Origin of the sequence: Antarctobacter albus, from assembly GCF_900101505.1 — a bacterium.
Classification (GTDB): domain Bacteria; phylum Pseudomonadota; class Alphaproteobacteria; order Rhodobacterales; family Rhodobacteraceae; genus Antarctobacter; species Antarctobacter albus.
The window spans coordinates 1-57,671 of the sequence record NZ_FMZI01000004.1; the positions used below are offsets into that span (position 1 = coordinate 1).

General features: G+C 65.9%; 50 protein-coding genes (1 of these 50 running past the window's edge). 19 read left to right on the top strand and 31 right to left on the bottom strand.

Translation table 11 applies throughout. The features are described 5' to 3' along the window. From BLQ71_RS07755 to BLQ71_RS07790, 8 genes are all read right to left on the bottom strand, one after another. Window positions 1-536: aldehyde dehydrogenase family protein (locus tag BLQ71_RS07755; RefSeq protein ID WP_139168470.1), on the bottom strand; the 536-nt coding region annotated here is incomplete at its 3' end. Between the two features lie 17 nt (window positions 537-553). Further along, window positions 554-2,080, bottom strand: a complete 1,527-nt coding sequence (locus BLQ71_RS07760; protein WP_229754932.1) for a UxaA family hydrolase — start codon at window positions 2,078-2,080, stop codon at window positions 554-556. Continuing rightward, entirely contained in the window at window positions 2,077-2,802 is a 726-nt protein-coding gene (locus tag BLQ71_RS07765) for a ribonuclease activity regulator RraA (protein WP_198548583.1), read from the bottom strand. The genes BLQ71_RS07760 and BLQ71_RS07765 overlap by 4 nt, the downstream gene beginning before the upstream one ends. 11 nt (window positions 2,803-2,813) lie before the next feature. Continuing rightward, entirely contained in the window at window positions 2,814-3,710 is an 897-nt protein-coding gene (locus tag BLQ71_RS07770; protein ID WP_074621297.1) for a dihydrodipicolinate synthase family protein, read from the bottom strand. Window positions 3,711-3,798: 88 nt separating this feature from the next. Beyond that, entirely contained in the window at window positions 3,799-5,529 is a 1,731-nt protein-coding gene (araD, locus tag BLQ71_RS07775) for an L-arabinonate dehydratase (protein ID WP_074621298.1), read from the bottom strand. 13 nt (window positions 5,530-5,542) lie between these two features. Further along, entirely contained in the window at window positions 5,543-5,665 is a 123-nt protein-coding gene (locus tag BLQ71_RS07780; protein ID WP_043145432.1) for a hypothetical protein, read from the bottom strand. Between the two features lie 11 nt (window positions 5,666-5,676). Further along, entirely contained in the window at window positions 5,677-7,752 is a 2,076-nt protein-coding gene (locus BLQ71_RS07785; protein ID WP_074621299.1) for a TRAP transporter large permease subunit, read from the bottom strand. A gap of 139 nt (window positions 7,753-7,891) precedes the next feature. Continuing rightward, on the bottom strand, window positions 7,892-8,932 hold the full coding sequence (locus tag BLQ71_RS07790) for a TRAP transporter substrate-binding protein (protein WP_043145433.1): 1,041 nt from the start codon (window positions 8,930-8,932) through the stop codon (window positions 7,892-7,894). 168 nt (window positions 8,933-9,100) lie between these two features. Between BLQ71_RS07790 and BLQ71_RS07795 the strand changes: the two genes are divergently transcribed. The 4 genes from BLQ71_RS07795 (at window position 9,101) to BLQ71_RS07810 (ending at window position 12,849) form a co-directional block, all read left to right on the top strand. Further along, window positions 9,101-9,820 (top strand): GntR family transcriptional regulator, encoded by a 720-nt coding sequence (locus BLQ71_RS07795; protein ID WP_043145435.1) that lies wholly within the window; start codon window positions 9,101-9,103, stop codon window positions 9,818-9,820. Between the two features lie 65 nt (window positions 9,821-9,885). Continuing rightward, complete coding sequence (locus tag BLQ71_RS07800) at window positions 9,886-10,944, top strand: pyridoxal-phosphate dependent enzyme (protein WP_229754933.1); 1,059 nt, start codon at window positions 9,886-9,888, stop codon at window positions 10,942-10,944. Beyond that, window positions 10,937-12,103: a M24 family metallopeptidase gene (locus BLQ71_RS07805; protein ID WP_074621300.1), complete on the top strand. Its 1,167-nt coding sequence runs from the start codon at window positions 10,937-10,939 to the stop codon at window positions 12,101-12,103. Before BLQ71_RS07800 ends, BLQ71_RS07805 begins: the two co-directional genes overlap by 8 nt. Further along, window positions 12,100-12,849 carry a maleate cis-trans isomerase family protein gene (locus BLQ71_RS07810; RefSeq protein ID WP_074621301.1) on the top strand — a complete coding sequence of 250 codons (750 nt, stop codon included), beginning with the start codon at window positions 12,100-12,102 and terminating at the stop codon, window positions 12,847-12,849. Before BLQ71_RS07805 ends, BLQ71_RS07810 begins: the two co-directional genes overlap by 4 nt. A gap of 3 nt (window positions 12,850-12,852) precedes the next feature. On the opposite strand, the gene BLQ71_RS07815 is transcribed toward BLQ71_RS07810, so the two are convergent. From BLQ71_RS07815 to BLQ71_RS07865, 11 genes are all read right to left on the bottom strand, one after another. Beyond that, window positions 12,853-13,470 (bottom strand): hypothetical protein, encoded by a 618-nt coding sequence (locus BLQ71_RS07815; protein ID WP_074621302.1) that lies wholly within the window; start codon window positions 13,468-13,470, stop codon window positions 12,853-12,855. Window positions 13,471-13,473: 3 nt separating this feature from the next. Then, complete coding sequence (locus tag BLQ71_RS07820; protein WP_074621303.1) at window positions 13,474-14,226, bottom strand: VWA domain-containing protein; 753 nt, start codon at window positions 14,224-14,226, stop codon at window positions 13,474-13,476. Window positions 14,227-14,242: 16 nt separating this feature from the next. Then, entirely contained in the window at window positions 14,243-15,916 is a 1,674-nt protein-coding gene (locus tag BLQ71_RS07825; RefSeq protein ID WP_074621304.1) for an ABC transporter substrate-binding protein, read from the bottom strand. A 52-nt stretch (window positions 15,917-15,968) separates the two neighbouring features. Then, the gene (locus BLQ71_RS26350) at window positions 15,969-16,658 is read right to left on the bottom strand and encodes a hypothetical protein (protein WP_074621305.1); all 690 of its coding nucleotides are present in this window, start codon (window positions 16,656-16,658) and stop codon (window positions 15,969-15,971) included. After that, window positions 16,655-17,140 carry an OmpA family protein gene (locus BLQ71_RS07835; RefSeq protein WP_083342183.1) on the bottom strand — a complete coding sequence of 162 codons (486 nt, stop codon included), beginning with the start codon at window positions 17,138-17,140 and terminating at the stop codon, window positions 16,655-16,657. The genes BLQ71_RS26350 and BLQ71_RS07835 overlap by 4 nt, the downstream gene beginning before the upstream one ends. 149 nt (window positions 17,141-17,289) lie before the next feature. Further along, window positions 17,290-18,342 carry an Ldh family oxidoreductase gene (locus BLQ71_RS07840; RefSeq protein ID WP_074621307.1) on the bottom strand — a complete coding sequence of 351 codons (1,053 nt, stop codon included), beginning with the start codon at window positions 18,340-18,342 and terminating at the stop codon, window positions 17,290-17,292. Continuing rightward, the gene (locus BLQ71_RS07845; protein ID WP_074621308.1) at window positions 18,342-19,388 is read right to left on the bottom strand and encodes an L-idonate 5-dehydrogenase; all 1,047 of its coding nucleotides are present in this window, start codon (window positions 19,386-19,388) and stop codon (window positions 18,342-18,344) included. The genes BLQ71_RS07840 and BLQ71_RS07845 overlap by 1 nt, the downstream gene beginning before the upstream one ends. Before the next feature lie 11 nt (window positions 19,389-19,399). Next, a complete protein-coding gene (locus tag BLQ71_RS07850) occupies window positions 19,400-20,677 on the bottom strand; it encodes a TRAP transporter large permease (RefSeq protein WP_074621309.1) in 1,278 nt (425 codons plus the stop codon). A 3-nt stretch (window positions 20,678-20,680) separates the two neighbouring features. Continuing rightward, window positions 20,681-21,184 (bottom strand): TRAP transporter small permease, encoded by a 504-nt coding sequence (locus tag BLQ71_RS07855; protein ID WP_229754934.1) that lies wholly within the window; start codon window positions 21,182-21,184, stop codon window positions 20,681-20,683. 75 nt (window positions 21,185-21,259) lie between these two features. Further along, entirely contained in the window at window positions 21,260-22,231 is a 972-nt protein-coding gene (locus tag BLQ71_RS07860) for a TRAP transporter substrate-binding protein (RefSeq protein WP_074621310.1), read from the bottom strand. Further along, the gene (locus tag BLQ71_RS07865; RefSeq protein WP_074621311.1) at window positions 22,228-22,974 is read right to left on the bottom strand and encodes a GntR family transcriptional regulator; all 747 of its coding nucleotides are present in this window, start codon (window positions 22,972-22,974) and stop codon (window positions 22,228-22,230) included. The genes BLQ71_RS07860 and BLQ71_RS07865 overlap by 4 nt, the downstream gene beginning before the upstream one ends. A gap of 100 nt (window positions 22,975-23,074) precedes the next feature. On the opposite strand from BLQ71_RS07865, the gene uxuA reads away from it, so the two are divergent. Then, complete coding sequence (uxuA, locus tag BLQ71_RS07870) at window positions 23,075-24,283, top strand: mannonate dehydratase (protein WP_074621312.1); 1,209 nt, start codon at window positions 23,075-23,077, stop codon at window positions 24,281-24,283. Next, the gene (locus tag BLQ71_RS07875; RefSeq protein ID WP_074621313.1) at window positions 24,280-25,746 is read left to right on the top strand and encodes a mannitol dehydrogenase family protein; all 1,467 of its coding nucleotides are present in this window, start codon (window positions 24,280-24,282) and stop codon (window positions 25,744-25,746) included. Before uxuA ends, BLQ71_RS07875 begins: the two co-directional genes overlap by 4 nt. 52 nt (window positions 25,747-25,798) lie before the next feature. Here BLQ71_RS07875 and BLQ71_RS07880 read toward each other — a convergent pair whose 3' ends face one another. The 4 genes from BLQ71_RS07880 to BLQ71_RS07895 form a co-directional block, all read right to left on the bottom strand. Further along, window positions 25,799-27,154 carry a TRAP transporter large permease gene (locus tag BLQ71_RS07880; protein ID WP_043145451.1) on the bottom strand — a complete coding sequence of 452 codons (1,356 nt, stop codon included), beginning with the start codon at window positions 27,152-27,154 and terminating at the stop codon, window positions 25,799-25,801. A 4-nt stretch (window positions 27,155-27,158) separates the two neighbouring features. Next, a complete protein-coding gene (locus BLQ71_RS07885; RefSeq protein ID WP_074621314.1) occupies window positions 27,159-28,472 on the bottom strand; it encodes a TRAP transporter small permease subunit in 1,314 nt (437 codons plus the stop codon). A gap of 86 nt (window positions 28,473-28,558) precedes the next feature. Next, window positions 28,559-29,659, bottom strand: coding sequence for a TRAP transporter substrate-binding protein DctP (gene dctP, locus BLQ71_RS07890; protein WP_043145453.1), 1,101 nt, complete (start codon window positions 29,657-29,659; stop codon window positions 28,559-28,561). 222 nt (window positions 29,660-29,881) lie between these two features. Continuing rightward, on the bottom strand, window positions 29,882-31,516 hold the full coding sequence (locus BLQ71_RS07895) for a tetratricopeptide repeat protein (protein WP_074621315.1): 1,635 nt from the start codon (window positions 31,514-31,516) through the stop codon (window positions 29,882-29,884). 189 nt (window positions 31,517-31,705) lie between these two features. Here BLQ71_RS07895 and BLQ71_RS07900 point away from each other — a divergent pair, with 189 nt between their 5' ends. Then, complete coding sequence (locus BLQ71_RS07900) at window positions 31,706-33,616, top strand: hypothetical protein (protein WP_074621316.1); 1,911 nt, start codon at window positions 31,706-31,708, stop codon at window positions 33,614-33,616. Between the two features lie 50 nt (window positions 33,617-33,666). On the opposite strand, the gene BLQ71_RS07905 is transcribed toward BLQ71_RS07900, so the two are convergent. Beyond that, window positions 33,667-34,908: an L-rhamnose isomerase gene (locus tag BLQ71_RS07905; RefSeq protein ID WP_074621317.1), complete on the bottom strand. Its 1,242-nt coding sequence runs from the start codon at window positions 34,906-34,908 to the stop codon at window positions 33,667-33,669. Between the two features lie 50 nt (window positions 34,909-34,958). Continuing rightward, on the bottom strand, window positions 34,959-37,061 hold the full coding sequence (locus BLQ71_RS07910) for a bifunctional rhamnulose-1-phosphate aldolase/short-chain dehydrogenase (RefSeq protein ID WP_074621318.1): 2,103 nt from the start codon (window positions 37,059-37,061) through the stop codon (window positions 34,959-34,961). A gap of 186 nt (window positions 37,062-37,247) precedes the next feature. Here BLQ71_RS07910 and BLQ71_RS07915 point away from each other — a divergent pair, with 186 nt between their 5' ends. The 7 genes from BLQ71_RS07915 (at window position 37,248) to BLQ71_RS07945 (ending at window position 44,432) form a co-directional block, all read left to right on the top strand. Next, a complete protein-coding gene (locus BLQ71_RS07915) occupies window positions 37,248-38,054 on the top strand; it encodes a DeoR/GlpR family DNA-binding transcription regulator (protein WP_074621319.1) in 807 nt (268 codons plus the stop codon). Window positions 38,055-38,096: 42 nt separating this feature from the next. Then, window positions 38,097-39,101, top strand: a complete 1,005-nt coding sequence (rhaS, locus tag BLQ71_RS07920) for a rhamnose ABC transporter substrate-binding protein (protein ID WP_043145460.1) — start codon at window positions 38,097-38,099, stop codon at window positions 39,099-39,101. Between the two features lie 122 nt (window positions 39,102-39,223). Continuing rightward, window positions 39,224-40,750, top strand: a complete 1,527-nt coding sequence (locus BLQ71_RS07925; protein WP_074621320.1) for a sugar ABC transporter ATP-binding protein — start codon at window positions 39,224-39,226, stop codon at window positions 40,748-40,750. A 10-nt stretch (window positions 40,751-40,760) separates the two neighbouring features. Beyond that, entirely contained in the window at window positions 40,761-41,744 is a 984-nt protein-coding gene (locus tag BLQ71_RS07930; RefSeq protein WP_088702471.1) for an ABC transporter permease, read from the top strand. Continuing rightward, complete coding sequence (locus tag BLQ71_RS07935) at window positions 41,741-42,742, top strand: ABC transporter permease (RefSeq protein WP_074621321.1); 1,002 nt, start codon at window positions 41,741-41,743, stop codon at window positions 42,740-42,742. The genes BLQ71_RS07930 and BLQ71_RS07935 overlap by 4 nt, the downstream gene beginning before the upstream one ends. Then, complete coding sequence (rhaM, locus tag BLQ71_RS07940; protein ID WP_088702474.1) at window positions 42,742-43,056, top strand: L-rhamnose mutarotase; 315 nt, start codon at window positions 42,742-42,744, stop codon at window positions 43,054-43,056. The genes BLQ71_RS07935 and rhaM overlap by 1 nt, the downstream gene beginning before the upstream one ends. After that, on the top strand, window positions 43,053-44,432 hold the full coding sequence (locus tag BLQ71_RS07945; protein ID WP_074621322.1) for an FGGY-family carbohydrate kinase: 1,380 nt from the start codon (window positions 43,053-43,055) through the stop codon (window positions 44,430-44,432). The genes rhaM and BLQ71_RS07945 overlap by 4 nt, the downstream gene beginning before the upstream one ends. Window positions 44,433-44,452: 20 nt before the next feature. Here BLQ71_RS07945 and BLQ71_RS07950 read toward each other — a convergent pair whose 3' ends face one another. After that, window positions 44,453-47,434: a transporter substrate-binding domain-containing protein gene (locus tag BLQ71_RS07950; RefSeq protein ID WP_162846286.1), complete on the bottom strand. Its 2,982-nt coding sequence runs from the start codon at window positions 47,432-47,434 to the stop codon at window positions 44,453-44,455. A gap of 206 nt (window positions 47,435-47,640) precedes the next feature. Between BLQ71_RS07950 and BLQ71_RS07955 the strand changes: the two genes are divergently transcribed. Further along, a complete protein-coding gene (locus tag BLQ71_RS07955) occupies window positions 47,641-48,015 on the top strand; it encodes a response regulator (RefSeq protein WP_074621324.1) in 375 nt (124 codons plus the stop codon). Between the two features lie 7 nt (window positions 48,016-48,022). Here BLQ71_RS07955 and BLQ71_RS07960 read toward each other — a convergent pair whose 3' ends face one another. The 4 genes from BLQ71_RS07960 to BLQ71_RS07975 form a co-directional block, all read right to left on the bottom strand. Beyond that, complete coding sequence (locus BLQ71_RS07960) at window positions 48,023-49,324, bottom strand: TRAP transporter large permease (protein WP_074621325.1); 1,302 nt, start codon at window positions 49,322-49,324, stop codon at window positions 48,023-48,025. Further along, window positions 49,321-49,821, bottom strand: a complete 501-nt coding sequence (locus BLQ71_RS07965; protein WP_074621326.1) for a TRAP transporter small permease — start codon at window positions 49,819-49,821, stop codon at window positions 49,321-49,323. The genes BLQ71_RS07960 and BLQ71_RS07965 overlap by 4 nt, the downstream gene beginning before the upstream one ends. A 66-nt stretch (window positions 49,822-49,887) precedes the next feature. Next, window positions 49,888-50,979: a TRAP transporter substrate-binding protein DctP gene (gene dctP, locus BLQ71_RS07970; protein WP_074621327.1), complete on the bottom strand. Its 1,092-nt coding sequence runs from the start codon at window positions 50,977-50,979 to the stop codon at window positions 49,888-49,890. A gap of 78 nt (window positions 50,980-51,057) precedes the next feature. Then, window positions 51,058-51,573, bottom strand: coding sequence for a MarR family winged helix-turn-helix transcriptional regulator (locus BLQ71_RS07975; protein WP_198548584.1), 516 nt, complete (start codon window positions 51,571-51,573; stop codon window positions 51,058-51,060). Window positions 51,574-51,670: 97 nt separating this feature from the next. Here BLQ71_RS07975 and BLQ71_RS07980 point away from each other — a divergent pair, with 97 nt between their 5' ends. Further along, window positions 51,671-53,512 (top strand): feruloyl-CoA synthase, encoded by a 1,842-nt coding sequence (locus tag BLQ71_RS07980; protein ID WP_083342187.1) that lies wholly within the window; start codon window positions 51,671-51,673, stop codon window positions 53,510-53,512. Window positions 53,513-53,557: 45 nt separating this feature from the next. On the opposite strand, the gene BLQ71_RS07985 is transcribed toward BLQ71_RS07980, so the two are convergent. Then, entirely contained in the window at window positions 53,558-54,562 is a 1,005-nt protein-coding gene (locus BLQ71_RS07985; RefSeq protein ID WP_074621328.1) for a 1-aminocyclopropane-1-carboxylate deaminase/D-cysteine desulfhydrase, read from the bottom strand. A 187-nt stretch (window positions 54,563-54,749) separates the two neighbouring features. On the opposite strand from BLQ71_RS07985, the gene BLQ71_RS07990 reads away from it, so the two are divergent. The 3 genes in view from BLQ71_RS07990 to BLQ71_RS08000 are tightly spaced (at most 1 nt apart) and all read left to right on the top strand, a layout consistent with a single transcriptional unit that may run on beyond the window. After that, window positions 54,750-56,609 carry an ABC transporter ATP-binding protein gene (locus BLQ71_RS07990; RefSeq protein WP_074621329.1) on the top strand — a complete coding sequence of 620 codons (1,860 nt, stop codon included), beginning with the start codon at window positions 54,750-54,752 and terminating at the stop codon, window positions 56,607-56,609. Continuing rightward, entirely contained in the window at window positions 56,606-57,298 is a 693-nt protein-coding gene (locus BLQ71_RS07995; protein ID WP_074621330.1) for an SDR family NAD(P)-dependent oxidoreductase, read from the top strand. Before BLQ71_RS07990 ends, BLQ71_RS07995 begins: the two co-directional genes overlap by 4 nt. A gap of 1 nt (window position 57,299) precedes the next feature. Continuing rightward, window positions 57,300-57,671 carry the start of an NAD(P)/FAD-dependent oxidoreductase gene (locus BLQ71_RS08000; protein ID WP_074621331.1) on the top strand. It continues 981 nt past the right edge of the window, so the window shows 372 of its 1,353 coding nt (coding positions 1-372); the start codon lies at window positions 57,300-57,302; its stop codon lies beyond the right edge, outside the window.

The window sequence follows — 57,671 nt, forward strand, 5'->3', positions numbered from 1 at the left end:
GCCGCCAGGGCGCTGGCGGTGTCGCCGCCGGCGGTGGAAAAGGCGAGCGGGAAGTTCGAGGCGCCGAAGACCGCGACCGGGCCGATCGGGCGCTGGACCATCTTGAGGTCCGGGCGCGGCAGCGGCTGGCGGTCGGGCAGCGCCTCGTCGTGGCGGCGGTCGAGGTAGGCGCCGTCCAGGATGTGGCTGGCAAACAGGCGCAGCTGGCCGGTGGTGCGGCCGCGCTCGCCCTGCAGGCGGGCCTCGGGCAGGCCGGTCTCCTGGGTGCCGATCTCGGTGATCTGTTCGGCGCGGGCCTCGATCTCGTCGGCGATGGCATTGAGGAAGGCGGCCCGGGTCTCGCGGCTGGCATAGCCGTAGGACCAGAAGGCCTCCTCGGCGGCCTCGCAGGCCCGGTCGACCAGCGCCGGCGTGCCGACCGAGTAGTCATGCGCCGGGCCATGCGCCGGCTCAGAGGTGAAGGTCGTCTCGCCAGAGACCCACTCCCCTGCGATCAGGTGACGGCCGTGCGGCGTGAAGGTGGATTTGTCGAGCATGGTGGAATGTCCTTTCGTTATCCTGTGACCCCGATGGGCCAGGGTGCGAATTCCTCGGCGCCGACACCCAGCGCCTCGCTTTTCGATGTCTCGCCCGAGGCAATGGCCAGGATCCTGTCAAAGATCGCCTCGCCCATCGCGTCCAGCGTCATCTCGCCGTCGATGACAGCGCCGCAGTTGATGTCCATGTCCCCGGCCATGCGCGAGAACATCGGCGTGTTTGTCGCCAGCTTGATCGTCGGTGCCGGGAAGGAGCCGAAACAGCTGCCCCGCCCGGTGGTGAAACAGACGAGATTGGCGCCGCCCGCGATCTGGCCGGTGGCTGCCACCGGGTCGTACCCCGGAGTGTCCATGAAGACCAGCCCGCGCGCCGTGACCGGCTCGGCGTAGCGATAGACCGCCTCGATGCCGGTCATGCCGCCCTTCTTGGCGCCGCCCAGCGATTTCTCGATCACGTTGGCCAGCCCGCCGTCCTGGTTGCCGGGACCGACGACGCCCTGCATCTGGACATCCTTCCCGTCGGTATAGTCCAGCCACCACTTGATCCGGTCGAGCAGCGCGCGACCTGTCGCCTCGTCCCGCGCGCGGGCCGTCAGCGTGTGTTCGATCCCGTACAGTTCCGGCGTCTCCGACAGGATCGCGGTGCCGCCGTGGCGGGCGAGGATGTCGACCGCCTTGCCCAGAGCCGGATTTGCGCTGAGGCCTGAAAACCCGTCAGAGCCACCACATTGCAGCCCGATGCGGATGTGTTCGGCAGACTGCGGGCTGCGGACGGCCTTGTTGGCCTCGGGCAGCATCTCGCGCACCGCATTTTTGCCCGCCTCGATGGCCGCCGCCGTACCGCCGACGTCCTGCATCCGGATCGTGTGCAGCATCAGCCCGGTCTCAAGCGCCGTATCCGCAAAGAACCGTTCCAGCGAGTTGCGTTCGCACCCCAGCGAACAGACCACCGCGCCCGCCATGTTCGGATGCCGGATGTAACCGGACAGTGTGCGGTGCAGCAGGTCCATCGGTTCCCCCGTCGCCTCCATCCCGCAGCCTTGGTTGTGGATGAAGGGCACGACGCCATCGACATTGGGAAAGTCGGCAAGGCGTTCCTCGTCGAAATAGGCCGCGATCTTGCGCGCGACGGTGGCCGAACAGTTCACGGTGATGAAGATGCCGATGTAGTTGCGCGTCCCGACCCGGCCATCGGGGCGTTCGATGCCCATGAAGGTCGCGCGCCGATCTTCGGGCAGCAGGTCAGCCGCGACGTAATCCTCACCGAAACGGTAGTCCTTCTGGATCTCGTCCACCAACACGTTGTGGGTGTGCATCCAGGTTCCCGGCGCTATATCCTCGCCGGCATAGCCGATGACCGTGGCGTATTTCAGCACCGGCGCGCCCTTGGCGATATGCGAGGTGGCCAGCTTGTGGCCCGCCGGAACGTCCTGCAGGGCCATCACGCCCTCGCCCGGGATCTCCGTGCCCGCAGGCAGCGCGGCCCGCGCGACGACGACATTGTCGCGCGGGTCCAGGCGGATGACCGGCGCGGCCGGCATCATCGGTTGTTTGCCTTGCGCCACTCGGCGAACTTCTTGAGGTTTTCCTCTTGCGTGGCCGGGTAGAGGCCGATGATCGTCTGCCCGTTCTGCACCTGTTCCAGCGCGAAATCCTCATAGGCGGTCATCTCGATGGCCTCGTCCGCGATCTCGTCCGCGAGGTGTGCGGGAATGATGATGACGCTGTCATCGTCGCCGACCACGATGTCGCCCGGAAAGACCGGCGCATCGCCGCAGCCGATGGGGACGTTGATGTCGATGGCCTCGTTCGTGGTCAGGTTGGTCGGGCTGGACGGGCGCGCGTGATAGGCGGGCATGTCCAGCTGCGCGATGTTCATGGCGTCGCGAAAGCCGCCGTCGGTCACGACACCGGCCCCGCCGCGCACCATCAACCGGGTGATAAGGATATCGCCCGCGCTGGCGGCCTGTGCCGACTTGCGACTGTCCATCACCATGACGTGCCCGGGCGGGCAGGTCTCGATCGCCTTGCGCTGCGGGTGGTCGGGGTTGCGGAACTCGACCAGCTGGTTGCGGTCCTCCCGGGCGGGCATGTAGCGCAGGGTAAAGGCGGGCCCAACCATGTTGCGGCCCTTCTGGCTCAGCGGGCGCACGTCCTGGATGACCTGGTGGCGCAAGCCCCGCTTGTAAAGCGCGGTGGCCAAGGTCGCGACAGAGACCTGTTCCAGCTTGGCTTTGGTGTCGGGGTTCATGGGGTGGTCGGTCATCTTGGTCATCCTCAGATCAGGCCGTTGGTTGTCATGAAGGCGCGCAGGCGGGTCATCTGGTCCTCGCTCAGGGGCCATGCGGCGGGCGGGCGGGCGATGCCGCAGTCCTCGCCCATCAGCTGCAGCGCCGCCTTGACGCCGGGCACGTTGGCGCCGCCCTGGTCCTCGGCACGGATGTCCTCGAAAACCTGCATCTCGGCGATCAGGCGGCGCGCCTCGGCGTAGTCACCGCCCTCCAGCGCGGTGTTGATGGCGACCGAACGTTCCGGCCAGACGTTGATCAGGCCCGAGGTAAAGCCCCGCGCGCCCACGGCGTAGAAGGCAGGCGCCCAGACCTCTGCCAAGCCCCCGGTCCAGATGATGTGATCGGGACAGGCCGCGATGGCGGCCTTCAGCTTCATCGGGTTGGGCGTGGCCCATTTGACGCCGACGACGCCATCGACATTGCAAAGCGCGGCGATGGCATCGGTGCCGATGGCATCGTTGCGCAGGTAGAGGATGATCGGCAGCCCCTGCCCCGCCTCGCGCACCGCGCGAACGTAATCGACAAGGCCCCGCGGCGCGACAAAAGGATCCGGCGGCTGGTGGATCATCAGCGCCGCAGCCCCGGCCCCGTGCGAGGCTTCTGCCAGTTTCTGTGCGTCGCGGACACCACGGCCAACGCCGGCCACCATCGGCACCCGCCCCGCGATATGCGCACCTGCGGCCGCAACCATCGCACAGGCCTCGTCCACGGTCAGGCCATAGAACTCGCCGGTGTTGCCGTTGGCGGTCAGCACGTGCACGCCGGCGGCAACCGCCCGGTCCACCACCGGCTTTTGCAGGTCCGGCGCGATCTCTCCGGCGCCGTCGAACGGGGTGACGAGAATGCCGGAGACGCCCGTCAGGGCCTGGCTCAATTCGGTCATGTCAAAGCTCCTGTGTCCCGGACCCGCGCCGGGATCGTCTGTCGGTAGAGGCCCCGCAACAGGTCCGGGGCCTTTGCACGCGAATGGTTCAGTTGATCTCCGGCTCCGGCACCGGGCCGCCGAACTCCGAGCGCAGGAAGTCGAAGTCACAGCCCTTGTCCGCCTGCTCGATATGTTTCGAGAACATCCAGCCATAGCCGCGTTCGAACCGCGGCTCTGGCGCGGTCCAGTTGGCGCGGCGCGCGGTCAGCTCCTCGTCCGTGAGACGCACGTTCAGCACCCGGTTGGGCACGTCGATCTCGATGATGTCGCCTGTCTCGATCAGGGCCAGCGGCCCGCCGACAAAGGCCTCGGGCGCGACATGCAGGATGCAGGCACCGTAGGAAGTGCCCGACATGCGCGCATCCGACAAGCGCAGCATGTCGCGATGCCCCTGTTTCAGCAGCGCCTTGGGCATCGGGATCATGCCCCATTCCGGCATCCCCGGCCCCCCCTGCGGCCCGGCATTGCGCAGGACCATGACGTGATCCGGCGTCATCGGGTAATCCTCGTCGTTGATGATCTCCTTGAGCTGGGCATAGCTGTCGGCAACGATGGCGGGGCCGGAGTGCTTCTGGAACTTCGGGTCCATCGCGGCGGGCTTGATAACGGCGCCATCGGGGGCAAGGTTGCCCCGCAGCACCGCCAGGGACCCCTCGTGGTAGACCGGGTTGGACAGCGGACGGATCACGTCGTCGTTGTAGTTGACCGCATCGGCGATGTTCTCGCCCATCGTCCGCCCGTTCACCGTCATGACGGAAAGATCCAGCTTGTCGCCAAGCTCTTTGATCAGCGCGGGCAGACCGCCCGCGTAAAAGAAGTCCTCCATCAGGTATTCCTTGCCCGAGGGGCGGATGTTGGCGATCACCGGGGTGCCGTGGCCGATCTCGTCCAGGTCCTCGAGCGTCAGGGGCACCCCCGCGCGGCGGGCCATCGCGATCATGTGGATGATCGCGTTGGTGGAACAGCCGGTGGCCATCGCGACCGTCACCGCGTTGCGCGTGGATTCCGGGGTCATGATCTTGTCCGGCGTCAGGTCCTCCCAGACCATTTCCACCGCGCGGCGACCACAGGCGGCGGCCATGCGCTTGTGCCCGGCATCCGGCGCCGGGATCGACGATGCGCCCGGCAGGGTCAGGCCCCAGCCATCGGCGATGCTCATCATGGTGCTGGCGGTGCCCATCGTCATGCAGGTGCCATAGCTGCGCGCGATACCGCCCTGCACACCGTCCCATTGGTCCTTGGTGATGGTCCCCGCGCGGCGTTCGTCCCAGTATTTCCAGACATCCGTGCCAGAGCCCAGCTTCTGCCCGGCGTAATTGCCGCGCAGCATCGCCCCCGCGGGCATGAAGATGAAGGGCAACCCCATGCTGACCGCCCCCATGACCAGCGCGGGCGTGGACTTGTCGCAGCCGCCCAGCAGCACGACCCCGTCAATCGGGTGGGCGCGCAGAGTCTCCTCCACCTCCAGCGCGCCCATGTTCCTGTAAAGCATCGAGGTTGGCTTCAGGAACTGTTCCGAAAAGCTGTGTACCGGCATTTCGACCGGCATGCCACCTGCTTGATAGACGCCCTTCTTCACGAACTCGGCGCGATCGCGCAGGTGGTGGTGGCAGGGCGACAGGTCAGACCACGTATTGATGATGGCGATGACCGGCTTGCCTTCCCAGTCTTCGCCGTCCAGCCCCATCTGCATGGCGCGCGACCGATGCCCCATCGAACGCAGGTCATCCGGTGCGAACCAGCGGGCAGAGCGGAGGTCTTCGGGTTTCTTGGTCATTGTCCGGTCTTTCTCAGGAAATCGGTTGTGCGTACTGGAACATCAGGAAGACGATCAGCGCTGCCAGCGCAAGACCGAAGACCCAGGGCCAGATCCCGTAACCGTTGATGTCGTCGTGACTGTCGCGTCCGATCATTGGGTCTCTCCTCAGTTCAGGAATTCAGGCAGGAAAAGCGCGATCTGCGGGAAGAACATGACCAGCAGCAGACCCACGATCTGCAGCCCGATGAAGGGCAGGACCGAGATGAAGATCTCTTGCAGGGTCACGTCCTTGGGCGCCACCGACTTCAGCCAGAAACAGGCCGGGCCAAAGGGCGGCGACAGGAAGTAGATCTGGATGTTCATCACGAAGAGGATGCCGAACCAGATCTTGGCCTGGTCCTCGGTCAGGCCCAGGTCCGGCGCCAGGGTCATGATGACCGGGGCAAAGACCGGCACGGTGATCAGCACGATGGCGATCCATTCCATGAAGGTGCCCAGCACCATCAGGATCAGCATCATGACCAGCACCGTACCCAGCGCCGACAGCCCGAGATCAAGGAAGAGCGAGCGCATGAACTCTCCGCCACCCACGAGGTTGAAGATGCCGACAAAGCTGACCGCGCCCAGCACCAGCCAGATGATGGTACCGACCGTCGTCATGGTGCCCAGCATGGCCGCCGACAGCACGTTCCACTCGAACTTGTTGCGCACGGCGGCGATGAACAGCGCACCGATGCAGCCCACTGCGGCCGCCTCTGTCACCGAGGCGATACCGCCGTAGATCGACCCCATGACAGAGGCGATCAGCAGGATGCAGAGCAGCACCGCCGTCATGCGGTCCTTGGACAGTTTCTTTTCCGTGCCCGTGATCTCTGCCACCTCGGCGGCAGTCGGGGCCAGGCTGTGGTTCAGGTTCACCCGGATCAGGACGTAGCCCGCGTAGAACACCGCCAGCATGATCCCCGGAATGGCACCGGCCATGAACAGGTCACCGATGCCCACCTCTGCGGCCAGCCCGTAGACGATCATGATGATCGACGGCGGGATCAACGTGGCCAGCGCCCCCGAGGCACAGATCAGCCCGATGGACAGCTTGCGGTCATAGCCAAGGCGGAACATCTGCGGCAGGGCGACAAGGCCCAGCATCACGATCTCGCCGCCCATGACGCCGGACATGGCGGCCAGGATCACGGCCACGACCGTGGTCTGCACCGCCACGCCGCCGCGCAGGTTCCCGGCAAAGATCGACATGGCATCGAACAGGTCCTCGGCGATGCCCGCCCGTTCCAGGATCGAGGCCATCAGGACAAAGAAGGGCACGGCAACCAGGCTGTAATGTTCCAGCAGGCCCACCGCGTTCGACGAAACCAGGAACAGGCCGCGCGGACCGAAAAACCCGATCGCCATGACGACCGAGACAAAGAGGGTCACGATGCCCAGCGGCATCCCCGTCATCATCAGCGCGATCAGCAGGACCACCATGATGATCGAGATCGTGCCAAGGTCCATCTGGCGCAGGTTGAGCGCCTTGGACGGGTCCATCGCCTTGCCGAGGCCCGAAATGAAGTCCGAGAACATCACCGCGATCTGAACATCCAGCACATGCGCCAGGAAGGCAGAGACGAAATAGAGGACCAAATATGCGCCCGCGATCTTGACCAGCATCCTTGCGGTCGGGCTGGTCAGGTGCCGATGCAGGTTCATCATCAGCTGGGCGAGATACATGAACCCGCCGATGACCATCAGGCTCTTCATCATCATCGGCATGGGCGAATTGAAGGCAGAGCCCGATTTCTCGATCCGTCCGACGCTGTCATAGGCCCGGATCGAGGCATCGCTCAGCAGCATGTAAAGCGCGATGACCCCGATGATCATCGCAAACAGTTCCAGCCACCAGCGCTGCGCCTTGCTGGCCATGTTATGGATCACCGTGATGGCGATATGGCGCTGCTTCATGGTGACGTAGCCGGCCGACAGCATCCAGGCGGCGGCGACGATGGTCATGACCGTTTCAAAGGCCCAATAGGTGGGCGCGTGCAGGACGTAGCGGGAAAACACCTCCCAGAGCGTGGCAAGGGCCGCGACCATGTAGAAGGTGGAAATGGCGATGCCGGTGATATGGCTGGTATGTTCGACCACCGTGTATTGCGACCGCGGCAGGTCCGCCTCGTCGTGCAGCGGGTCCTGGGCGCCGATCTCGATCTCGGTCTGGTCCAGGGCGTCGTCTAGGTTGCGCGTCATCGCTCGATGTTCCTATCCCGGCCGTCCCCGGGTCACGGGGCGGTCTTGTGGCGCGTCGGTTGGGGTCTTGGTCCGGTGTCTTGTCGCGGCGTGGCACGCCCGCGACTGGCGGGCGTGCCGATGTCACTCGCGGCGGGCCTCAGAGCAGGCCGGCTTCTTTCATGAAGGCGACATGCGCGTCGTAGACTTCCTTGGCCAGGTCAGATCCGGCGGCAAAGTCTTCCCAGGCTTCCTGGGCGATCTTGCGGAACTTGTCGCGCTCTTCCTGCGGCCAGTCGATGACGGTGATCTCACCCTCGGCCTTGTCGCGGGCGACAAGCTGGCGGTCGAGACGGTCGAAGTGCTGGCGCAGGCCATTGTAGGCAGCGAGATACCAAGTTTCGAGCGCAACTTGCTCGGCCTCGGTCAGCTCTTCCCAGACCGCCTCGGAGACAGTGAACTGCAGGATCGGGGTAGAGTGGATGCCGGGGTAGATCGGGTACTTGGCGATCTTGTGCATGCCGTTTGCATCGTTGTTGGCATAGGCCGAGTTGTCGGCGGCGTCGATTACGCCCTTTTCAAGCGCGCCATAGGTTTCCGACCCGGCCATCGAGACCGGCGCGGCCCCTGCCCGCTTGAACACGTCGGCGGCCAAACCTTCGGGCGAGCGGATCTTCAGGCCCGCCAGGTCTGCCACGCCGCGCACCGGCACCTTGGAGACGAAGGCCTCGCGCGCATAGGCGCCGCAACCGACCACGTGGACACCCGGGTAATGCGCATCAAAGAGCTTTTGCAGCATCTCCTTGCCGCCGCCCTGGGCGCAGAAGGCCTGGATCTGGTCGGCGGAATCGTACCCGGCGATCAGGTCGCCCATCAGGGCAAAGGCGGGGTCGACGCCGGCGAAATAGTTGATCGAGGTCAGGTCGCCGTCGAGGATGCCGACACCGATGGCCTCGGGGGTTTCGCGGCGCGGCACGACCGCGTTGATCGGCAGCAGCTCGACGGTCAGCGTCCCGCCGGTCATGGCCTCCAGCTTGGGCACCCATTCCTCGTTCAGGTAGGCCAGCGAGGCATGGCTCGCGTTGGACGAGGTCTGGATCTTCAGCACACGATCCGCGGCGCTGGCCGCGCTGGCAGTTGCCAGGGCTGCGACCGCCACGACCCCTGCCCTGGACAGCGTCTTGAGCATCTCGAATTTCATAGGTTCCTCCCGTTCTGCGCTGCGCGCCACGCTCCCTCACGTGACTTCATCAGCAGCTAGGCAAACTAATATATTAGTTGATCCAGAGCGTCAATCTTGATTGAATACCATTGCCCACCCTCCTAGATCCTCGTCATCCGCAGGCTGGGCGCAGGGAGTGGTCCGACGATGTCCTCGATAGAACAAAGCTTTGGCGACACGGCGAAAACCGCCCCGACCTCGGCGGCGGGGACGGTCTACGACGCGCTGCGGGGCAAGATCGTGTCGCTGGACTACCCGCCCGGCACCTCGCTCTCGCGCAATGCGCTGGCGCAGGAATATGGCGTCAGCCTGACCCCCGTGCGCGAGGCGATGCAGCGACTGGAAGAAGACGGGTTGCTGCGGATCATGCCGCAATCGGGCACCGTCGTGAATCGGATCGACGTCGACCAGCTGTACGAGACGCAGTTCCTCCGGATCGCTGTCGAAACCGAGGTGGTGCGCCGCCTTGCGCTGGCGCCTCAGCCAACCATCCTGGCCCGCGCCCGCGCCATCGTGCGGATGCAGGAAACCCTTGTCGGCGACACCGAGCAGATGGGCATGTTCAACGAACTGGACCGTGCCTTTCACCGGACACTTTTTGCCGGGGTCGGCATGACCAACCTCCAGCAGATGCTGGTCCGGCGCATGGGGCACCTCCTGCGCTGCCAGCGGCTGGACCTGCCGTCCGAGGGCAAGATGGCCGACATCGTGGACCATCACAAACGCATCCTGGCCGGGATCGAGGCCGGCGATGCCGAGGCCGCGACAGAGGCCATGCGCAGCCATCTTTCCGGCACGATCAGCCGCCTGGACGTGCTGCGTGCCCGTTTTCCCGACCATTTTTCGGACCCGGCGCCCGGCACCTGACAAGCTGCCCCGCCGCGATTGCGCGCTCGGGGGAATGCGCCTAGGCTCGGCTGGATTGCGAAATCGTGCCGGAGGTCAACGACGTGCCAGAGATCGAGCCAAACCCGTTCAAGGGCCAGGGGATATTGCAGGACTGGCCCCTGCCCGCCTCCGATCCGGCGCCCGTCTCGGCCCTGCTGGCACGCTGCCCGAAGCATGCGCCCACGCCCCTGCGCGATGCGCCGGACCTGGCCTCTGCCTGCGCTGTCGCGGGGTTGCATATCAAGGATGAGAGCGGACGCATGGGGCTTGGCAGCTTCAAGGCGCTTGGTGCGGCCTATGCCATCGCGCGGGACGCCTGCGCTGCGGGGGGCGATCCGCCCTCGGCCGCGGGACGCACCTATGTCGCGGCCAGCGCGGGCAACCACGGTCTGTCGGTGGCCGCCGGGGCCGCCGTCTTTGGCGCCCGCGCGGTGATCTACCTGGCCGACACGGTGCCAGAGGCCTTTGCCGACCGGCTGCGCGCCAAGGGGGCCGAGGTCGTGCGGGCGGGCGCCACCTACGAGGACAGTATGGCCGCCGCCGAACAGGCCGCCGCCGACAAGGGCTGGACCCTGCTGTCCGACAGTTCCTGGGAGGGCTATACCGATGCCCCGCTGGCAGTCATGGAGGGCTACCTGCAACTGGCCGCCGAGTCCGTCGAGCAGATGCCGGAACCCCCCTCGCATATCCTGCTTCAGGCCGGTGTCGGCGGCATGGCCGCAGCCCTCGCCGCACATTTCCGCGCCGCCTGGGGCGATGCCCCGCAGATCGTCGTGGTGGAACCGGATGCCGCCCCTGCCCTGCGGGACAGCATCCGTGCGGGCCATGCCGTGACCGCGCCGGGACCCGTGTCCTGCATGGGGCGCCTTGACTGCAAGACGCCTTCGATGATCGCCTTGGCCGGGCTGTCGCGGGATGCGGATAGCTTTGCGACCCTCAGCGAAGCCGAGGCGCAGGATGGCGTCGCCACGCTGGCCCGGCACGGGCTGGCCACCACGCCGTCGGGCGGGGCGGGACTGGCCGCGCTGATTGCCGGACTGCCGGGGATCGGGACAGAGGCGCGGGTGCTGGCGGTGCTCAGCGAAGGCCCCGAGGATGGCTGACGGGCGCCCCGGGTTCGGTGCAGGCGAATACCGCCGCCGCTGGGCCGCGCTGCAGGCCCGCATGGCAGAGGCGGGCGAGGATGCGGTCTTGCTGACCGGCCCGGCGGATGTCTTCTACCTGACCGGATTCCTGACCCGCTTCTGGGAAAGCCCGGCCCGGCCCTGGTTCATCGTGCTGCCCGCCAAGGGAGACCCCGTCGCGGTGATCCCCGAGATCGGGACCCACCTGATGGGCCAGTGCCATGTGGGCGAGGTCCGCACCTGGCCGGCCCCGGACCCGGTGGACGACGGCATCGGCCTCTTGACCGAGACGCTGGCCACGCTGGTCCCAGAACGGGGCCGGATCGGCCTGCCGATGGGGTTGGAAACCAGCCTGCGGATGCCGCTGGCCGACTATCGCCGCCTGACCGCCGCCCTTGCCCCCCGCGCCTTTACCGACGCCACCGATACGGTGCAGCGCGTCCGAGAGATCAAGTCCGAGCTGGAAATCACCGCCATCCGCGAGACCTGTACCCTCGCCGCGCGCGCCTTTGACGCCGTGCCCGCCATCGTCGCCGCCGAGCGCACTCTGGATGCGATTTTCCGGAGCTTCCAGGGTGCCTTGCTGGAGGCCGGGGCCGACTGGGTCAGTTACACGGCGGGCGGTGCCGGTCCGGGCGGCTATGGCGACGTGATCTCGCCGGCCCTGCCCCTCCCGGTCCGGCGCGGCGACGTGCTGATGCTGGACACGGGCGCGGTGAAGAACGGCTATTTCTGCGACTTCGACCGGAATTTCAGCATCGGACCGCCCGACGACGACACCCGCCGCGCGCAAACCGCGCTGTACGAGGCGACAGAGGTCGCCCTGAACCGCCTGCGACCCGGCATGACGGCGCGGGATGCACACCGGCTGCTGACCTGCGCCCTCTCTGAACGCGGCGCGACACCCGGCGGCGGGCGGCTGGGGCATGGGCTGGGCCTCACGCTGACGGAATGGCCCTCTTTCACCGATCGGGACACGACCCTGCTGCACGAGAACATGGTGCTGACGCTGGAACCCTCGGTCGAGATCGCGCCGGGCCGGATCCTTGTCCACGAAGAGGATATCGTGCTGCGTGCCGACGGGCCGGAGCTGTTGACGGAACGCGCGCCCTTCGACCTGCCGGAGATCGAGATTTGAGCGGCTTTCCCTTTGACCTCGACACGCCGGAAAGGGTCACCTTGGGCCTGATCGTCTTGCATGTGGACGAAACCATCGAAGGTGATTTCCGCCGCATCTTTCCAGGTCCAGACGTGGCCCTTTATATCACGCGCATCCCCTCGGGGGCCGAGGCCACGCCCGAGACTCTGGGCCGGATGGAGGCGGACCTGCCGCGCGTGACCGCGCTCTTGCCCCCTGCCGCACAGTTTTCCGCCGTGGGATATGGCTGCACCTCGGGCACCACGATGATTGGCGCAGACCGGGTGACGGAGCTGGTCGAGAGCGCCTGCCGGACTGGCGCGGTCTGTAACCCGCTGAGCGCCGCACGCGACGCCTGCCGTCACCTGGGCATCCGCCGTCTGGGGCTGGTCTCGCCCTATCGCCCGGACGTGGCGCAGCCCGTCTGCGATGCCTTGGCCGGTGACGGAACAGAAATCGCCCGCGCCGTGCATTTCGGCGAGGCGATCGAGGCCAACGTCGCGCGCATCTCCGGCAACAGCGTCAAGGCCGCCGCGCGCGAGGTCGCCCGGCACGCGGACATTGACGGGATATTCCTGTCCTGCACCAACCTGCGCACGCTGGACGTGATCGGACCGCTGGAACAGGAGTTGGGCCTGCCGGTCTTTGGCAGCAACCTGGCCCTCGCCTGGGCGATGGCGCGCGCCGCCGGGCCGCGGGTCACGCCCAAACTGGACTGCCGGTTGATGCAGGCTGAACCGGCCTGAGCGTCATTCGCCGCCGTCACGGTAATTCAAGGACTGGTCGCGCCTGTGGGCCGAGGTATCCAGCCGCCGCGAGGCACGCGTGCCCGGCACCAGCAGTTCCGCCTTGCGGAAATAGGCGCGCAGCTCTTCCTTGACGATGCCGAAATGCTTGCGGACCTCACGCACGGTCATCGACTGCCAGGGCTCTTCCTCCAGCGGGACAAGGTGCAGATCCCGGTTCGGCAGGTTGTCGATGGAATAGCCCACCCCCAGCCGATAGCTGGGGATGTGTTCGGGGCTGAATTGCCAGACCTTGGGATAGAGCGTGGTCGAGACGTGGATGAAGGTATCGACCGCCTCATCCGTGATGTCCGAGGCCGCGCCCATCGTCGCCCCGATGATGAACGCCTCGTCCTGAACGTGCAGGCCACGGCCCAGCAGGACGTGGATGCAATCATGCCTTGCAAGGCTGATGGCGCCTGGCAGCGCGTCGGGGCTTTCGGGGTTCTCGTATTTCCGGATGATCTCGGGCACGTCCTCGGCCTCGGCGGCGGGCATGGTTGCCAGCACCTCGGCCAGGGTCATGTCGTCGGTGTCCAGTCCCGGGCTCCATTCGTCCCATTGCAGCAGCGCGCGGCCCATGCCCTATTTTTCCCCCTCGAAGGCGGTGATCGGATCGAAACTGGCGTTTTCGGCCACGGCAGCCTGCAGCGCCTCTGCCAGTTTGCCCACATCGTCCACCGCGACATAGCTGGTGTGGCCTTCGGCGTTCAGGACATGGCGCCGCCCGATACCGATGCCGATTGTGGCCACCTGTACCGGCGTCTTGTTCACCGTCTCGATCACCTCGCGCACCAGCAGATCGGGATCGTCCGCCGCGCCATCGGTGGTGACGATGATCCTGTAGGTGCCAAAAGACCGCGAGCGCGCCGCCTCTTCGGACAGCAGGTCACGCGCCGCCGACAGCGCCGGCCCCAGCGGGGTCGAGCCGGTCGAGCGCAGCGGAGACAGCCTGCCCGGCAGGATGTCGGCGGCATCCTCGACCGTCTCGAACGGCAGGACCAACCCGGCGTTCAGCGCCAGGACACCGACCCTGTCGTTGGGGTCCATCATGCGCACCGCCTGCAGCACCGCGGCCTTGGCCTGTTCCAGGTCGGACCCCATCGAGCCGGAATCGTCCAGCACGATCATGGTAAAGATCCGGTCCGGGTCCGGCATCGTCTCGACGTCCGGCACCTCGATCAGCGGCGGCCAGGCGGCCAGCGCCTCCCAGTCCACCGTGCCCATGTCGGTCGAGGGCGCGTAGGCGGGCGGCTCCGACACCGTGTTGTAGAAGACGAAGCCGCTTGCGGCCACGACGCCGGCCACGGCCAAGAGGACGATTTTTGCCTTGCTCATGTCACCATCCCCCGTGTCATAGCGGATCGAAGGTGGTGGCTTCGGCCTGGGCCGTCAGCACCCGGAAAACGACGCGCATGTTCTGCCGCCACTCCGCCTCGGTGGTGGGCGGGTTGAACTTGGGGGCGGAAATGCCGACGCCGTCGACGATGAACTGGTCGCGGATCAGCCGGATGCCATTGTCCTCGGCGTAGGTTTCCAGCGCGTCGACCACGGCGATGGCCCGCTGCAGCGACAGGTTCTGCGTCGAGGTGCGGATGCCGCGCAGTTCCGACTTGGCGGCGCCGTCCTTTTGGCGCCGCAGGAAATGCAGCGGGTCGGCATGGCCTTCGACGGTGATGATCGCGCCGGAATAGGTCGAGGCCAGGCGCAGGATCTCGGCGAAATCCTCGGCATAGAGATCGGCGGGGAAATCCGGCGTGTCCGGCTCGAAGTAGACCTGGAAGTCGATCTTGGTATTGGCGTCCAGCTGGCCGGTACGGCGCAGGCGGTTGACGGCCTGCGCCGCCTTTTCCGGGTTGAAGGCAGCAACCTGGCGGTCGTCGAGATTCTTCAGCCCGTCGGTCAGCGTGGTGTAATCCCACTCCGCCGTGGCAAGCTCATGCGGAAAGTCGATCATGCCCGCGCCGCGCAGCGCCGTGGCAACCTCCTGGCTGAGCACGTCGAAGCGCCGCAGATCCGCCGGGTCGGCGAAATGGCGGGCGTTGCCCGACCAGCCGTCGGTGATCGCGTCCATCCAGAGGAACACGCCCTCTTCCTGCGGCAGCCCTCCCAGGAACTCGTCCGCCATCAGTTGCGCCATCTGGGCACGGTCGGGATTGCCTTCCTCGGCCATGAAGGCGCGCATCTGCTCTTCGGCCCGGAACAGCGCGTTGACCAGCTGGGCGATCTCGTCCCGATGGGCGTCGAAGTAGTCCGCCCGCACAGCGATGTAGTCGGACACCACCGAGGTGGCCTCCAGTGTCGAGATCAGGATCGTCGATCCCTTGACCGACCCCTCGGCCCCGGTGCCCACGGCCCCGCCCGAAGTCAGGAAACGCGCATCGGGCAGGATCACCGCCGCCGCATCGGCCTTGCCGTCGGCAAAGAGATTGGCAGGCGTGTCGCCATCGCCGGTCAGCGCCTCGGCCCAGACCACGGTCACATCGTCAAAGCTGAGGCCTGCGTCCGACAGCACCCGGCCCACGAAATCGACATGAGGTCCGTAGGCCTGGATGGCGATGCGTTTGCCCGCCAGATCGGCGGGGCGGCGGATACCCTCACCCGCGACGATCCCGTCACCGGCCGACCAGCTATGTTTGAAGAACACGATCTGTTCGGTCCTGGGGTCGGCCTCTGTCACCGGGGCGGCGGCCATCAACATGCCCAGCGTGCCGCGCAGGAACGGAGTGTCACAGGCCAGGTAGTCCTCGACCTGGCCCGCGAACCTGTCCTTGACCGAAAGGGTCAGCACCCATCCCGCGTCCTGCAGCAATCCGCCGCGCGGGGACAGGGAATTGCCGTTGGCATGGACGACGACGCCATCCGCCCCCCAGGCGATCAGGGGCATCTTCTGAGTGGTTCCGCCGGAACAGTCGCGCACCGGGCTGGTGACGACCTGGGCCAGCGGATCGCCGGTCTCGGCCATCGCCGGCAGGCCGGGGACGGCCAGAACCAGCACTGCGCAAAGGGATCGAATGAGTTTCTTCATAACAAGTCCTTCGTCGTTGTCGGGGACTTGGCCCCGGAAATTCAACGCCATCTCAGCGGCGCAGCAGGGTCTCTGCGGTCGATGATGCCACTTCGACCTTTTCAAGCAAAGACGTGATCGCCCGTGCCTCCAGCCCGTCCAGCGCGTCGTGCAGGCTCTGGATGCTGGTGCGCAGGTGCGCGCGGCTGGCTTCGACATCCTTGCCGTCGCCGCCCGTGCGGGCCCGCAGGGCGCCGTGGGTCTCGATGGCCTCGACCACAAGGTCGGACCGCGCCAGAACCGCCTGCACGCGCGGCAGTTCGCCCGGCGCGTAGAACAGGCTGCGCGCCAGGGCGTCGAACCTGTCGGCGGTCCGGGTCAGCAGCGCGGCGATGTCCTCTTGCGTGCCCGGCACGATGCGGCGGATACGGCGGGCACGGTCATGGGTTTCGATCACCGTGGCCAGCGCGGTGGCATGGCGTCCGGACTGGGCGCCGTGCAACTGGTCAAAGGCATGCGACAACAGCGCCGCCTCGGAATGCAACATGCGCGCGGGCAACAACATCAGCGCCCCCAGCGTCAGGGCCAGGCCCAGCACCACCGCAATAACGACATGGGCGCCCGGAAACCACAGCGGCAAGCGCACGAAGGCCAGGTAGGCCAGCCCCGCCAGCAGCACCACCACCAGAACCAGCAGCGTCGGCAGGACCGGTGTTCGCGCCGACAGGCTGTCCCCGCTGAAGACCCGGTCGTGCATGGTCATGGCCGCACCTGCCACGTCAACGTCACCCGGGCCAGGCTGGACTGATAGGCGCGATCCCCCATGCCGTCCTCGCGCGGCAACGGATCGCCACCGCCCACGCCCCCGGCCCAGTCGATGCGGCGAGGCGGGAAGCCGGCGTCCAGCGCCACCTGCCGCGCGGTCTCGGCGCGTTCTTCGGAAAGCCTCAGGTTGGCGGCCTCGTCCCCCTGGGTGCCGCTGTGGCCGGTGATCCGGATGACGATGCGATCGTCTGCGGCAAGCTGAGAAAGCTGCGCTTTCAGACGTGCCTCCTCCCCCGTGGCAAAGCCGGTTCCGCGGCTGAAGACATAGTCCTCGCTGGCCGGTCTCAACGCCGCACCGGCGATGCCAAGCGCCGCGGCGCCGCCCAGGGCCGCGGCGACCAGCACCGCCCCGATGATCGCTCGGCGGGGCAGTCCCGGGCCGGAACGGGTCGACGGGCTGGCGGCATTCTGTGACGTCACGGGTCAGGCTCCATGCAATGACTTTGTCAAACATGGATAGCATAACCGTGATTTTGCGGGGAAACAGGTCTTGATATCCCCCGGCCCCGCAATTGCCCTGTGGCGTGCAGATGCCTAGTTATTCATCGGTTTCCGATGTCTTTGCCGTCTCAGGGCAGAGTTGCGGGGAAGGCGAGGCCCGACGCTTTGGCACAGTCGCGGATACGGGTCAGCACCTCGTCCGGCAGGGCAATGCCCTGCGTTTCCGCCGCCGCCATCGCGCTTGCGGCACGGTCGCCCGGAATGCGCACCGGCCCGCGCCCCGGGATTGGCGTGCTGTCGCGGCAGGCGGCGTTGAGATGATCCACCTGCGCCTCGAAGGCCCCTGCCCCGGCAAAGGCCGCCGGGTCCATGACCTGCAGAAAGACATTCGCCCCCCAGCGGTCCGGCGCCTCGACCCGTCCATGCCCGGAAAGGCCCTGGGTCAGCATCTCGACCATCAGGCTCATGGCAAAGCCCTTGTGGCCATGATCCATGCCCCCGACCGGCAGGATCGACCCCTTGGGAGTGGCATTGACCACGTTCGGGTCCGTGGTCGCATTCCCCTCGGCGTCCAGCATCCACGGATGGGCAAATTGCGAGCCACTGTTGATGTGCTCGCGCACCTTGGACACCGTGGTGATCGAGGCACAGGTGTCGATCAGCACAGGGTGATCGCCACCCGGATAACCGATGGCCCAGGGATTCGGCGTCAGCAGCGGCTCGACCCCGCCAAAGGGCGCGACCCATTGGCCGGAAGGGTCGGAAGTGGCGATATAGCAGATTTGCCCCTGCAAGGCAGCGATACGGGTCAGTGTCGACAGGCAGCCGATGTGATGGCTGCGCCGGATCGCGATGGCGGCGATGCCGGTTTCGCGGGCGCGGGCCATCGCCGCGTCCAGCGCATGTGTCATGACCCAGTGACCGGGCAGGTAGTTGCCGTCCCAGACCTGTGTCGCGCCGCGATCTGTGACGACCTCGTGCCTCCCGTCCGAGGTCATCCGGCCAGAGGCCAGCTCCGGCAGGTAATAGGACACCATCGAGATCCCGTGTGTCGTGACCCCAAGCTCATCGGTCCGGATCAGCAGCTCGGCAACCACACGCGCCTTCTCGGGGTCAAGACCGCCGCCTGTCAGCAGGCTACGGGCCAGGTCAAACAGGTCGTCACGGGCAAATCGTTGCATCAGGCAGCCTCGAAGGTCAGGTGCACCTTGACCGATTTCGTCCGATCAGCAGCGACGGCAAAGGCCGGCGCGGCCTGTTCCAGCGGAAAGCGCGCGGTGACGATGGGCGCGACGTCGATGCTGCCCGAGGTGATGGCCCGGACGGCCTCGGCAAATTCCTCGTGGAAGCGGTGCGTGCCCTGGACACGGATTTCCTTGGCCACCAGCGCATTGATCGGCATCGGCGTATCGCCGACGACGCCGACCTGCACCAGGACACCGCGCGGGCGCAGGGTCGCGATGGCAGACCGGATCGCAGGCGCGGCGGCGGAGCATTCGAACACGGTGTGGAAATGCCCCTTGTCGGCGGCATAGGCCTCCATCGCGTCGGGGTCCTTGGCAACGTTGATCGTTCGGGTCGCGCCCATTGCACGGGCGACCTCCAGCGTTGCGTCCTGCAAGTCGGTGACGACGATTTCCGACGCGCCTTCGCCCGCCGCGGTGGCCACGCAAAGCGCGCCGATGGGTCCGGCGCCGGTGACCAGCACGCGTTTGCCAGCGATCTCCCCGGCCATGTTCGCCGCGTGCAGGCAGACCGCCAGCGGCTCGGCACAGGCCACGGCGCCCAGGTCGGCGCCCTCGGGCAAGGGGATGCACTGCGCGGCCTCCACGACGATCCGGTCGCGGAACAGACCCTGTTCATGTGGCAGGCGGATGGCGGAGCCGTTGAACCGCATGTTCAGGCAATGCATCGGCAGGCCCTCGGCGCAATACGCGCACGCGCCGCAGGGACGGCTGGGATTCAGGGCCACCGGATCGCCCGGCGAGACATGCGACACACCCTCGCCCACTGCCATGACGCGGCCCGAGGCCTCGTGGCCAAGGATGATCGGCTCGCGCACGCGGATGGTGCCGATGCCGCCGTCCGAGAGGTAGTGCATGTCCGACCCGCAGATCCCGCCCGCGGCGACGGCGACAAGCACCTGTCCCGGCCCCGGTGCGGCGACCTCCTCGGTTTCGATGCGCAGGTCGTTGGCGCCGTAAAGACGGCAGACTCGGGTTTGCATGTCGGTCCTCCTCAATTGGTCAGGACGGATGGCAGCCAGGTGGCCAGCGGCGGAAAGAAGGACACCGCCAACAGCACCAGGATGTTGGTCAGAAGGAAAGGCAGGATCGCGCGCACCACCGGCGCCAGCGGCAGCCGGGCGATATTGGCGCAAACAAAGAGGCAGACCCCCACCGGCGGCGTGGTCAGCCCGATCATCAGGTTCAGCACCGCGAAGGTGGCGAAATGCAGCGGATCGATGCCCACCGCGTTCGACAGCGACAGAAGCGGCACGAAGAGAATGATCAGCGCCGCGATGGTCTCCATGAACATGCCGACGAAAAGCAACAGGATGTTGATCAGAAGGATCACCAGCAGCCTGTTTTCGGTCACGGACAGGACGGAGTCTGCGATGGCCTGTGGGATGCGTTCGGACACCAGGATCCAGCCAAAGACATTGGCAAAGCCCACCAGCGCCAGGATGCCCGCCGCGGAAACCGCGCTGTCCGCGATGATGCCCGGGACCTTTCGCAACGGCAGCTCGCGGTAGATGAAGGCGCCGACGATGAAGGCATAGACAGAGGCGACGACCGCGGTTTCGGTTGGCGTCGCATAGCCGGACAGCAGCCCGTAGATGATCAGGAAGGTCATGGCGATGGCCCAGATCGCCCCGCCGAAGCTGCGCGCAACCTCTCCCCAGCCCTGCCAGGGCTGGTGCGGATAGCCGCGCCGTACAGAGATGACGTAGCAGGTCACCATCATGGCGACGCCCATCAGGATGCCGGGGATGGCCCCCGCCAGGAACATCTTACCCACCGATATCCCCGACAGCGCGCCGACGATGATCATCGGCACAGACGGCGGGATGATCGGGCCGACCGTGGACGAGGCCGCAGTGACGGCGGCCGAGAAATCAGCCGGATAGCCCGCTTTCTTCATGCCGGGGATCAGCACGCCGCCAAGGCTGGCCGCATCGGCCACCGCCGTGCCGGTGATGCCGCCGAACAGCATCGAGGCCGAGATGTTTGTCAGGCCCAGCCCGCCCCTGATCCAGCCGACAATGGCATTGGCAAAGCGGATGATCCGTTGGGTGATCCCGCCCTGGTTCATCAGGTTGCCTGCCAGGATGAACCCCGGGATCGACAGCAGGACAAAGACATCCATGCCCGCGTACATCTTTTGCGGCATGACCACGGGGGGCATCTCCGCAAACAGAAGGTAGGCCAGCGACGACAGGCCAAGGGTGATCGCGACGGGAATGCCCAGGGCAAGACCGGCCACGAAGACCGAGAAGAGGATTGCAACGTCCACGGATCACTCCTCCTCGGGACGGTGGGGCTTGCCGTCTTCGGTGCCGGACAGCATGCCGATGACGCGCAGCACGGCAAAGACGGCCAGTCCGACCAGCATCAGCCAGACGGTGAAATGGACATAGTCCATGCGGATTCCCAGCGCGGGAGAGGTCTGCATCTTGCCGATGGAGACGTAGCGCCAGGCGTGCGACAGAAGGAAGATGGCCAGCCCGGCGGTGGCCAGTGCCGCCAAGAGGCGCAGGAGCCACGGCAGCGGCGCGGGCAGCGCTTCGCTGATGACATCCACGTTCACCAGGTCGCCCGACCGCATCGCGGCCCCGGCGCCAAAGGCCACCATGTAAAGCAGCGCGTAGCGGGTCAGCTCCTCGGTCCAGACCGGCGAGGTGCCCGCCAGCCGCCCGATGACCTGGACCAGCACGGCCCCCATCAGCACCGCAAAGCCCAGGCCCGCCCCGATCCGGGCAAGCAGGACAACGGCCCCGATAAAGCGATCAACGTGTTTCACCGTGTTCCCCCTGTCAATCAGGCCGGCGCCACGGACCCGCGGCACCGGCCAGGTATTCATGCGAACGCGCGGGTCTTATTGCGCGAAAAGCTCTTCGACGATCGGCTTGATCTCGTCGTTGACGTTGGCCAGGACGGCATCCTTGGCCGCCGCCTGGAAGGCAGCCGCATCGACGTCGACAAAGGTCATGCCCTGCGATTCCAGGAAGGCGCGGTCGTCGGCCAGGCTCTGCTCGAACAGCTCACGCTCGTAGGCCTGCGCGCGCTTGGCGGCTTCCATAACGGCATCCTTGTCGGCATCCGACAGCTTGGCCCAGGTGGATTCCGCGATTGTCAGGTAGATCCAGGACCGGACGTGATCGGTCAGGTTGACGTGGCTCTGCACCTCGTAGAAAGAGGCCGAGCGGATCAGCGCCAGCGGGTTTTCCTGCGCTTCGATGGTGCCGTTCTGCAGCGAGGTAAAGACCTCGGAGAAGGCCATCGGGCCGGGGTTGGCGCCCAGCGCCTTCCAGACGTCCACAAACAGCGGCACGTTCGGCACGCGCATCTTGAGGCCGTTCAGGTCGGCGGGCGTGGTGATCGCACGGTTCGAGGTCAGGTCGCGCGCGCCACGGGCGAAATAGGCGATCGGGCGGATCTGCACCTTGTCGACGATCTGCGCCTTGATGTCGTCACCCACCGGACCGGCGGCAAAGGCATCCATGTCCTCGATGGTCTGGAACGCATAGGGAACCGCCAGCAGGGCCGCCATCGGCGCCCAGTTCTGCAGGCTTTCGCCGGTGATGGTCATGTCGACCGTGCCCAGCTGCATGCCGTTGATCAGGTCGATTTCCTTGCCCAGCGACTCGTTCGGGAACACTTCGACGGCGATACGGCCATCGGTCAGCGCCGACAGTTCCTCGCCGAACTTGACGCTGGCCTTGTGCCATGAGTTGTCCTCGTTGGCGAGGTGACCCAGCTTGAGCGTCATCTCTTGCGCTGCGACCGGGGCGGCGACCATTGCCGCCACGGCTGCGGCGATTGCGGTCATCCTGAAACCAAAAGTCATCCCTGTTCTCCTCCTTGGATGGGGGCATTCACCGGTTGCGGCAAGGCGCCGTCCGGCAATTCGAAATAGGCGGCATTGGCCGCCACGATCTGCGGGAGATCACTGAGGACCTCACGCAGGTGATGTCGGACCGCCGAATTGGCGCCGGTGATGGCGCCGCATTCGATCTGGTCCACGATGTCACGATGCTGCGCGATCAGCTTGCGCAGCGGGAACTGGCCCAGCGACAGGAAACGAACCCGGTCCATCTGGGCCTTCAGGCCCTCGATCTGTTTCCAGGCCCCGCCCTTCCCGGCCGCTTCGGCCAGGGTGCGATGGAACAGGTCGTCGAGGTCGATGAAGTCGTTGGGGTCGCCGCCCTCGGCCTCTTCCTGCCGGATCAGTTGCCCGCGCAGTTCTGCAATGACCGCCGGGTCTGGCGCGCGAGCGAGGATCTTGGCGATGTCCGCCTCGATCGCCTCGCGCAGAAAGCGCGCGTCCAGCACCGCGGAATAGCCGATACGGCTCACGATGGTGCCCCGTTGCGGCAGGACGGCCAACAGCCCGAGATCGGCGAGGCGAATGAAGGCCTCGCGCACGGGTTGGCGGCTGACGTCATAGGTGCGGGCCACTTCGGACTCGGACAGCCTGTCGCCGGGCTTCAAATCGTTGTGGATGATCCGTTCACGCAGAATCCGCAGGATTTGCCGCGAAATCGGCAAAGCCGGATCGAGTTCCCAGGTTCCGCTGCCCTCGGCATTCATGATTCGCCGTCCTCCCGCTCGCTAGCTACCATACTTCCATACTAGTCAGCAATCACGGAGGGTGATAGAGAACGGCAAGACTTCAAAGCGGGAGGACACCATGAAGCAGACCTGGCGCTGGTTTGGTCCCAAGGACCTTGTGACAACCGATGACGTGGCGCAGGCGGGGGCCGAAGGCATCGTGTCGGCCCTGCACCACGTCCCCACCGGCACCGTCTGGAGCCGCGACGAGATCGCGAAGCGACAGGCAGAGATCGCACGCCTTTCCGATGGCAGCCCCTCGGGACTGGACTGGGCCGTGGTGGAAAGCCTGCCGGTTTCCGAGGACATCAAGAAACAGCAGGGCGACTGGCGACAGCACATCGCCAACTACAAGGAAAGCCTGCACAATCTGGCTGCCTCTGGGCTGGAAGTGATCTGCTACAACTTCATGCCGGTACTGGACTGGACGCGCACGGACCTGGCCTGGCGGCTGCCCAGCGGCGCCACCTGCATGCGGTTCGACCTGACCGATTTCGCCGCCTTCGACCTGCACATCCTGGCGCGGGACGGCGCCAGAAAGGACTATGACGCCGCGTTGCAAGAGGCCGCCGCACGTCGCTTTGCCGCGATGAACGACGAGGCGAAGGAGGCACTGGCCGGAAACGTGGTCTACGGCCTGCCCGGCGCGGCAGAGCGATTCTCGCTCGAGGACGTACGCGCGCATCTGGCCGAATACGCCGCCCTGAGCGAAGCCACCCTGCGCGGCCACTTGGTCGACTTCCTGTCGGAAGTCGCCCCGGTGGCGCAGGAACTGGGTCTGAGGCTCTGCTGTCATCCGGACGATCCGCCCTTTCCGCTGCTGGGCCTGCCGCGCATCATGTCGACCGAGGCGCAGTACCGCGCGGTGATGGAGGCGGTCGACCTGCCCGCCAACGGCATCACGCTGTGTTCCGGCTCGCTTGGCGCGCGCCCCGACAACGACCTGCCGGGCATGATGGAGCGTCTGGGCGACCGGGTGCATTTCCTGCACCTGCGCAACGTCAAGCGCGAGACAACCGAGGTGCGCGGCTCTTTCCACGAGGCCGAACACCTGGGCGGCGACACTGACATGGTGGCCCTTGTCGAGGCGGCTCTGAGGGAAGAGGCACGCCGCAGGGCCGCGGGCCGCTCCGACTGGTCCATTCCCTTCCGCCCGGACCACGGGCAGGATATCCTGGACGACCTCGGTCGCAAGGCGCAGCCGGGCTATCCCTCGATCGGGCGGCTCAAAGGACTAGCGGAACTGCGCGGGATCATCGCTGCGCTGTCGCCCCGGGTGGTGGCATGACCCGGCTCAGCACGCTTGACCAACTGGCCCAGGGTGTCCGCCGCCCCGGCTACGATCCGGCCGCCCACGGGCCGGGCATTGTCCACATCGGCCTGGGCGCCTTTCACAAGGCGCACCAGGCGCTTTATACCGACGACGCCCTGGCGGCGGCGGGCGGCGACTGGCGCATCACCGGCGTCAGCCTGCGCAGCCTGGAACCGGCGGCCGAGTTGACACCGCAGAACGGGTTGTTCACCCTCATCGAACGCGGTGTCGAAGGAAGCACGGCGCGGATCATCGGCGCCATCGACCGCGCGCTGAGCCTGTCCACCGACCGGCGCGCGGTGCTGGACGCGCTTTGCGATCCGACCACGCGCATCGTCTCGCTGACAGTGACCGAAAAGGGCTATGGCATCGACCGCGCCACCGGCGGCATCGACCGAACCCACCCGGCAATTGCCGCGGACCTCGCCGATCCCGGTGACCCGCAAGGGGTCGCGGGCCTTCTGGTCTGGGCGCTGCGACAGCGGCGGCAGGCCGGCACGCCACCCTTTACCGTGCTCTGCTGTGACAACCTGCCGGAAAACGGCACGCTCGTCCGGTCACTGCTGGTCGATTTCGCCCGGCAGACCGCCCCGGATCTGGCCGATCATATCGCCAGCGATGTCGCTTTTCCCTCGACGATGGTGGACCGGATCACCCCGGCCCGCACCGAGGCCACGCTGGCCCTGGCCCGCGAGATGACGGGTGTCGAGGATCACGGCGCCATCGAATGCGAGAGCTTTCGCCAATGGGTGATCGAGGATCGGTTTCCGTCGGGCCGCCCCGCATGGGAGGCTGGCGGCGCGGTCTTTGTCGAGGATGTCCGCCCCTTCGAGAACATGAAGCTGAGGATGCTGAACGGCGCGCATTCCATGCTGGCCTATGCGGGCTTCCTGGCCGGGCACAGATATGTCCGCGACGTGATGGGAGATCCCGCGCTGGCGGCTCTGGTCCGGCGGCACCTGGCCGCCGCTGCAGCCACCCTGCCGCCCCTGCCCGGCGTGGACCTGCAAGCCTACGCGGGTGACCTGGCGGCTCGGTTCGCCAACCCGCACCTCGGACACGAAACCTACCAGATCGCGATGGACGGGACCGAGAAGATGCCGCAGCGCATCTTTGCCGCCGCCTGCGACGCGCTGGACCGCGCGCAACCGCTGGAACCCTTCGCCTTCGCCACCGCCGCCTGGATGCGATACACGCTTGGCCGCGACGAGGCGGGCCAGGCCTATGACCTTCGCGACCCACGGTCCGCCCTGCTGACCCCTCTGCCTGACGAGCCGGTGACGCCCGAGGGCCTGCACGACCGGCTTGCCGCTTTCCCTGACCTGGTCCCCACGCGCCTGACGGAGGCGCCCGGCTGGCGCGATGCGGTGATCGCGCGGCTGACTGTCATGCTGGATCGGGGAATGCGCGCGGCCATCGAGGCCGACGCGTCGCGCTGACCCCGGAAAGCGAAGCGGCCCCGCCTGTCTGGCGGGGCCGCTTGTCATCATGTCAGCCGTAGACCAGCCTTGGTAGCCAGGTGATGATCTCTGGTATCATCATGCACAGGACCAGTCCGACGATCTGCAGGAACAGGAACGGCAGCGCCGACTTGAAGATGTCGGTCATCGGGATGTGATCCGGGGCCACCCCGCGCAGGTAGAACAGCGCATAGCCAAAGGGCGGCGACAGGAACGACATCTGCATGTTCACCAGGTAGAGCACGCCGAACCACAGCACCAGGTCCTCGGGGCTGTCGAGGCCAAAAGCGGCCGCACCGAGCGCCTTGATGATCGGGACAAAGATCGGCACGCACAAGAGCAGGATGCCGACCCAGTCCAGGAACATCCCCAGGATCACCAACAGCACTTGCATCAGGATCAGGATGCCCCAGGGGCCAAGCCCCGTGGCCGCCAGCGCGTCCTGCACGAACTGCTGCCCGCCTTCCAGGACGTAGAGACCGACAAAGATCGTCGCACCGAACATGATCCAGATGACCATCGCGCTGGCTTTCAGCGTCGTGGTGCAGGCCTCGCGCACCGTCGGCCAATCCAGCTTGCGGTGGATGGCGGCGACGATGAAGGCGCCGAAGGTGCCGATGCCGGCCGCCTCGACCGGGGTGGCCACACCGGAAAAGATAATGCCCAGCACCACCACGACCAGCGTGATCGGTGCCGCCATCTTGCCCACCAGTTGCAGTTTCTCCTTGTTGGAAACCCGCTCTTCGACCGGGATCGCCGGCCCCAGCGCCGGGTTGATGTAGCAGCGCAGCGTGACGTAGAGGATATACATCCCCGACAGCAGCAGGCCCGGGATCACCGCGCCGATGAACAGCTCACCCACCGATTGTTCCGCGACCACCGCATAGATGATGGCCAGGATCGACGGCGGGATCAGGATGCCCAGCGTGCCGCCGGCCATGATCGAGCCCATCGCGATCTTGGGATCGTACTGGCGCTTCAGCATCGCCGGCAGGGCGATGATCCCCATCGTCACGACCGCAGCCCCGATAACGCCGACCATCGCCGCAAGGATCGTCGAGGCGATGATGGTGGCTGAGGCCAGCCCCCCCTTCACCCCGCCGAGGACCTTGTAGATCACGTCGAACATATCGTTGATGATCCCTGCCCTCTCCAGCATCGCGGCCATGAAGATGAACAGGGGGATCGCCGAAAGCTGATAGTTGGTCATCAGCGGGAAGATCCGGCTGGGCACGATGTTCAGCGCCCGCGCATCCCCGAGGACAAAGAGGAAGACACAGGCCAGCCCCCCGGTGACGAAGGCCAGCGGCAGGCCCGCCATGAGCAGCGCCAGAAGGCTGCCGAACATGATGAGCGTCAGCCACTCGATTCCGATTTCGATACCCATTACCTCAGTTCCCCCGCGCGATTTCACGGATGTCTTTCGAGACCTTCGAGATGCCCTGCAGCACCAGCAAAAGCCCACCCATCACCATGACCCATTTCATCGGCCACAGCGGCACTTCCCACTCGTTGAAGCTGATCTCGCCCCAGCGGATGTTCGGATCGGTCCATTGGTCCAGGCCAAAGCCACCGACCATCTCGCCAAAGGAGATCTGGCCGCGCGCCCAGTCCGAAACCACCGCGTTGCCGGAGGGCACCGCGATCGCGTCCATCGCAAAGATCCAGGACGTCACCAGCAGCGTGCCGGCGAAGATGAAGAAAAAGATCGAGGTCAGGAGATCGACCCAGGCCTTTTTCGGCCTGGTCAACGGCGCATAGAAGATGTCGACCCGCACATGGCTTTCGGTCAGCATCGCGTAGGCGCCCGCGATCAGGTATTGCATCCCGAACATCAGGTACATCGCTTCGTGCGCCCAGTTCGTCGGCGAGCCGAAGACATAGCGCGCGATCACCTCGTAATAGTAGACAAAGACCGCGATCACCGCCCAGTAGGCGACGAACTCGCCGCAGAAAAGCGACAGCCGGTCGATCCAGTTCTGGGCATAGTCGCTGTCATGCTTGGGCCCCTCCTCGGCCTCGGCGGCCAGCAGGGCCTTTTCCGCGTCCGACAGTTCCTCGTGCGCGGGCAGCGCATCGTTCGCGCGCCGCACCAGCATCGGCATCAGCACGAAATCGAGCGCCAGCAGGGCCAGGATGAGATACAGCCCGTAGCCCGCCGCGTTGTCCCACAAGGCGCGCGTGCCAGCGGCCTCGTCGCGCAGAGGCGTGATGTCCTCCTGCGTCGCGCGGGCCTCGGACAGGCGTTCCTCGCCCTTGGCGACGGTGTCCTGCGCCCTTTGCAGACGACGTTCTGCGCTGCGCTTGGCAAAGCTGCCTTCCTCGGCCTCGTCAAAGGTGGCCTGAAGGTCGGCCATTCCGGCGCGCGCCTCTTCGACCCGGCTCTCTTCGCGATCGAGGACGCGTTGCGCGACGCGCAGCTGGTTTTCATAGTCCGACAGGACCGAACGTGCATCCTGCGTCTGCCCGTTGGCAAAGAGGATGAACAGGAAGATCGGGATATAGACCAGTCCCAGCATGTTCTTGAGATAGAACCGATGCAGGCCGATGATCCCGCCGGAAACCCCGATCATGTAGGCCAGCGGCAGGGTATAGCGTTTCTCGGCCTGCTGGGGGCGTCGCGACAGCACCATCGCGATGATGGGAAAGACGATCAGCCCCACCCAGTAGAGCCAATGTGGAAGCGTGAAGCTGAGACCGGGCATTGACGGTCCTCATGGTTTGGCATGACAAGGAAAGCGCCCGGCACACATCTGGCGCCGGGCGGAAACGATCTGTGCGGTCGGACCGATCAGAGCTTGAGCTCAAGCCCCTGGGTCAGAGCCGGATCCACATAGCCCAACGAGCCGGACAACATGTAATCCAGCTGGATCTTGAAGACGCGGGCGGCCTGCGGATCGCGGTTGGCGTAGTCGAACCAGACCGGAACGGCGACCTCTGTCATCAGCTCCACGTCGTCCTGCGTCAGGCGCGTAACCTCGGTGCCGTCGGCCTCGAACTTGGCCCATGCGTCCTGGTCGGCCTTCTGGATCGCTGCATGGTGCATGTCGGAATAGACATGGGTTTCCATCTCGACGAACTGCTTCATCTGCGGGCTCAGCGCGTCCCAGGCGGCCTGGCCCACGGTGATGTCCATGATGTCGACCGGCTGGTACAGCGACATGAAACCCGGTGGGCCCATCACGATGTAATCGGTCACCTGGCTGAAGCCGAGCGCGTAGTTGACCGCCGGGCCCACGTAGTCGGCCACGTCGATGGTGCCCTTTTCCAACGCCGGGAAAATCTCCGAGCCGGGCAGGACCGTGGTTTCGGCGCCGATCTGGGTAAAGATCTCGGCCACCATGCCGCCGGGCAGGCGCATCTTGCGGCCCGCGAAATCGTCGATCGACCGGATAGGCACCTTGGAGTGGATGATGTTCGGGCCGTGGTGGACGGGCCCCACGAAATGCATACCCTGCGCGGCATAAAGTTCGCGCGCGATGTCGATGCCGCCGAGTCCGTAATAGAACACGTCGAATTCATGCGGATTGCGCAGGCCCAACGGGATCGAGGTCAGGAAGGTCGCCGCCGGGATGATCCCCTGGGCGTAGATCGTGAAGGGGTTCACGGCATCCAGAACACCGTTCTTGACGGCATCGTACAGCTGAAAGTCGCCCACGACGTCATTTGCGCCAAAGGGCTGGAACGCCAGTTCCCCGCCGGTCTTTTCCTCGATGGTTGCGCACCAGTCCTTGAAAATCTGCAGGCCAGCGCCGCCGGGCCAGCTGGTCTGGATTTTCCAGGTGGTGGTCTGGCCCTGCGCCGTTGCGAGATGCGGGGCTGCAAGGGTTGCCGCGCCGGCACCAGCCAAAGTGCGCAGCGCTGCGCGCCGCGTTGAGATATTGCGTGTCATCTTCGTCCTCCCGTTTATCCGAGCCCCCGATCATGACGGAACCGGGCGCTCTAGGGGCAATTCTAGGGTTGTCCCGCCAAATTGGTAATATTTTCTTTCCGAAACCGCAAAGAAATCTTCAACACATTCAGAGTCTCATAGGTATAGTCAGACCTCGGCAAGGGCTGACACGCCGACCTTGACGGAAAAAATACTCAGTCCCGGGACCTTGGCCCTGCCCTGCTACGCCACGCGCGCCCGGCAAAGACAACTTGCCCGGATCGGCACGTCTGCCCGGGCCAGGGCGACGTCGAGGGCCGCCTTGATATGGGTACGCTCCACCGTCTCGCCGCGTCGGGCCAGGCATTCGTCCAGCCCATGCAGTGCCCAGACGTTGCGCGGATGCTGGCTTGGCCGGGGCAAGGCACCGTCAAGCCCAAGGTCGGCACGATAGACCGCCTCGGCCTCGGCGTAGCGCCCGGCATCCATCAGCAAGGCGCCCAGCGCATGCCGCGTCGGCTGCGGCCAGGACCAGGGTTCCTCATACTGCAGCCCGTCATCCAGGGCGACCGCCTCACGCAGGAAGGCCAGTCCCTCCTCGCAGCGTCCGGCCTTGTAGGCGACCTCGCCCAGCATCATCTGCTCGGCCACGGCCAGAACGTCGCGCGCGGTGTTGTTGAACAGCATCCGTTCCTCGGGAACCAGGGCATAGGCATCGACAAAGGCTCGTTTCGCGACTTCCGCCGCGTCGTGTCGGCCCAGGTTGGCCAGCGCAACGGCCCGCGCATAAAGGATCAGTGCGTTGGTTGTCGTGTAAAGCTCGGTATCCTCGGGCAACTCCAGGTCCAGCACTTCGGACCACATGCCGAAGCGTATATAGACATGCGGCAGGGCCGCCACGAAGGTCTCGAACAGGTCGGGATAGACCCGCACCACCTCATCCGGCACCTCGGCACGCAAGCGTTTGGCCGCGTCCAGCGCCGCCGCCTTCTGCCCCAGGAACATCGCCCCGTAGAGCGCGAAATGCAGGTTGTGAATGCGGTAGAGCGCGTAGAAATTCGCGGCCCCCGACCGCAACTTGAAGGTCTCGTCGACCCTTGCCGCGGCAAGGTTGCGGGACAGCACGCTCTGGTAATCGCCACACAGCACGTCGATGTGGGTCGCCATGTGCACAAGGTGCCCCGCGTCCGGCACCAGCCCCGTCAGGCGGTCGCCGTGGCGCAGCGCCCGTTCCGGATGCGGCGACATTTCCATCAGGTGAATGTACATGTGCAGCAACCCGGGATGATCCCAGGCGCCCGGCACCTGGTCAAAGGCCCTCTCCAGCACCGCCATCGCCTCGGAGGTCGAAGCCTCGGGGTTCGGCACGCCGCGATGGAAATCCCACAGCTGCCAGGGCGTGCGGTTCATCATCGCCTCGGCGTACACGAAGGTGACATCCAGATCGTCGGGAAACTGAGCATAGACCGGCTGCATCGCGGAGGAAAACCCGTCGTTGAACGGCTGGAAATCCTCGATATCCGGGTCCTGCGGATAGCGCGCGGCCAGCGCCCCCAGCAGGGCCCGTTCGACCGGCGCCGCCCCATGCAGAGCCAGCCCGGCGGCCAGCGCCGCATGGGCGCGGGCCAGGGCCGGCGCCTTTTCCTCGGGGGTAAAGACCTCCCACGGCTTGTTGTAGTTCGGCCCGATGGCATAGGCGATGCCCCAATGGGCCAAGGCGCAGGCCGGGTCGGCCGTCAGCGCCTTTTCGAAACACAGGATCGCCTCTTCGTGGTTGTAGGCAAACAGCCAGACCATGCCCCGGTCAAGCCAAAGCTGTGCCTCTGGAGCGGTCGCGACCGGACGGCCGTAGGTTCCCAGGTCATAATAATCCGACATGCCATCCCCCTTTTCCCCAGGACCATCCTAGCAGATTTTCCGGAACACCGGGCAAAGACCCGCCCTGACCGCCCGACAAAAAAAATTTCGCAATCTGACACGACCTCGCCAAGGACGCGGGCAGGTGATGCGTCGTAGACTCGGAACACGGCCTTTAAGCCGTCCGCGAATGACGAGGAGTCGACGACCATGACCAAATCCATTTTCCTGCCCGCCCTGCTGGCAACCACCTGTCTTGTTTCCACCGCCCTTGCCTCTCCGCAGATCACCCGGATCGAACTGGGACAGGCCGGGATCGCCCGCTACACATTCATTGCGCCGACAGAGGGCAACACGCTGTCCTTCGACGTGCCGATGCGCGATTCCGATGACGTTCTGGCCTCGCTCGTGGTGCGCGATCCCTCGGGCGGCGTCATCGACCTGCAGACCGACACCCCCGGCAGCAGCCTGGCCGCGCTGGCGGACACCATCTTTGCCGGCGGCGTGCCGCGCACGACAGAGGAGCTGGTGCGCGCGATGATCGGCGAGACGCTGGAAGTCACCACCGCGCGCGGCGCCTTTACCGGCCGCATCATGGGCGTGGGCGAAACCCAGATCGTCGAAGAGGGCAAGGACGTCACGCGCACCACCGTCCTGATGCTGACCGAGGACGGGGTGCAGGACATCGTCCTGACCCCCGGTGCGCAGGTCACCTTTTCGGAGGATGTCGCCGCGCAACTGGCCCGCGCGATGGACGCCGACCGGCGCGACAGCAAGACCCGGCGTTTCGACCTGACGCTGGAGGCAGCGGATGCCCGCGACGTGCACCTGTCCTACGTGACAGAGGTCGCGGCCTGGAAGAATTCCTGGCGGCTTCTCCTGGACGAGGGCCGGTTCCAGGGCTGGGCCACGGTCGAGAATGTCTCGGGGCAGGATTGGGACGACGTGGCGCTGACACTGACCACCGGCTCTCCCGTGGCCTACCGGCGCGAACTGATCGACCCTCTGTATATCGCGCGCAACGATCCGCCCTCGGGCCCGCGCCCGGTCACGGTTGCCCCCGACCGGGGCGTCAGGGCGCTTGCCGCCCCCGCCGCCGAAGCCGCCTATGCCCCCGTGGTCAAGGAAATGCTGGCGCTCGACCTTGCCAAACCCTCTGGCACCGCCCGCGCGGGCGAAGTGCTGAGCGGCGCGGGCATCCTGCGCTATGCGATGCCGCAGCCCGTCGACCTGGAAGATGGGCGCACCGCGAACCTGATGTATTTCGACATGGCGATCGAGCCCGAGATCCGCGCGCTGTACCGTCCGCAGAAGACCGGCAACCAGGTCCTGATGGCCGCTTCGCTGCAGGCGGACCAGGCACTGGCGCCGGGTCTGGTCTCTGTCCAGGATGCGAACGGCTTTGTGGGCGATGCGCCCTTCACCGGCATGCTGGCCGGGCAAAGCCGCCTGTTGCCCTTTGCCGAGGCCACCGGCGCCACGGTCAACACCGACCGCCGCCAGACCCAGCGCATTTCCGCGATGATTTCCGGCGGGGAACAGGTGACTGTCAACCTGATCACCCTGCGCACCACGCGGTATGACGCCACCGTGCCGGAGGAAGCGACGCTCTTTTCAGTCGAACATCCCGGCGGCTTCGGTGAACTCGACAGCGCGCCGGGCAAGGTGGAACAGGGTGACGGTTTCATCCGCGTGACCGTGCCAGTCGAGGCGGGCGAAGTCTCGCTGGACGTCGTGGAACGGTCGGTCAGCCGCCGGCAGTATTCGCTGGACTCGGGGGATTTCGAACGGCTGGTGCTGGACGTGCGCGCCGGGCGGATCGCCGTCGATGCGGCCCTGAGCGAGAGCTTTGACAGCGCGCATGACCTCTTGCGCCGCTCCCGCGCGATCGAGCAGGAGATCACCTCCCTGGAAGACCGCCAGCGCGAACTGTCGAGCGAACAGGGCCGCCTGCGTGCAAACCTCGACGCGGTCGAGGTCGAGACCCTGCGCAACCGCTACATCGAGGCTCTGGACAGCACCGAGACGGAAATTGTCGCGGCAGCGGACAAGCTGGACGAGTTGCGTGGCGAGTTGCGGACGGTCGGGACCGACCTGATCGCACTCTTCGATCCCAAGTAAGGCAATCCGGCTGCCGGTCCCTTGCAGGTCCGGCAGCCGCCATTCAGCGCTCAGCCACGCCCGGCGACGCTGTCCTGATAGCGATCGAGGTCCGCGATCAGCGCCTGGCCGACGGGCACCTCCATCCGGGCGCAGAACTCTGCCCAGACCGCGCCATAGGGCAGATCCTTCAGCTCTTCGGTCAGCATGAAACGACGGCTGAAATCCAGCGCGTTTTCCGCACCTTTCAGAGTGTCCATCGGCAAGAGCAGCGCCCGCAACAGCGCCTTTTGCATGTTGCGCGTGCCGATCACCCAGGCCGCCGTGCGACTGATCGTGGCGTCGAAGAAATCCAGCCCGATATGCGTGCGCCCCAGCAGGTCACAGGCCACCAGTTCCTGCGCCATCGCCAGGATGTCATCGCTTTGCAGGATGACGTGATCGCTGTCCCAGCGCATCGGGCGCGAAACGTGCAGCAGGATCTCATCCACCGACAGAGCGACCGATGACAGCTTGTCCGCGATGTTCTCGGTCGGGTGGAAATGACCCATGTCGAGGCACAAGAGCGTGCCCCTGCGGGTGGCATAGCCCAGGTAGAATTCATGACTGCCGACGGTGAAGGCCTCGACCCCGATCCCGAACAGCTTGCTTTCGACGGCGTCCAGCATCTGCGCCCGGTCCTGCGGGTCGGCCAGCATGGCATCCAGCGAGGATTGCAGCCGTTGCCTCGCCGCCATCCGGTCGATGGGATGATCCTTCATTCCGTCCGGAACCCAGATATTGTTGACGCAGGGACTGCCCAGCTCGGCCCCCATGCGCGCGGCGATCTCACGCGTGCGGCGTCCGTGTTCGATCCAGAAGTCGCGGATGCCCGCATCCGGATGCGCCAGCGTCAGGTTGTCGTCCGCCTTGGCATGGGCAAAGAAGGTCGGATTGAAATCCAGCCCCAGCCCGCTGTCCCTGGCCCAGTCCACCCAGGGGGTAAAATGGCGGTATTCGATCGCGTCGCGGTCCGGGCTTTCGTCCGTGTCCATGTACATGGCGTGCAGGTTCAGCCGGTGGCGACCCGGGATCCTGGAAAAGGCGAAATCCAGGTCCGCACGCAGCTCGTCCGGGGTGCGGGCACGACCTGGATAATTCCCGGTGGCCTGGATGCCGCCACCGGATGCGCCGCTCTTGGCCTCGAAACCCACGACATCGTCGCCCTGCCAGCAGTGGACCGAAATGGCGATGTCTTTCAGCCGCTCTATCGCGGTCTCGGTTTCGACGCCCCAGTCGGCGAAGGCGGCGCGGGCGCTTTCGTATTGGCTCATGGTATCCTCCCATTGCGACCCGGCAGAGGCTAGCCCCGCCGGATCTGTCCTCAGCGCGGGAACGCCTGCACGTTGCCGGCGTCCACGTTCAGGATGTTGCCCGTCGACTTGGCCGAGGTATCGGCGGCGAAGAAATAGCAGGCCTCGGCGATGTCTTCCGGCAGGACGGAGCGTTTGAGCATCGAGCGGTTGCGGTACATCTCCTCGAGTCCCTCCTTGTCGGTGCCGTAGGTCGCGGCGCGCTGTTCCAGCCACTCGCCTTCCCAGATCTTCGACCCGCGCAACACCGCATCGGGGTTGACCACGTTGACCCGGATGCCCGCCTCGGCACCTTCCAGCGCAAGGCAGCGCGCCAGGTGGATTTCCGAGGCCTTGGCGGTGCAATAGGCAGAGGCATTGGGCGAGGCCGCCAGCCCGTTCTTGGAGGCGACAAAGACGATGGAACCGCCCAGTCCCTGCGTCCGCATCAGGCCGAACGCCTCTCGGCTGACAAGGAAATAGCCCGTGCTCAGGATCTCCATGTTCCTGTTCCAAAGTGCCAGAGAGGTCTTTTCGACCGGCGCGGACGAGGCGATGCCCGCGTTGGACACGAGGATATCGGTGCCGCCGAACTCGACCGACGCATCGGCAAAGGCCTGCGCCACCGCCTCTTCGCGGGTCACATCCATGACGACGCTGCGCACCACGTCCCCACCGAACTGCTTTTCAAGCTGCGCGCGTGTGGCCTCCAGCGCCTTGGCGTCGATATCGGCCAGCACCACGCAGGCGCCCTCGGACAGGTAGCGGGCCGCCGTTGCCGCACCGATTCCCCCTGCCCCGCCCGTGACCAGTGCGATCCGGCCCGCCAGCGATTTAGGCTTGGGCATCCGCTGCAGCTTGGCCTCTTCGAGCAGCCAGTACTCGATGTCAAAGGCCTCTTGTTCGGGCAGCCCCTGGTAGGTGCTGATGGCCGAGGCGCCGCGCATGACGTTGATCGCGTTGACATAGAACTCGCCCGAGATCCGCGCCGTCGCCTTGTCCTTGGCAAAGGTGATCATGCCGACACCGGGCAGCAGGTAGACAACCGCGTTCGGATCGCGCATCGCCGGGCTATCATCGCGTTTGCAGCGGTCGTAGTAGGCGGCATAATCGGCGCGATAAGCTTCGATCTGCTCCGGCAGGCTTTCCAGCACCGTGTCGAGGTTGCCCTTGACCGGGTCGTAATCGACCACGAAGGGACGGATCTTGGTCCGCAGGAAATGGTCCGGGCAAGAGGTGCCCAAGGCCGCCAGCGGCGCCATATCCTGCGCGTTGACGAATTCCAGCACCGCGTCGCTGTCGTTGAAATGGCCAACCATGTGCTGGTTGCCCGACACGAAACCGCGAATGGCGGGCATCAGCCGCGCGGCGACCGTGCGGCGCTGCTCTGCCGCGAGCGACTTGTACTTTGCACCGCCGAAGGCCGGCACATCCTTGGTCTTGTCTGCCAGCCACTCTGTCGCCGCGTTGATCACGTCGATTGTGGTGTCGTAACAGGTCCTGGCATCATCCGCCCAGGTGAACAGCCCGTGGCTTTCCAGCACCACGCCGTCGGCCTCGGGGTTCTCAAGGCAGAATTTCTCCAGCCACAGGCCCAATTCATAGCCGGGCCGCTTCCACGGCAACCAGCCGATACGGTTGCCAAAGATCTCCTGCGTCAGCTCACGCGAGTTTTCCGAGGCGGCAATGGCGATGATGGCGTCCGCGTGGACGTGATCAACGTGTTTGCGCGGTACATAAGCGTGCAAAGGCGTGTCGATGGAGGCCGCGCGCGGGTTCAATCGAAAGGTGCAATGCGGCAGGTAACCCACCATCTCGTCCTCGTGCTCGACACCGCGATAGAGCGACTTCAGCGCCTGCAGCTTGTCCATGTAGAGCGTGGCGAAACCGTCCATCTTTATCGAGCCGATATCCCCGCCCGATCCCTTGACCCAGAGCACCTCTACCTGCTCGCCGCTCAGCGGATCGGTCTCCATGACCTTGGCCGAGGTATTGCCGCCGCCATAGTTGGTCACGCGCTTGTCGGCGCCCAGGATGTTCGAGCGGTACAGCAACAGCTCCGATTCGCTCATCCCCTGCGCCTCAGCCGCATCCCAGCGATTTTCCAGAAGATGATTGTCCACGGTTTTCAACATCTTGTCCTCCCGACGGGCGCACCGGCGCCGCTGTAAATCTGATCGGGATGCTGAGCGGATTGCGCCAAATTGTCAATCATATCCAATCATAAACAACCATACTGCGCCGCAGAATGATTGATGTTGATTGTTTTTGATTGACGAACGCGGCGAATCCACGCAATCTTCATCGCCAAGGAGGAGCCGATGCACGAGAAAGAACGCCACAGGATCATTCTCTCTGCCGTGCAGGATCGCCCGGTCGTGACCGTCGTCGACCTGTGCAACCTGACAGAGGCGTCCGAGGCAACGATCCGGCGCGACATCGCCACGCTTCACATGCAGAAGAAACTGCGCCGTGTGCGCGGCGGGGCCGAAGCCCTGACACCGCCGCCCTTCGTGGGACTTGCCGGGCGGCCCTTCTCGGTCAACCAGACATTGCGCATCAAGCAGAAGCAGGCCATCGCCCGGGCGGCGGTCGAACTGTGCGAGGACGGCGACTCGATCATCATCAACGGTGGCACCACGACCTTTCAGATGGTGCACCCGCTGGCCAGCCGCCGTTGCCAGGTCTTCACCAACTCCTTTCCCATCGCGGAACATTTGCTCAAGCATTCCAAGAACATGGTGATGTTGTCCGGCGGGATGATCTACCGCGAACAGAACATCGTCCTGTCGCCCTTCGACAACGATGTGACGCGCAATTTCTGGGCCCGGCGCATGTTCATGGGCGCGCAAGGGCTGGGGCCCATCGGGTTGATGGAAGCCGACCCACTGCTGATCCAGGCCGAACAGAAACTGATCGGCCAGGCGGACGAGCTGGTGGTGCTGGTCGACAGCACCAAGTTCGACAACCGCTCCAGCCTCGTGCTTTGCGCGCTCGACCGGATCGACACGGTCATCACCGACGAGGGCATATCCGACAAGGCCGCCGCCATGCTGGAGGCGGCGGATGTTTCACTGATCGTCGCCCAGTCCGGCGCCGCGACACAGGAAGGCGAGGCCGCGTCCTAGCGGCCCGCAAGACAAACGACTTCGATCAAGGGAGGAATAACAATGATCCGTCGTACCTTTACCAAGCTGCTCGCGGGGGCCACGCTGGCCACCGGGCTGATGGGCACCTCGGCGCTGGCACAGGACGATCCGGTGCGCATCGCGCTGGTGGTCAAGGCCCTGGGAATCGGCTTTTTCGAGGCCGCGGCCAAGGGCGCCGAAGAGGCCGCCGCCGACCTCGGCAACACCGAGATCATCTACACCGGCCCGACCGACACCACGGCCGAGGCGCAGATCCAGGTCATCAACTCGCTGATCGCGCAGGGCGTCGACGCCATCGCGGTCTCGGCCAACGATCCCGATGCGCTGGTGCCGGTCCTGAAAAAGGCCATGCAGCGCGGCATCACCGTGATCTCCTGGGACTCGGGCGTGGCACCGGAAGGCCGCCAGATGCACCTGAACCCCTCGTCCAACCCGCTGATCGGCAACATGATCATCAAGCTGGCCGCCGATGAGCTGCCCGATGGCGGCAAGGTTGCCCTGCTCTCGGCCACCACCACCTCGACCAACCAGAACATCTGGATCGACGAGATGAAGAAGGTCATGGGCGACTATCCGGGGATCGAGCTGGTGGCGACCGTCTATGGCGACGACCTCGCCGACAAGTCCTACCGCGAGGCGCAGGGCCTGATGCAGAAATACCCTGACCTCGACGCGATCATCGCGCCGACCTCGGTCGGTATCGTGGCCGCGGCACAGGCGGTCGTGGACGCCGGCAAGGTGGGTCAGGTCAACGTGACCGGCCTGGGCCTGCCGTCGGAAATGGCCGGAGCCATCGACAGCGGCGCCTCCAAGTCCTTTGCGATCTGGAACCCGATCGACCTGGGCTATTCCGCCACGATGATCGCCCATGCGCTGGCCAGCGGCGACGCCACGGCGGAACCGGGCGCGGAAATCCCGATGGGCCGCATGGGCAGCGTCACGCTGGACGACGACAATGCCGGGGCGATGGCCGATCCCTTCGTCTACGACAGCTCGAACATCGACGACTTCAAGTCGATCTTCTGATCGCCTCCCCACCCGGGGCAATCCACCGGGGGGCCACATGCCCCCCGGTTCATCCGAAAAATCACACCGAACACGCGCAGGCCAACCGCGACACCCCGGCCTGCGGCAGGGGAGGTCATGGGATGCTGATGCAGGCAGGCAGCGACGACAACGCACAGACCCTTACGGGCCCGGTCCTGTCCCTCGACGGGATCACCAAGACCTTTCCCGGGGTCAAGGCGCTGGACGAGATCCGGCTGGACCTGCACCCGGGCCAGGTCACGGCGCTTGTCGGCGAAAATGGCGCGGGAAAGTCCACGGTCGTCAAGATCCTGACCGGAATCTACCAGCCCGACGGCGGGGAAATCCGGGTCGATGGCAGCGCCCGCCGCTTTCCCAGCCCGCAGGATGCGGCGGATGCGGGCATCACCGCCATTCACCAGGAAACCGTCCTGTTCGACGAACTGACGGTGGCCGAAAACATCTTTCTGGGCCACGCCCCGCGCAACCGCTGGGGCCTGATCGACTGGCCCCGGATGCGCCGCGAGGCCGAAACGATCCTGCGCGGCATCGGCGCCCAGGTCGATCCCGATCATCCGTTGCGCGATCTCGGCATCGCGAACAAGCACCTCGTCGCCATCGCCCGCGCCCTGTCCATCGACGCCCGCGTGGTCATCATGGACGAACCCACGGCCGCCCTGTCGCACAAGGAAATCGAAGAGCTGTACGAGCTGGTCGAAACCCTCAAGGCACAGGGCAAGGCGATCCTCTTCATCAGCCACAAGTTCGACGAGATCTTCCGCATCGCCGACCGCTATACCGTGTTCCGCGACGGCCAGTTCGTCGGCGCGGGGCTGATCGCGGACGTGACAGAGGCCGACCTGGTCAAGATGATGGTCGGTCGCGAGGTCAGCCAGATCTTCCCCAAGCGCAGCCCCAGCATCGGCGAAGAGGTGCTGCAGGTCGCGGGCTACGCCCACCCGACCGAATTCGCGGACATCGGCTTTCGCCTGAACCGGGGCGAGATCCTGGGGTTCTACGGATTGGTCGGCGCCGGCCGGTCGGAATTCATGCAGGCGCTGTTCGGGATCACGAAACCGTCCAAGGGTGTCACGAAGATCGACGGCAAGATCCGGGTGATCCGATCACCCGCCGACGCGGTGGCCAACGGCATCGTCTATGTCCCCGAGGACCGGGGAAAGCAGGGCGCCATCACCGCCTTGCCGATTTTTCAGAACGTCACCCTACCCTCGCTGGCGCGCACCTCGCGCAGGGGGTTCCTGCAGCTGGCCGAGGAATTCAAGCTGGCCCGCGAATACACCCGGCGACTGGATCTGCGCGCGGCCTCGCTGGACACGCCGGTGGGCAACCTGTCGGGCGGCAACCAGCAGAAGGTGGTGATCGCCAAGTGGCTGGCCACCCAGCCCCGCGTCATCATCCTGGACGAACCGACCAAGGGCATCGACATCGGGTCGAAGGCGGCGGTTCATGACTTCATGGCCGAACTGGCCGCGCAGGGGCTGGCCGTCATCATGGTCAGCTCGGAAATCCCCGAGATCCTGGGCATGTCCGACCGCGTCATCGTCATGCGCGAAGGCCGGATCGCCGCCGAGGTGCAGGGGGATGACCTGACGCCCGAGACGCTTGTCCGCCACGCCGCCGGTATCTGAGGAGAGAGCGATGATCCGCAAACTTGCCACCAGGCGCGAAACCCTGCTGCTGGGCGCGCTCTTGCTGTTGCTGGCCGTGATCGCCACGCGCTTTCCCGGTTTCGTGGCGCCGTCCAACCTGGCGGATGTGTTCAACGACACGGCGCCGCTGATCCTGCTGGCCATCGGCCAGATGGTGGTCATCCTGACCCGCTGCATCGACCTGTCGGTGGCCGCCAACCTGGCGCTGACCGGCATGGTGGTGGCGATGCTGAACGTGGCCGTGCCTGGCCTGCCGGTGGCGGTAACGCTGGCGGTCGCCTTGGGCCTGGGCGCGGCCCTGGGCATGGTCAACGGCCTGCTGGTCTGGAAACTGGACATTCCGCCCATCGTGGTCACGCTGGGCACCATGACGATCTTTCGCGGCACGATCTTCGTCATCTCGGGCGGTGACTGGGTCAACAGCCACGAGATGGGAGAGGGATTCAAGGCCTTTCCGCGCGCCGAGTTGCTGGGCCTGCCGATGCTGAGCTGGATCGCGATCCTGGCCCTGGCGGTCTTTTCCCTGGTCATGACCCGCACGACGCTGGGCCGCGCCTTCTACGCGGTGGGCGGCAACCCGCACGCGGCCACCTATACCGGCATCGACGTGGGCCGGACCCAGTTCTGGGCCTTTACCCTGTCCGGTACCCTGGCCGGCCTGACGGGCTATCTCTGGGTCTCGCGCTACGCTGTGGCCTATGTCGACATCGCCGGCGGGTTCGAGCTGGACGTGGTGGCGGCCTGCGTGATCGGCGGCATCTCGATCATGGGCGGCGTCGGCACGGTCTGGGGCGCCCTGCTGGGGGCCCTGTTCCTGGGCGTCATCAAGAACGCCCTTCCGGTGGTCAACATCTCGCCCTTCTGGCAGCTGGCGATTTCCGGCAGCGCCATCATCATCGCGGTGGCGGTCAATGCCCGCGCCGGACGCGACAAGGGCCGCATCATCCTGAAATCCGCGGAGCACGCCACATGACGACATTGCATGACACCGCACCGGGGCGCCAGATCCCCGACCGGCTGCAATCGCCCCTGCAACGGCGGCTGAAGAGCTGGGAAACCCTGCTGCTGCTGGTGGCCATCGGCATCTTCGTCGCCAACAGCTTTGCCTCGCCCTATTTCCTCAACGCCTGGAACCTGAGCGACGCAACCTTCAACTTTACCGAAAAGGCGATGATCGCCTTTGCGATGGCGCTGCTGATCATCTCGGGCGAGATCGACCTGTCGGTCGCGGCGATCATCGCGCTGGCCTCGACCGCGATGGGCGCGGCCATGACCGCGGGGGCCGCTACGCCGATGATCCTGCTGGTGGGGATCGGCACCGGCCTGGCCTGCGGCGCATTCAACGGGGTGCTCGTCACCCGTTTCGGCCTGCCCTCCATCGTCGTCACCATCGGCACCATGAGCCTGTTTCGAGGCATCAGCTACATCGTCCTGGGCGACCAGGCCTTTCGCGGCTACCCCTCAGATTTCGCCTTCTTCGGACAGGGCTACGTGTTCTGGGTGATCTCCTTCGAGCTGGTGCTTTTCGCCGTGCTCGCCGTGATCTACGCCGTGGTCCTGCACCTGACCAACTTTGGCCGCGCGGTCTATGCCATCGGCAACAATGCGACGGGGGCAGAGTTTTCAGGCATCCGAGTCGCGCGGGTGAAATTCATCCTCTTCCTGCTGACCGGCCTGATGTCGGGCATCGCCGCCATCTGCCTGACCTCGCGGCTGGGCTCGACCCGCCCCTCCATCGCCTTCGGATGGGAGCTGGAGGTGGTGACGATGGTGGTACTTGGCGGTGTCAACATCCTGGGCGGATCCGGGTCCATCCCCGGCGTCGTCATCGCCGCCTTCGTCATGGGGCTGGTGACCTTCGGACTGGGCCTGTTGAACGTGCCCGGCATCGTCATGTCGATCGTGATCGGCGCGCTGCTGATCGGGGTGATCGCCCTGCCCCGGCTCTGGTCGAAATGGCGGGCCGCGTGATGCAGAAATACGCCTTCAAGATGACGCTCACCCCCGGATGCGAGACCGAGTACCGCAAGCGCCATGACGCGATCTGGCCCGAATTGTCGCAGCTGCTGAAAGAGGCGGGCGTGTCGGATTACTCGATCCACCTCGACCGGGACACGCATACGCTATTTGCGGTGCTCTGGAGACGGGACGATCATACGATGGACGCCCTCCCCGACCATCCGGTCATGCAGAGATGGTGGGCGCATATGGCGGACATCATGGAGACCAGGAACGACAACGAACCCGTGGCGACGCCGCTGGAAACGGTCTTTCACCTGCCATGACGGGGGGGCACGTCGCCGTCATCGACATTGGCAAGACCAACGCCAAGCTGGCATTGGTCGACCCTGCCGACCTGGCGGAAGTCGCCGTCATCACCCGGCCAAACACGGTGCGTCCCGGTCCACCCTGGCCGCATTTCGATACCGAGGGACACTGGCAGTTCCTGCTGGACGGGCTTCGCGGCTTTCACGCGGCCCACGGTATTTCCGCGATCTCCGTCACCACGCATGGCGCCTGTGCCGCGTTGCTGGACGAAAAAGGTGGGCTGGCGGCGCCGATCCTCGATTACGAACATGACGGCCCGGACGACCTGTCGGCCGACTATGACGCACTGCGCCCGGGGTTTTCAGAAACAGGCTCTCCGCGCCTGGGCATGGGGCTGAACCTGGGGTCGCAACTGCACTGGATGCTGCAGACAGATCCGGGCTTGCGGGCGCGCACCGCGCGGATCGTCACCTATCCGCAGTATTGGGGGTTTCGCCTGACCGGCGTTGCCGCCACGGATGTGACCTCTCTGGGATGTCACACGGATCTCTGGCTGCCGGCCGAGGGGCGGTTTTCCCCTTTGGTGGACACGCTGGGCCTGGGCGGGATCATGGCCCCGCCACGCCGCCCGGACGAGGTTCTGGGCCCGATCACGGCGGAAGTGGCAAAGGCGACCGGTCTGCCGCCGGAGACACCGGTGCAATGCGGCATCCACGATTCCAACGCCTCGCTGTTGCCGCACCTGCGCAGCCAGCAGACCCCGTTTTCCGTGGTCTCGACCGGCACCTGGGTCATTGCGATGTCCATCGGGGGGCAACAGGTGGACCTGGACCCGGGAAAGGACACGCTCATCAACGTCAACGCGCTGGGTGCGCCCGTACCGTCTGCGCGGTTCATGGGCGGACGCGAACATGACGTCGCCTCGGGCGGTGCCTATCCCGACCCCGATGAGACAGAGCTTGCTGCCGTCTTGCGCGACGGCATCATGCTGTTGCCGGCAGTAGAGCCCGGTTCTGGCCCCTTCCGGGGCCGGCAGGCGCGCTGGATCGGGGCGGAACCCGCGCCCGGCACCGGGCGGCGCGGGGCGGCGCTGGCCTTTTACCTGGCGCTGATGACGGCCCATTGCCTGCGGATCATCGGCCACGCGGGCCAGATCGTTGTCGAAGGCCCCTTTGCCCGTAACCGCGCCTATGCCCGGATGCTTGCGGCGGCGACCGGCGACCGGGTCATCCCTTCCGGCGCCGCCACGGGCACCTCGCAGGGGGCGGCGCTGCTGGTGGATGGGACGCGGCCCGCCATGCCCGCGCCGATTGCGCCAGCCGATGGGGCCGACCCGCTGGCAGCTCAAATGCGGGCCTATGCAGACCTCTGGCAGGACCGCAGCGGCGCCTGACAGCGGCCATCCCCGAAGGTCTACGCCTGCCCTTCCTTCAAGGCCGCGTGGATCGCCTTTGCGAGGTCCGGCAAGGGACAGGGCTTCTGCAGCACCGGCAGCCCAAGCGCCCGGATCTCGTCCGAACCGACCTCGGCATGGCCAGACATCAGGACAATTGCCATCCGCGCGAACCGCGTGCAAATGGCGCGCGCCAGATCTATCCCCGAAACGCCACCCGGCATCAAGATATCGCTGAGAACCACATCGTAGTCGGCTCCGGCATCCAGCCGATCCAGTGCGGCCCGACCGGTCTCGGCCATGTCCACATCGTAGCCGAGATCGCGCAGCAATTCTGCCATCGGCTCGCGCAGCGCCGCCTGATCCTCGACCAGCAACAGGCGCCAGCCGTCGCCGCGCGGGATGGCCCCCGAGGTCTGCGGCAGCGCCCCGCCATCACCCGCGACACGCGGCAGGCGCAACCGGACCGTGGTCCCGTTGCCCGGCTCCGAAGAGAGCGACAGGCGCCCCGACGACCGCGCCGCAAGACTGTCGACCATCGCCAGGCCCAGCCCGGTGCCGCCCGCGTCGGTCTTTGTCGAAAAGAACGGGTCGGTCGCCTGGCGCAACACGTCTCCCGTCATGCCGGGGCCATTGTCAGACACGGCGATCTCCACCATGTGCCCGGTCTCCGCGTCCTCCTGGTCGGATGTGCGCATGTCGTATCTCCGGACCTGGATCACGATCTCGTCGCCCTGACCGGAGTCCGCCATCGCGTCGCGCGCATTCAGGATCAGGTTCAGCAGGGCGTTTTCCAATTCCCCCCTGACACAGTGTACAAAGACATCCTCGTCGACCGCCGGCAGGATCAGCCCGATGGCCTCTCCGATGGCGGGCCGGGCCAGGCTTTCCAGTTCCTTTAGGCTTTCGCGCAGGCTGACCGCGCCGGGTTCCTGCGGCGACTGGCGGGAAAATCCCAGCAGGCGCTGCGTCAGGTTGTTGCCGTGTCTGACGGTGTCGATGATCCGGTCGACCGTCGCCGCAAGGGGGCCTTCGGCCTTCATCCGGATCAATTGCGCATTATAGAGGATCGTGGCCAGGATATTGTTGAAGTCATGGGCCAGACCACCCGTCAACATCCCCAGCGAGGACAGCCTCTGGGACCGCTCCAGCTTTTGCCGGTTCAATTCGTTGTCATGGGTGTCTTCGACGATCATCAGCGCCGACAGCCCCGACCCCGGAGAAGTGACCGCATCGCTGGTCACACGGACATAGCGCGACGCCTGATCCGGACGGGCACGGAAAAGGCAAACCTGCCCGTTGGTCATTTCGCCACGAAAGAGGCGCTGAAGCGGGTCCCGCCCGGGATCGAGTGGCTCGGCGCTGATCGGTTCAAGGAACTGCGCGCTCTCGGGCCAATGTTGCGGTGAGACGTCCCCCTCCAAGCCCAGCAGCACCCGACCGCCCGGGTTGATGACAGCCATCTCTCCGCCGGTGCCAAAGCCGAAGACCCCCTGCCGCGTGCTCGCCAGGATCGCCGCAAGCCTCTCGCTGGCCAGCGCCGTCTGGGCGCGCAGCCGATCGGCATTGGCGCGGGCGCGCCAGTTCTGGACCAGGAAGGCCAGCGCCCCCAGGATGGCCAGCGCCCCGCCGCCATAGAGGATCAGGTTGACCCGCCGGTCGGTCCAGAACACCGGGTCCTCCATCCATTGCCGGGCCAGATCGCGGTATTGGTCAGAACCGACATACCCCCGGATGACCACGTCCAGCCGTCGCTGCAAATCCCCCAGGCCCGGCCGCATTGCAATGGCCAGGTCGTTCCGGAACACCGGCGCGTCGAGCTGGGCAAAGGCATCGCTCAACCCCATTTCCTGGACCGTCCTCTGGAAGGTCACGCGCGGCATCACCAAGGCGTCGATCCGACCCGCACGCAGATCCTGCGCACCGCCTCTGACCTCGGGCAACATGACCAGCGGCACGCCGAGATCCGCCGCGATCTCGGCGCGCAACGGGCTGCTCTGGATGATACCGATCCGCCCTTCTTCCGGTCGCAGCTCTCGGCCCGCGTCGGCGGCACGAACGAAAATGGCATATTCGATCGTCTGGATCGGTGCGCTGAACTGCAACAGGTTCCGCTCTGCCTCTGTCACGCTGCGCAAGGGCAGGAGATCGAAGGCGCCGGCCCTTGGCCCCCGCGCCCAACTTTCCAGCGTGATCGGTTCGAACTGCACGGCGATGTCCGCGCGCGCCGCCAGGTCGCGCAGCACCTCGACCGCGAAACCGCGGACCCGCCCGTCTTCCTCGACCAGGTGGTAGGGCGGGAAATGCGATACACCCACGGTCAGCACATCCGGAACCGGCACCGGCGGCACCATGAGCCAGCTCGCGCGCAGATCGTCCAGTGCCCCGCTGTCCTCCAGGCGTGCAAGCGCCGCCTCGATCCCCGGCAAGAGAGGGGCAAATTCCGGGCGAAGCGCGACAAAATGGGAATTTTCCCGCACCGGCGGAAATGTCGGGCGCACAAGCCCATCCAGCCCGGTCCGGCGCAGCGTTCTTTCGCCCAACGCGGACAGGACGATCACCCCGTCCACCTGGCCATCGAGAAGATGCGCGAAGGCCGTGACCTGGTCATCATAGGGCACCATGACGCTGCCTTCAGGTGGTCTCATCCGGCTGGCGACCGTGTTGCGCAGGACACCTATGCGCCTGTCAGTGAAGGTTTCGAAGCGCCAGTCTCGCGGGGCGTCAGCGCGGACGAACAGGACGAAGCGCGTTTCCGCGACTGGTCCGGCAAACAAGAGCTGGCCATCGTCGATGGCGCCTCTGCCAACACCGGCCAGCAAATCGGCACGCCCCCGGGACAGCGCCGGCAGCACCTCCGTCGTCAGGCCGACATCGACGAGGTCGATTTCGAACCCTGCCTCCTCTGCGAGCATCCGGGCGAGGTCGAGGAAGAAACTGCGCGGAGTCCCGTCCGCCTCGACAAATCCGAAACTGGAATCGCCTGCCCAGGGAACGCGCAACACTTGCCTCTCGGGGGATTGTGCGCCCGCCGTCAGTGGCATCAGCAAGAAAAACACCCCGATCAGCAGCCACCGGGCCCGCGAAGACGCGAAAAGGATTCTCAAATGATGGCTCCTCGACCGCCGGGGACGCGCGATTATAGATTGTGGCCACGGGTTTCCAATGGCATTTCCAACTGGATAACTCATTGGAAAGCAGTGTTCACTTGACCGACGCGACAAAGATCCTGGTGATCGAGGACAACGGGCCCTTTCTCGCGGCGCTGGCCGATACGCTCGAGATGTTCGGTTACGCGGTCGAACAGCTCTCGGACCCGGCCAGGGCCCTGAATCGGGTGGCAAGCGCCCCCGGTTTCGACATCCTGGTGGTCGACCTGCACCTTGGGGCATTGCTCTCGGGCACGGAGGTCGCGCAGGCAGCACGACAAAGCGCGCCGGACCTTCCCGTGATCCTTCTGACCGGCGGACAAACCGACGGGCCGCCCCACACCCTCGCGTCCAGCGAATTGGTGATGAAGACAGACGGGCCTATGGCCCTGCGCGATGCGCTTGACCGGGCCAGCGCGGCGCTGGCGGACTGACCGGCAGCTACAGCAGCCCCGGCAGGAACAGAACCGCCGCCGGGAAGGCGATTGTCAGGATCACCACCACGAGATCCGCCAGAAGGAAGGGGATCACCCCGGCAAAGATCTGCGCAGTGGTGACATATTTGTAGGCCACGTTCTTGATGACGAAGACGTTCAGCCCCACCGGCGGCGTGATCATCCCGATTTCCAGCAGCTTGACCACCAGCACCCCGAACCAGACCAGGCTCAGCCCCTGGCTTTGCAGAACTGGCAGGAACACCGGCAGCGTGACCAGCATGGCGCCCACCGGCTCCATGAAGGTGCCAAGCGCCAGGTAGATCAGCACCACGATCAGCATGAGTTGCACATAGGTCAGGTCCGCGCCCGCGACCCAGGAATTGATGAAGCCCGACAGCCCCGACAGGCCCAGGAAGCGTGTGAACATCGCCGCCCCCACCGCGATGATGAAAAGCGAGCCGGTCGTGGTGACGGTTTCCAGCAACGACTGGCTGACGACCTCGCGGGACAGGCGGCCGGTGACGGCGGAAATGACGATGGTGCCCAGCGCGCCCACGGCGCCCGCCTCCGTGGCGGAAAAGAACTCGGCAAAGAGCCCGCCAAAGACCAGCACGATCAGCGCCAGGATCGGCAGGACGTTCAGCACGGCACTGCGCGTCGTGCCCGTCTCGGGCGCGTCGATGCGGGGGGGCACCACGTCCGGGCGAAACAGGCTGATGAGCAGGATCACGGCACAATAGGACACCGCCGTCACCAGCCCGATGCCGATGCCGCCGACAAAGACCTGCGTGATCGAGGTTTCGGCAAAGACGCCGTAGAGGATCATCAGGATCGACGGCGGGATCAGCGCACCGATGGTCCCCCCCGCCGCGATGGATCCGGCGGCGATGGAGGGGCGATAGCCCGCCTTGACCATTTCCGGGATGGCGATGCGCCCCATTGCGGCAGCGCAGGCCAGCGACGACCCCGACACGGCGGCAAAGCCCGAACAGGCAAAGACCGAGGAAATCGCCAGCCCGCCCGGCAGCCTGCGCAGCACCAGTTTGGCCGCCTCGAACAGCCCCCCGGTCAGCCCGGCATGAAAGGCGACGAACCCCATCAGCAGGAACATCGGCACCGCCGACAACGTCCAGGAGGCGACGAAATCGTAAGGCGTGGAATAGAGGATGCCGACCGCCGGTTTGATCCCGACAAGGCTGACCACCCCGCCGAAACTGACCGCGATCAGCGCCATCGCCACGGGCACCCGCAACAGCAACAGGACGATCAGGATGCCAACCCCGTAGAACCCCGTCTCGACGCTCATGCGCTACGTCCGATCTGCCGTGCGCGGTCGGCGGCCTTGACCAGGCAGGCACCCGTTGCCAGCGCAAAGCCCAGCGTCGGGAAGATGTAGCTGGGGTAGGTCAGGAACTCGATATCGCCCAGTTCGATCATCGTGCCCCTTTTCCAGTTGGACACCATCGACCCCCAGGTCGCCCAGGCCAGCGTGCCGTAGATCCCGCAGGCAATGGCCGCGACCAGCGCGTCCGAAAGTTGCCGCAGCCAGGGCGGCAGGAAGCTGTCGATCAGCTCGACCGAGACCATTTCATCGCGCAACTCGATATAGGCCAGCGGCAGAAAGGCCAGCGGCACCATGTAGTAACGGGCCACCATCGCGTTGGTCGAACTGAAGGAATAGCGAAAGAGGTTTCTCAACACCACGTCGAGGCAGATGTGCAGCATCATCACGACAACCGCGATGGCGCCCAGAAGGGCAAGCACGCGGGCAATCCGTGACGCGGCCTGTGTCAGCGCGTTCATGTGTCGGGCTTTCCGGTCGGATGGGGCGCCCTGCCCCGCGCCGCGCGCGGGACCGGGCCAGAGGTGTCAGAGACCGTAGCTCGCCAGGTCAACCTTGCTCCAGATCCGCTCCCAGGCCAGTTCGGCCAGGGCATCGGGATCGTTGCCCGTGTCGGCGATCAACTCGGACCATTCGTCGACCAGCCGGGCAAAATCGGCGGCGATGTCCCCGGCCTTGGCGATCTGTGCCTCGCGGTCCGCCGCGGCAAACCCCTCGGAAGCGGCCAGCAGGTCGTCGGAGGCCTCGACCACCACGATGTCAGAGCCGGCCACCGCTTCGCGCGCGTCGGCGGGTAGTTGATAGGCCCAGCGGTCGGTCAGGTCGAAATTCGCCCGGTTGGCGGCCTTGACGATCATCAGGCGCTGTTCCTCGGACAGGCGCTGCCATGTCGGCAAGGCAACCGTAAAGTTGGAGGTGGCGTGATAGGTGCCGATGGGCACCGTGTTGAAATGCGTGGCGATGTCGACCAACCGATAGGACAGCATGTCCACGACAGAGGCCATCGTACCGTCGATCACGCCCTGGCTCATCGCCTCGAAGGTGGCTCCGACACCCATCGGGACGCCGGTGGCACCAAAATGCTCGGCCCAGCGCGAATAGGGCGCCCCGCCCGACCGCAGGCGCAGCCCCTGCAGATCCTCAACGGAGTCCACCGGCTTGGTGGTGATCAGGCCGTAGACGTCCGAAGACCCCGCCCCGAGAAAGACACCGCCGAACGCCTTGTATTCCTGCTGGCAGGGTTCGCAGGTGACCACCCATTCGGTCATGGCCAGCGCCATCGCATGCGGGTTGCGCCCCTGAAGCGCCAGGTCACCCGCCACGCCGGTCAACGGGAAATCCGCCGCGAAATACAGCGGCAGCGAGTTGCCGATGTCCGCCAGGCCCGAGTTCAGTGCATCCGCCATCTGCGGCAAGGCCACCACCTCGGGGCCCAGCAGCGTGGTTCCGATCGTGCCGCCGGATTCCTTTGCCAGGTACTCGGCAAAATGGGTGTACATGTAGTGGGCCGGATGCGCCGGCGGGGCCGCAGGCGCCAGGCGCAGGTCCTGTGCAGCAACCGTTCCCGCGATCAAGGTCCCCGCCACGGCCAGCGCCGCGAATGAGAAGGTCGTCTTCATCGTTCTATCCTCCCTGGATGAAGTCCGTGTACGGCCTGCCGGGTTGCGCGCCTCCTCGCGGCATCCCGGGGCCGTGGTTCAGTCGTCCGCCTTGCGCCCCACCCCGCTGTATCGCCGCAGCAGATGGGCAAGCTGACGGCACTCGGCGTCGCTCAGCCCGTGATTGTGATAATCGTCGTGCCCGAAAAAGGCGTCCCGGTGGTCCCGGACAAAGGCCTCGCCACCTTCGGTCAGGTACAGGCGGACCGACCGCCGGTCGTCGTCCGGAATGACCCGGCGGATACGGTCCTGGACCTCCAGCCGGCGGATCATCTTGGTCATCTGCGCGGGCTTGATGCCCAGCGTTTCCGCCAGCAATCCCTGCCGGACCCCCGGGTTCCGCAGGATCACCCACATGACCGAGAATTCTCCGGGGCGGAGACCGATCTCGTCGAAGGCCGCGTAGAACCGTTCGTAGGCCCGCACCTGCGAGATCCGCAGCAGGAACCCCAGTGAGTTCTCCAGTTCATGCAGGGAAACGGCCCCATCCGTGTCCGGTGCGGCCTCTACGCCGGGCCGATCCTGGTCGGGCCTGAAGGTGTCCCCTTCGTTCACGCGCGCCTCCTGCGATTGCCCCGATTCTATATTTTTAAATTGTTTCCGAGTAAAGAATTTCGTAGGACATGAACTGAGCCAGGGGGAGGGTTCGGCCATGACAGAGATGCGGCCGGTCAGGCTGTGGCAGCCGCGCGTCCGGCAGGAAACGCGCGATGACGGGACCATCCTCGTCTGGCAGGAAGAGCCGCTTGGCCCCTACCCGCGCTGCCTGTCGGAAAAGATCGCTCATTGGGCCGCGGCCACGCCGGATCACCTGTGGATGGCCGAACGCGACGATGCCGGGGACTGGCGTGGCCACAGCTACGCAGAGCTGGCCGACCTGACCGAGCGGGTGGGCAGCGCGCTTCTGGATCTGGGGCTTTCGGTCGACCGCCCGCTCCTGATCCTCTCGGGCAACAGCCTCGATCATGCGGTGATCGCCCTGTCGGCCCAGCACGTCGGCATCCCCTCTGCTGCGATCGCGCCCGCCTACGCACTGACCGGGCCGGACTATCCGAAACTGGCCGACATCGCGCGCCAGATCACTCCGGGCGCTGTCTTTGCCGACAGGCTGGACGCCTTCGCCCCCGCCATCCGCAAGGTTCTTGATCCCGATCTGCCGATCATCACGGGCGCAGGCGAGTTGCCCGGCCACCGCATCCTGCGCTGGGATGACCTCAAACGGACCGAGCCGGCGGAGGCCGCCCGTGCCGCCGCCCGCGCCGTCACCCCCGACACGGTGGCCAAGTTCCTCTTTACCTCCGGCACAACCGGTTCTCCCAAGGCGGTGATCACCACTCAGCGGATGCTCTGTTCCAACATGGCGATGGTGCAGGACTGCTATGCCTTCATGAAAGAGGAACCGCCCGTACTGGTGGACTGGGCGCCCTGGAACCACGTCGCCTCGGGCAGCAAGGTCTTCAACATGGCGCTCTACAACGGCGGCACTTTCTACATCGACAAGGGCAACCCCGGCCCGCAAGGGATCGAAGAGACGATCCGCAACCTTCGAGAGATCGCGCCGACCTGGTATTTCAATGTCCCCGTCGGCTATGACGCCCTGATCCGCGCGATGCAGGCGGACACAGACCTGGCCTGCACCTTCTTCAGCCGGGTCAAGCTTCTGCTCTATGCAGGCGCAGGCATGGCCACCCACACGTGGGAGGCACTCAAGACGCTGTCGGAACAGACGGTGGGCGCGCGCACCCTACTGTCGACCGGGCTGGGGGCGACCGAGACCGCCCCCTTTGCCCTGACCTGTGTCGAGGAACAGGACCTCCCCGGCAATGTCGGCGTGCCCGCCAAGGGTGTCACGATCAAGCTGGTGCCAACGGGCGGCAAGCTGGAACTGCGCATCAAGGGGCCGCTGGTCACGCCCGGCTATTGGCGCGCGCCAAAACTGACCGCGCAGGCCTTTGACGAGGAAGGCTTCTACAAGCTGGGGGACGCGGTGCGTTTTGCCGTGCCCGGCGATGCTGCGCAGGGGTTCTTCTTCGACGGGCGCATCGCCGAGAACTTCAAGCTGAACACGGGCACATGGGTCGCGGTGGGGGCGCTCCGTGCGAAACTGGTCGATGCTCTGGGGGGCCTGGCGCGTGACGCGGTCATCACCGGCGAAGGCCAGAACGAATTGGGCGCCCTTCTGGTTCCGTCCCGCGCCGGCGCAGAGGCATTGGTGCCCGACGGCGCCGCACTGGACGACGCGGCGCTCTGGTCCCGGCCAGAGGTGCGCGCCGCGCTGCAAGAGCGGATGGCCAAGCTGGCACAGGAGGCCACCGGCTCTTCGATGCGGATTGCCCGCGCGATCGTGATGATCGAACCGCTGGATCTGAACGCGGGCGAGGTGACCGACAAGGGATCGGTCAACCAGCGCGCGGTGCTGAACAATCGCGGCGACCTGGTCCGGCGGCTTTACGCGGGCGACCCCGAGGTGATCCTCGCCCGCTCTCCGCGCTGAACGCCTCAAAGGCGCGCCCCGGCCGAAACCGGGACGCGCACCCCTTCACGCGCTGACGTCGGCTGTCAGTTGCTCGTTGAAGGGGAACAGCGCGGGCGTGCCGCCGCAATGCACGAACAGCACGTCCGATCCCTGTTCGATGGCGCCGCGTTGCGCCAGGTCGATGATCCCGGCCATCGCCTTGCCGGTATAGACCGGGTCCAGCAGCACGCCCTCGGCATGGCCGGTCCGCAGGATGGCGGCGTTGCCCTGCTCGGAGGGGATGGAATAGCCCGGCCCGACATAGTCATTCTCGATTCGCAGATCCTCGGGTGTGAATCGCTGCTCCAATTCCAGCAGCTCTGCCGCGTCATTGGCCATGACCGCGATCCGCTCGGCGAACGGCACGGCGGTGCCGGTGACGGCGATGCCCAGTACCCTGGTCCCTGGCCACCAGATCGAACAGCCGACGACCATGCCCGCCAGCGTGCCACCCGACCCAACCGGCGCGCAGATATAATCCGGCGCCTTGCGGCCCGTGGCCGCGTATTGTTCCGACAGTTCGCGGATCGCGTTCACATAGCCCATCGCACCCAGCGCGCTGGCGCCCCCCAGCGGGATGATATAGGGCGTCTCGCCCCGTGCCTCTGCGGCATCCGCATGGGCCTGCATGCGCGGATTGATCTGCTCGAAATAAGCGTCCGGGTCCAGGAAATCGACCTCGGCCCCCAGGATGTGATCCAGCAAGAGGTTGCCCTGCCAGGCGTCGGGACGGTTGCCGCGCAGCACCAGGATCGGCTTCATGCCGAATTTTCGGGCAGCAGCGGCGGTCATCCGCGCATGGTTGGACTGCTGCCCGCCGGTGGTGATGACCACCTGGACGCCGCGCGCCACCGCGTCCGCCATCAGGAACTCCAGCTTGCGCACCTTGTTGCCACCGCCGCCGAAGCCCGTGAAATCATCGCGTTTCACCGAAAGCGAGACGCCCAGCTCACCGCTCAGACGGGGCAGGTCCTCGACCGGGGTGGGCAGGAATCCCAGCGACAGCCGGGGCAATTCATCGAGTTTCATGCTCGGTCCTTTCTCTTGATTGGCCCGCCGGGGCGAGTTTCCCCTTGCATGATCGGACCCCTCTTGTCAGGATATATGATATATCATAAACGGCAACCCCTCGTTTTCCCGGTCCGCGTCATGCGGCGATCCCTTCCGGAGCGGCGGGCAAGCCGCTACGCTTGAACCGATCGAAACGGACCGCGCCATGACCGAACCTGTCTTCTCCGTCTCCGGACTCGAGGTCGCCTTTCGCGGCCGCACCGGCTGGACCCCGGTGGTCCACGACATGTCGATGCAGATCGCGCGGGGCGAAACGCTGGCCCTTGTGGGAGAAAGCGGTTCGGGGAAAAGCGTCACGTCGCTGGCCTCGATGCGCCTGCTCGACCCCGAGACGAGCCGCATCAGGGGCAAGGTTCTGCTGGAAGGCCGCGACCTGCTGACCCTGTCGGAACCCCAGATGCGCGGCGTGCGCGGCAACGACATGGCGATGATCTTCCAGGAGCCGATGACCTCGTTGAATCCCTCGATGAAGATCGGCGAACAGATCGCCGAGGTGCTGGAGGCGCACCAGGGCATGGACCGCAAGGCGGCCCTGGCCGAGACGCAGCGCCTGCTGGACCGGGTGCGCATCCCGGCGGCACGGCAGCGGATGGGCGAATACCCGCACCAGTCCTCGGGCGGGATGCGCCAGCGGTTCATGATCGCGATGGCGCTGGCCTGCCGCCCGCGCCTGCTGATCGCGGACGAACCGACGACGGCGCTGGACGTGACGATCCAGGCCCAGATCCTGGAGCTGATCAAGGTGCTGCAGGAAGAAGAGGACATGGCCGTTCTCTTCATCACCCATGACATGGGCGTCGTGGCCGAGGTCGCGGACCGGACCATCGTCATGTACCGGGGCCGTGCCGTGGAACAGGGTCCGACAGAGGCGCTTTTTGCCGCGCCGGAACAGCCCTACACCCGCGCGCTGCTGTCGGCGGTGCCCCGGCTGGGTTCGATGACCGGCAGCCGCCAACCCGCACGCTTTCCCTTGGTCGAGGCCGAAACCGGCAAGCCCCTGCCCGCCCGTCCGGTCGAAGCGCGCGTGGATGACAGCACCGCACCGCTGCTGCAGGTGCGCGGCCTGACCACGCGCTATGCCACCGGCGGCGGCTTTCTTGGCCGTGGCGCGGGGCGCGTCCACGCGGTCGAGGGCATCGACTTCGACATTCATCCCGGCGAGACCCTGGCGCTTGTCGGTGAATCCGGCTGCGGTAAGTCCTCTGCCGGGCGGTCCATCCTGGGGCTGACCCCGGCACAGGACGGATCGGTCAAGCTGGAAGGCGAGGAACTGCTGGGCCTGTCGCGCCGCGCCATCCGCCCCTACCGGCGCAAGATGCAGATGATCTTTCAGGATCCTTTTGCCAGCCTCGACCCCCGGTTCCGTATCGGGGACGCCATCGCCGAACCGATGCTGACCCACGGTCTTGTCTCGCGTGCCGAGGCGCCAGGGCGCGTGGCGGACCTGTTGGAAAAGGTCGGGCTGACGGGAGACATGGCGCGGCGCTATCCCAACGAGTTCTCCGGCGGCCAGCGCCAGCGCCTCTGCATCGCCCGCGCGCTAGGCATGACACCCAGCCTGATTGTCGCGGACGAGGCGGTGTCGGCGCTGGATGTCTCGATCAAGGCGCAGGTCATCAACCTGATGCTGGACCTGCAGGAAGAGATGGGCCTGTCCTACCTCTTCATCAGCCACGACATGGCGGTGGTCGAACGCATGAGCCACCGCGTCGCGGTCATGTACCTTGGCGAGATCGTCGAGATCGGCCCGCGCGCCGCGATCTTCGAAAACCCGCAGCACCCCTACACCCGCCGCCTGCTGTCGGCCGTGCCGGTCCCGGACCCGGCGCGCAGGGGCATGCGCCGCGGGCTGGACGTGCGCGACCTGAAAAGCCCGGTGCGCCCCCTGGACTACCAGCCGCCCAAGCGGGAATGGCGCGAGGTGTCGCCCGGGCATCGCGTCCAGGTGCCCGGCCCGGAATGGGCCGGCGAGATCGCCGAACAGGCGGCGGGCATCCCGGCATGAACCGCCCCGTCGTGATGATTTCCGGCGCCAGCCGGGGCATCGGCGCGGCCATCGCCGCCGAGATGCACTCTGCCGGATGGGCGTTGAGCCTGGGCCTGCGCGACCCGGACACCAGCCCCCTTCCCGCCTCGGACATCGTGCTGACCTGCCGCTTCGACGCCACCGACACGGACAGCGAAAGCGCCTGGCTCGCCGCGACGCAGGCACGTTTTGGCCGGCTGGACGGTTTGGTTCTGAACGCCGGCATCCACAGCGCGCATTCGGTGCTGGAGGCCAGCGAGGCCGAGTTCGACCAGCTGTTCGACGTCAACGTGAAATCGCCGATGCGCCTGTCGCAACTGGCCTGGCCCCTGCTGAAACAGGGCCCGGGCCGGATCGTGACCATCGCTTCGCTCTCCGGCAAGCGGGTGAAATCGCCGGGATCGGGGCTTTATGCCATGTCGAAATTCGCCCTTGTCGGGCTGACCCATGCCCTGCGGCAGGCCGGAAAGGACAGCGGCGTGCGCGCCACCGCCATCTGTCCCAGTTTCGTGGCAACCGACATGGGCCGGGCCGCATCGGGCACAGATGGCAGCGACAAGACCCGCCCCGAGGACATCGCCCGCATCACCCGCACCGTGCTGGAACTGCCCGCCTCTGCCAGCGTGGCCGAAATCCCCGTCCACTGGGGGGTCGAGGATTGTTTCTGACATGACACTGCCCAATCGCGGCCCGGCGCCGCTTTCGGTCGCCAGTTCGGGCGATCTGCCCGCGACAACGGATATCGTCGTCATCGGCGGTGGGATCATCGGTGCCGCGACGGCGCTGGAGCTGGCCCGCGCCGGCCATGCCACCTGCCTGCTTGAAAAGGGGATCATCGCCGGGGAACAGTCCAGCCGCAACTGGGGCTGGGTCCGGCAAGCCGGGCGCGACTTGCGCGAACTGCCCCTGTCGACCCTGGCCCGCCGCCGCTGGCAGACCCTCTCGGACAGGATCGGCCCCGATCTTGGCTACGTCGAATGCGGCATCGCCTATGTTGCCCGCTCGCCCGAACAGGCCGCCCGCCACCAGGCCTGGGTGACA

Bases quoted from the DNA above. Each gene is read 5' to 3' on its own strand.
- BLQ71_RS07760 (WP_229754932.1), bottom strand. From the start codon at position 2,080: ATGATGCCGGCCGCGCCGGTCATCCGCCTGGACCCGCGCGACAATGTC.
- BLQ71_RS07765 (WP_198548583.1), bottom strand. From the start codon at position 2,802: ATGACCGACCACCCCATGAACCCCGACACCAAAGCCAAGCTGGAACAG.
- BLQ71_RS07770 (WP_074621297.1), bottom strand. From the start codon at position 3,710: ATGACCGAATTGAGCCAGGCCCTGACGGGCGTCTCCGGCATTCTCGTC.
- araD (WP_074621298.1), bottom strand. From the start codon at position 5,529: ATGACCAAGAAACCCGAAGACCTCCGCTCTGCCCGCTGGTTCGCACCG.
- BLQ71_RS07780 (WP_043145432.1), bottom strand. From the start codon at position 5,665: ATGATCGGACGCGACAGTCACGACGACATCAACGGTTACGGGATCTGG.
- BLQ71_RS07785 (WP_074621299.1), bottom strand. From the start codon at position 7,752: ATGACGCGCAACCTAGACGACGCCCTGGACCAGACCGAGATCGAGATC.
- BLQ71_RS07790 (WP_043145433.1), bottom strand. From the start codon at position 8,932: ATGAAATTCGAGATGCTCAAGACGCTGTCCAGGGCAGGGGTCGTGGCG.
- BLQ71_RS07795 (WP_043145435.1), top strand. From the start codon at position 9,101: ATGTCCTCGATAGAACAAAGCTTTGGCGACACGGCGAAAACCGCCCCG.
- BLQ71_RS07805 (WP_074621300.1), top strand. From the start codon at position 10,937: ATGGCTGACGGGCGCCCCGGGTTCGGTGCAGGCGAATACCGCCGCCGC.
- BLQ71_RS07815 (WP_074621302.1), bottom strand. From the start codon at position 13,470: ATGGGCCGCGCGCTGCTGCAATGGGACGAATGGAGCCCGGGACTGGAC.
- BLQ71_RS07820 (WP_074621303.1), bottom strand. From the start codon at position 14,226: ATGAGCAAGGCAAAAATCGTCCTCTTGGCCGTGGCCGGCGTCGTGGCC.
- BLQ71_RS07825 (WP_074621304.1), bottom strand. From the start codon at position 15,916: ATGAAGAAACTCATTCGATCCCTTTGCGCAGTGCTGGTTCTGGCCGTC.
- BLQ71_RS26350 (WP_074621305.1), bottom strand. From the start codon at position 16,658: ATGACCATGCACGACCGGGTCTTCAGCGGGGACAGCCTGTCGGCGCGA.
- BLQ71_RS07840 (WP_074621307.1), bottom strand. From the start codon at position 18,342: ATGCAACGATTTGCCCGTGACGACCTGTTTGACCTGGCCCGTAGCCTG.
- BLQ71_RS07845 (WP_074621308.1), bottom strand. From the start codon at position 19,388: ATGCAAACCCGAGTCTGCCGTCTTTACGGCGCCAACGACCTGCGCATC.
- BLQ71_RS07860 (WP_074621310.1), bottom strand. From the start codon at position 22,231: ATGACTTTTGGTTTCAGGATGACCGCAATCGCCGCAGCCGTGGCGGCA.
- BLQ71_RS07865 (WP_074621311.1), bottom strand. From the start codon at position 22,974: ATGAATGCCGAGGGCAGCGGAACCTGGGAACTCGATCCGGCTTTGCCG.
- uxuA (WP_074621312.1), top strand. From the start codon at position 23,075: ATGAAGCAGACCTGGCGCTGGTTTGGTCCCAAGGACCTTGTGACAACC.
- BLQ71_RS07875 (WP_074621313.1), top strand. From the start codon at position 24,280: ATGACCCGGCTCAGCACGCTTGACCAACTGGCCCAGGGTGTCCGCCGC.
- BLQ71_RS07880 (WP_043145451.1), bottom strand. From the start codon at position 27,154: ATGGGTATCGAAATCGGAATCGAGTGGCTGACGCTCATCATGTTCGGC.
- BLQ71_RS07885 (WP_074621314.1), bottom strand. From the start codon at position 28,472: ATGCCCGGTCTCAGCTTCACGCTTCCACATTGGCTCTACTGGGTGGGG.
- dctP (WP_043145453.1), bottom strand. From the start codon at position 29,659: ATGACACGCAATATCTCAACGCGGCGCGCAGCGCTGCGCACTTTGGCT.
- BLQ71_RS07895 (WP_074621315.1), bottom strand. From the start codon at position 31,516: ATGTCGGATTATTATGACCTGGGAACCTACGGCCGTCCGGTCGCGACC.
- BLQ71_RS07900 (WP_074621316.1), top strand. From the start codon at position 31,706: ATGACCAAATCCATTTTCCTGCCCGCCCTGCTGGCAACCACCTGTCTT.
- BLQ71_RS07905 (WP_074621317.1), bottom strand. From the start codon at position 34,908: ATGAGCCAATACGAAAGCGCCCGCGCCGCCTTCGCCGACTGGGGCGTC.
- BLQ71_RS07910 (WP_074621318.1), bottom strand. From the start codon at position 37,061: ATGTTGAAAACCGTGGACAATCATCTTCTGGAAAATCGCTGGGATGCG.
- BLQ71_RS07915 (WP_074621319.1), top strand. From the start codon at position 37,248: ATGCACGAGAAAGAACGCCACAGGATCATTCTCTCTGCCGTGCAGGAT.
- rhaS (WP_043145460.1), top strand. From the start codon at position 38,097: ATGATCCGTCGTACCTTTACCAAGCTGCTCGCGGGGGCCACGCTGGCC.
- BLQ71_RS07925 (WP_074621320.1), top strand. From the start codon at position 39,224: ATGCTGATGCAGGCAGGCAGCGACGACAACGCACAGACCCTTACGGGC.
- BLQ71_RS07930 (WP_088702471.1), top strand. From the start codon at position 40,761: ATGATCCGCAAACTTGCCACCAGGCGCGAAACCCTGCTGCTGGGCGCG.
- BLQ71_RS07935 (WP_074621321.1), top strand. From the start codon at position 41,741: ATGACGACATTGCATGACACCGCACCGGGGCGCCAGATCCCCGACCGG.
- rhaM (WP_088702474.1), top strand. From the start codon at position 42,742: ATGCAGAAATACGCCTTCAAGATGACGCTCACCCCCGGATGCGAGACC.
- BLQ71_RS07945 (WP_074621322.1), top strand. From the start codon at position 43,053: ATGACGGGGGGGCACGTCGCCGTCATCGACATTGGCAAGACCAACGCC.
- BLQ71_RS07960 (WP_074621325.1), bottom strand. From the start codon at position 49,324: ATGAGCGTCGAGACGGGGTTCTACGGGGTTGGCATCCTGATCGTCCTG.
- BLQ71_RS07965 (WP_074621326.1), bottom strand. From the start codon at position 49,821: ATGAACGCGCTGACACAGGCCGCGTCACGGATTGCCCGCGTGCTTGCC.
- dctP (WP_074621327.1), bottom strand. From the start codon at position 50,979: ATGAAGACGACCTTCTCATTCGCGGCGCTGGCCGTGGCGGGGACCTTG.
- BLQ71_RS07980 (WP_083342187.1), top strand. From the start codon at position 51,671: ATGACAGAGATGCGGCCGGTCAGGCTGTGGCAGCCGCGCGTCCGGCAG.
- BLQ71_RS07985 (WP_074621328.1), bottom strand. From the start codon at position 54,562: ATGAAACTCGATGAATTGCCCCGGCTGTCGCTGGGATTCCTGCCCACC.
- BLQ71_RS07990 (WP_074621329.1), top strand. From the start codon at position 54,750: ATGACCGAACCTGTCTTCTCCGTCTCCGGACTCGAGGTCGCCTTTCGC.
- BLQ71_RS07995 (WP_074621330.1), top strand. From the start codon at position 56,606: ATGAACCGCCCCGTCGTGATGATTTCCGGCGCCAGCCGGGGCATCGGC.